General features: G+C 73.1%; 53 protein-coding genes and 2 riboswitches (1 of these 55 cut by a window edge). Of the genes, 35 read left to right on the top strand and 18 right to left on the bottom strand.

Translation table 11 applies throughout. The features are described 5' to 3' along the window. From ABH931_RS33725 to ABH931_RS33705, 5 genes are all read left to right on the top strand, one after another. Positions 1–928, top strand: partial view of a hypothetical protein gene (locus ABH931_RS33725; RefSeq protein WP_370122060.1) — the 3' portion only. Its footprint begins 233 nt before the window's first position; 928 of the gene's 1,161 nt are visible here — the last part of the coding sequence; its start codon lies off the left edge, out of view; its stop codon occupies positions 926–928. Between the two features lie 120 nt (positions 929–1,048). Further along, positions 1,049–2,464, top strand: coding sequence for a cytosine permease (locus tag ABH931_RS33720; RefSeq protein WP_370122057.1), 1,416 nt, complete (start codon positions 1,049–1,051; stop codon positions 2,462–2,464). A gap of 43 nt (positions 2,465–2,507) precedes the next feature. Then, entirely contained in the window at positions 2,508–3,596 is a 1,089-nt protein-coding gene (locus tag ABH931_RS33715; RefSeq protein WP_370122055.1) for a C45 family autoproteolytic acyltransferase/hydolase, read from the top strand. Between the two features lie 73 nt (positions 3,597–3,669). After that, positions 3,670–4,122, top strand: a complete 453-nt coding sequence (locus ABH931_RS33710) for a pyridoxamine 5'-phosphate oxidase family protein (protein ID WP_370122052.1) — start codon at positions 3,670–3,672, stop codon at positions 4,120–4,122. Positions 4,123–4,202: 80 nt separating this feature from the next. After that, positions 4,203–5,294, top strand: coding sequence for a MalY/PatB family protein (locus ABH931_RS33705; protein ID WP_370122159.1), 1,092 nt, complete (start codon positions 4,203–4,205; stop codon positions 5,292–5,294). A 17-nt stretch (positions 5,295–5,311) separates the two neighbouring features. Here the strand turns inward: ABH931_RS33705 and ABH931_RS33700 are convergent, their stop codons facing one another. From ABH931_RS33700 to ABH931_RS33690, 3 genes are read right to left on the bottom strand one after another with little or no spacing between them, the layout of a single operon-like run. Continuing rightward, a complete protein-coding gene (locus tag ABH931_RS33700) occupies positions 5,312–6,256 on the bottom strand; it encodes a DUF2797 domain-containing protein (RefSeq protein ID WP_370122049.1) in 945 nt (314 codons plus the stop codon). A 57-nt stretch (positions 6,257–6,313) separates the two neighbouring features. Then, complete coding sequence (locus tag ABH931_RS33695; protein WP_370122047.1) at positions 6,314–6,823, bottom strand: GNAT family N-acetyltransferase; 510 nt, start codon at positions 6,821–6,823, stop codon at positions 6,314–6,316. Positions 6,824–6,837: 14 nt separating this feature from the next. Beyond that, positions 6,838–8,064 (bottom strand): permease, encoded by a 1,227-nt coding sequence (locus tag ABH931_RS33690; protein WP_370122156.1) that lies wholly within the window; start codon positions 8,062–8,064, stop codon positions 6,838–6,840. 205 nt (positions 8,065–8,269) lie between these two features. On the opposite strand from ABH931_RS33690, the gene ABH931_RS33685 reads away from it, so the two are divergent. The 14 genes from ABH931_RS33685 (at position 8,270) to hypE (ending at position 23,235) form a co-directional block, all read left to right on the top strand. Next, positions 8,270–10,018: an enoyl-CoA hydratase-related protein gene (locus ABH931_RS33685; RefSeq protein ID WP_370122044.1), complete on the top strand. Its 1,749-nt coding sequence runs from the start codon at positions 8,270–8,272 to the stop codon at positions 10,016–10,018. A gap of 99 nt (positions 10,019–10,117) precedes the next feature. Continuing rightward, positions 10,118–11,194, top strand: coding sequence for a hydrogenase expression protein HypE (locus ABH931_RS33680; RefSeq protein ID WP_370122041.1), 1,077 nt, complete (start codon positions 10,118–10,120; stop codon positions 11,192–11,194). A 52-nt stretch (positions 11,195–11,246) separates the two neighbouring features. After that, positions 11,247–13,007 (top strand): nickel-dependent hydrogenase large subunit, encoded by a 1,761-nt coding sequence (locus tag ABH931_RS33675; RefSeq protein WP_370122039.1) that lies wholly within the window; start codon positions 11,247–11,249, stop codon positions 13,005–13,007. After that, a complete protein-coding gene (locus tag ABH931_RS33670) occupies positions 13,004–13,579 on the top strand; it encodes a hypothetical protein (RefSeq protein WP_370122036.1) in 576 nt (191 codons plus the stop codon). The genes ABH931_RS33675 and ABH931_RS33670 overlap by 4 nt, the downstream gene beginning before the upstream one ends. Continuing rightward, positions 13,576–14,232, top strand: a complete 657-nt coding sequence (locus ABH931_RS33665) for a DUF5947 family protein (protein WP_370122033.1) — start codon at positions 13,576–13,578, stop codon at positions 14,230–14,232. The genes ABH931_RS33670 and ABH931_RS33665 overlap by 4 nt, the downstream gene beginning before the upstream one ends. Next, on the top strand, positions 14,229–14,951 hold the full coding sequence (locus ABH931_RS33660) for a DUF6084 family protein (RefSeq protein ID WP_370122032.1): 723 nt from the start codon (positions 14,229–14,231) through the stop codon (positions 14,949–14,951). Before ABH931_RS33665 ends, ABH931_RS33660 begins: the two co-directional genes overlap by 4 nt. Then, on the top strand, positions 14,948–16,378 hold the full coding sequence (locus ABH931_RS33655; RefSeq protein ID WP_370122029.1) for a hypothetical protein: 1,431 nt from the start codon (positions 14,948–14,950) through the stop codon (positions 16,376–16,378). The genes ABH931_RS33660 and ABH931_RS33655 overlap by 4 nt, the downstream gene beginning before the upstream one ends. Then, a complete protein-coding gene (locus tag ABH931_RS33650) occupies positions 16,375–16,893 on the top strand; it encodes a hydrogenase maturation protease (RefSeq protein ID WP_370122026.1) in 519 nt (172 codons plus the stop codon). The genes ABH931_RS33655 and ABH931_RS33650 overlap by 4 nt, the downstream gene beginning before the upstream one ends. A 225-nt stretch (positions 16,894–17,118) precedes the next feature. Beyond that, the gene (locus tag ABH931_RS33645; RefSeq protein WP_370122023.1) at positions 17,119–17,511 is read left to right on the top strand and encodes a hydrogenase maturation nickel metallochaperone HypA; all 393 of its coding nucleotides are present in this window, start codon (positions 17,119–17,121) and stop codon (positions 17,509–17,511) included. Positions 17,512–17,516: 5 nt separating this feature from the next. Further along, the gene (gene hypB / locus ABH931_RS33640; protein ID WP_370122020.1) at positions 17,517–18,284 is read left to right on the top strand and encodes a hydrogenase nickel incorporation protein HypB; all 768 of its coding nucleotides are present in this window, start codon (positions 17,517–17,519) and stop codon (positions 18,282–18,284) included. A gap of 39 nt (positions 18,285–18,323) precedes the next feature. Continuing rightward, entirely contained in the window at positions 18,324–20,666 is a 2,343-nt protein-coding gene (gene hypF, locus ABH931_RS33635) for a carbamoyltransferase HypF (RefSeq protein ID WP_370122017.1), read from the top strand. 25 nt (positions 20,667–20,691) lie between these two features. Beyond that, positions 20,692–21,012 (top strand): HypC/HybG/HupF family hydrogenase formation chaperone, encoded by a 321-nt coding sequence (locus tag ABH931_RS33630; protein WP_370122014.1) that lies wholly within the window; start codon positions 20,692–20,694, stop codon positions 21,010–21,012. Then, positions 21,009–22,145, top strand: a complete 1,137-nt coding sequence (hypD, locus tag ABH931_RS33625) for a hydrogenase formation protein HypD (protein WP_370122012.1) — start codon at positions 21,009–21,011, stop codon at positions 22,143–22,145. Before ABH931_RS33630 ends, hypD begins: the two co-directional genes overlap by 4 nt. An 88-nt stretch (positions 22,146–22,233) precedes the next feature. Beyond that, the gene (gene hypE, locus ABH931_RS33620; protein WP_370122154.1) at positions 22,234–23,235 is read left to right on the top strand and encodes a hydrogenase expression/formation protein HypE; all 1,002 of its coding nucleotides are present in this window, start codon (positions 22,234–22,236) and stop codon (positions 23,233–23,235) included. Position 23,236: 1 nt separating this feature from the next. Here the strand turns inward: hypE and ABH931_RS33615 are convergent, their stop codons facing one another. After that, positions 23,237–23,476 (bottom strand): hypothetical protein, encoded by a 240-nt coding sequence (locus tag ABH931_RS33615; RefSeq protein ID WP_370122009.1) that lies wholly within the window; start codon positions 23,474–23,476, stop codon positions 23,237–23,239. 93 nt (positions 23,477–23,569) lie between these two features. Between ABH931_RS33615 and ABH931_RS33610 the strand changes: the two genes are divergently transcribed. Then, positions 23,570–24,184 (top strand): class I SAM-dependent methyltransferase, encoded by a 615-nt coding sequence (locus ABH931_RS33610; RefSeq protein WP_370122006.1) that lies wholly within the window; start codon positions 23,570–23,572, stop codon positions 24,182–24,184. Here the strand turns inward: ABH931_RS33610 and ABH931_RS33605 are convergent. Then, positions 24,157–24,549: an ArsR/SmtB family transcription factor gene (locus tag ABH931_RS33605; RefSeq protein ID WP_370122003.1), complete on the bottom strand. Its 393-nt coding sequence runs from the start codon at positions 24,547–24,549 to the stop codon at positions 24,157–24,159. The genes ABH931_RS33610 and ABH931_RS33605 overlap by 28 nt on opposite strands. 70 nt (positions 24,550–24,619) lie before the next feature. Then, a riboswitch (cobalamin riboswitch) is annotated at positions 24,620–24,836 on the top strand. 32 nt (positions 24,837–24,868) lie between these two features. On the opposite strand from ABH931_RS33605, the gene ABH931_RS33600 reads away from it, so the two are divergent. From ABH931_RS33600 to ABH931_RS33585, 4 genes are all read left to right on the top strand, one after another. Then, entirely contained in the window at positions 24,869–25,987 is a 1,119-nt protein-coding gene (locus ABH931_RS33600) for a HoxN/HupN/NixA family nickel/cobalt transporter (protein WP_370122002.1), read from the top strand. A gap of 24 nt (positions 25,988–26,011) precedes the next feature. Further along, a riboswitch (cobalamin riboswitch) is annotated at positions 26,012–26,163 on the top strand. Positions 26,164–26,265: 102 nt separating this feature from the next. Further along, a complete protein-coding gene (locus tag ABH931_RS33595; RefSeq protein WP_370122000.1) occupies positions 26,266–27,255 on the top strand; it encodes an ABC transporter substrate-binding protein in 990 nt (329 codons plus the stop codon). 34 nt (positions 27,256–27,289) lie between these two features. Then, the gene (locus tag ABH931_RS33590) at positions 27,290–28,306 is read left to right on the top strand and encodes a FecCD family ABC transporter permease (protein ID WP_370121997.1); all 1,017 of its coding nucleotides are present in this window, start codon (positions 27,290–27,292) and stop codon (positions 28,304–28,306) included. Continuing rightward, positions 28,303–29,109: an ABC transporter ATP-binding protein gene (locus ABH931_RS33585; protein WP_370121995.1), complete on the top strand. Its 807-nt coding sequence runs from the start codon at positions 28,303–28,305 to the stop codon at positions 29,107–29,109. Before ABH931_RS33590 ends, ABH931_RS33585 begins: the two co-directional genes overlap by 4 nt. Before the next feature lie 169 nt (positions 29,110–29,278). On the opposite strand, the gene cobF is transcribed toward ABH931_RS33585, so the two are convergent. Beyond that, on the bottom strand, positions 29,279–30,040 hold the full coding sequence (cobF, locus tag ABH931_RS33580) for a precorrin-6A synthase (deacetylating) (protein WP_370121992.1): 762 nt from the start codon (positions 30,038–30,040) through the stop codon (positions 29,279–29,281). Between the two features lie 96 nt (positions 30,041–30,136). Between cobF and ABH931_RS33575 the strand changes: the two genes are divergently transcribed. Beyond that, positions 30,137–31,177: an enoyl-CoA hydratase/isomerase family protein gene (locus tag ABH931_RS33575; protein ID WP_370122152.1), complete on the top strand. Its 1,041-nt coding sequence runs from the start codon at positions 30,137–30,139 to the stop codon at positions 31,175–31,177. A gap of 6 nt (positions 31,178–31,183) precedes the next feature. On the opposite strand, the gene ABH931_RS33570 is transcribed toward ABH931_RS33575, so the two are convergent. The 6 genes from ABH931_RS33570 to ABH931_RS33545 form a co-directional block, all read right to left on the bottom strand. Further along, positions 31,184–31,951, bottom strand: coding sequence for a cobalt-precorrin-6A reductase (locus tag ABH931_RS33570; protein WP_370121989.1), 768 nt, complete (start codon positions 31,949–31,951; stop codon positions 31,184–31,186). After that, positions 31,948–32,940, bottom strand: a complete 993-nt coding sequence (gene meaB / locus ABH931_RS33565) for a methylmalonyl Co-A mutase-associated GTPase MeaB (protein ID WP_370121987.1) — start codon at positions 32,938–32,940, stop codon at positions 31,948–31,950. Before meaB ends, ABH931_RS33570 begins: the two co-directional genes overlap by 4 nt. 5 nt (positions 32,941–32,945) lie before the next feature. Further along, entirely contained in the window at positions 32,946–35,153 is a 2,208-nt protein-coding gene (gene scpA / locus ABH931_RS33560; protein ID WP_370121984.1) for a methylmalonyl-CoA mutase, read from the bottom strand. Then, positions 35,150–37,021, bottom strand: a complete 1,872-nt coding sequence (locus tag ABH931_RS33555) for a methylmalonyl-CoA mutase family protein (RefSeq protein ID WP_370121981.1) — start codon at positions 37,019–37,021, stop codon at positions 35,150–35,152. The genes scpA and ABH931_RS33555 overlap by 4 nt, the downstream gene beginning before the upstream one ends. 23 nt (positions 37,022–37,044) lie before the next feature. Further along, positions 37,045–37,680 (bottom strand): helix-turn-helix domain-containing protein, encoded by a 636-nt coding sequence (locus ABH931_RS33550; protein WP_370121978.1) that lies wholly within the window; start codon positions 37,678–37,680, stop codon positions 37,045–37,047. 281 nt (positions 37,681–37,961) lie between these two features. After that, the gene (locus ABH931_RS33545) at positions 37,962–38,714 is read right to left on the bottom strand and encodes an SDR family oxidoreductase (RefSeq protein WP_370121976.1); all 753 of its coding nucleotides are present in this window, start codon (positions 38,712–38,714) and stop codon (positions 37,962–37,964) included. A gap of 188 nt (positions 38,715–38,902) precedes the next feature. Here ABH931_RS33545 and ABH931_RS33540 point away from each other — a divergent pair, with 188 nt between their 5' ends. After that, positions 38,903–39,160, top strand: coding sequence for a hypothetical protein (locus ABH931_RS33540; protein ID WP_370121973.1), 258 nt, complete (start codon positions 38,903–38,905; stop codon positions 39,158–39,160). A 5-nt stretch (positions 39,161–39,165) separates the two neighbouring features. Here the strand turns inward: ABH931_RS33540 and ABH931_RS33535 are convergent, their stop codons facing one another. After that, positions 39,166–40,674, bottom strand: a complete 1,509-nt coding sequence (locus ABH931_RS33535; protein ID WP_370121970.1) for an MFS transporter — start codon at positions 40,672–40,674, stop codon at positions 39,166–39,168. A gap of 146 nt (positions 40,675–40,820) precedes the next feature. On the opposite strand from ABH931_RS33535, the gene ABH931_RS33530 reads away from it, so the two are divergent. Further along, positions 40,821–42,380, top strand: coding sequence for a BCCT family transporter (locus ABH931_RS33530; protein ID WP_370121968.1), 1,560 nt, complete (start codon positions 40,821–40,823; stop codon positions 42,378–42,380). Here ABH931_RS33530 and ABH931_RS33525 read toward each other — a convergent pair. Then, positions 42,334–42,546 carry a hypothetical protein gene (locus ABH931_RS33525; RefSeq protein WP_370121965.1) on the bottom strand — a complete coding sequence of 71 codons (213 nt, stop codon included), beginning with the start codon at positions 42,544–42,546 and terminating at the stop codon, positions 42,334–42,336. The two genes, ABH931_RS33530 and ABH931_RS33525, sit on opposite strands and share 47 nt — an antisense overlap. 541 nt (positions 42,547–43,087) lie before the next feature. On the opposite strand from ABH931_RS33525, the gene ABH931_RS33520 reads away from it, so the two are divergent. The 3 genes from ABH931_RS33520 to ABH931_RS33510 are packed head-to-tail and all read left to right on the top strand — an operon-like array spanning position 43,088 to position 45,477. Next, entirely contained in the window at positions 43,088–44,626 is a 1,539-nt protein-coding gene (locus tag ABH931_RS33520; RefSeq protein ID WP_370121963.1) for an MFS transporter, read from the top strand. 7 nt (positions 44,627–44,633) lie between these two features. Then, positions 44,634–45,182: an LURP-one-related/scramblase family protein gene (locus ABH931_RS33515; protein ID WP_370121960.1), complete on the top strand. Its 549-nt coding sequence runs from the start codon at positions 44,634–44,636 to the stop codon at positions 45,180–45,182. Positions 45,183–45,219: 37 nt separating this feature from the next. Further along, complete coding sequence (locus ABH931_RS33510) at positions 45,220–45,477, top strand: LapA family protein (protein WP_370121957.1); 258 nt, start codon at positions 45,220–45,222, stop codon at positions 45,475–45,477. Between the two features lie 46 nt (positions 45,478–45,523). Here ABH931_RS33510 and ABH931_RS33505 read toward each other — a convergent pair whose 3' ends face one another. The 4 genes from ABH931_RS33505 to ABH931_RS33490 form a co-directional block, all read right to left on the bottom strand. Continuing rightward, positions 45,524–47,164: an alpha/beta hydrolase-fold protein gene (locus tag ABH931_RS33505; RefSeq protein WP_370121954.1), complete on the bottom strand. Its 1,641-nt coding sequence runs from the start codon at positions 47,162–47,164 to the stop codon at positions 45,524–45,526. Positions 47,165–47,239: 75 nt separating this feature from the next. Then, positions 47,240–48,406, bottom strand: a complete 1,167-nt coding sequence (locus tag ABH931_RS33500; protein ID WP_370121952.1) for a WXG100 family type VII secretion target — start codon at positions 48,404–48,406, stop codon at positions 47,240–47,242. Continuing rightward, a complete protein-coding gene (locus ABH931_RS33495) occupies positions 48,403–48,720 on the bottom strand; it encodes a hypothetical protein (RefSeq protein WP_370121949.1) in 318 nt (105 codons plus the stop codon). Before ABH931_RS33495 ends, ABH931_RS33500 begins: the two co-directional genes overlap by 4 nt. 65 nt (positions 48,721–48,785) lie before the next feature. Then, positions 48,786–49,019, bottom strand: a complete 234-nt coding sequence (locus ABH931_RS33490; protein ID WP_370121946.1) for a hypothetical protein — start codon at positions 49,017–49,019, stop codon at positions 48,786–48,788. A gap of 148 nt (positions 49,020–49,167) precedes the next feature. Between ABH931_RS33490 and ABH931_RS33485 the strand changes: the two genes are divergently transcribed. The 5 genes from ABH931_RS33485 to ABH931_RS33465 all read left to right on the top strand — a co-directional run bounded on the left by ABH931_RS33485 (position 49,168) and on the right by ABH931_RS33465 (position 55,779). Next, positions 49,168–51,612, top strand: coding sequence for a helix-turn-helix domain-containing protein (locus ABH931_RS33485; protein ID WP_370121943.1), 2,445 nt, complete (start codon positions 49,168–49,170; stop codon positions 51,610–51,612). 349 nt (positions 51,613–51,961) lie between these two features. After that, positions 51,962–53,668, top strand: a complete 1,707-nt coding sequence (locus ABH931_RS33480; RefSeq protein ID WP_370121940.1) for an aspartate:alanine exchanger family transporter — start codon at positions 51,962–51,964, stop codon at positions 53,666–53,668. 55 nt (positions 53,669–53,723) lie between these two features. Then, positions 53,724–54,632 (top strand): helix-turn-helix domain-containing protein, encoded by a 909-nt coding sequence (locus ABH931_RS33475; RefSeq protein ID WP_370121937.1) that lies wholly within the window; start codon positions 53,724–53,726, stop codon positions 54,630–54,632. Beyond that, on the top strand, positions 54,629–54,898 hold the full coding sequence (locus tag ABH931_RS33470; protein WP_370121935.1) for a DUF397 domain-containing protein: 270 nt from the start codon (positions 54,629–54,631) through the stop codon (positions 54,896–54,898). The genes ABH931_RS33475 and ABH931_RS33470 overlap by 4 nt, the downstream gene beginning before the upstream one ends. A 62-nt stretch (positions 54,899–54,960) precedes the next feature. Next, on the top strand, positions 54,961–55,779 hold the full coding sequence (locus tag ABH931_RS33465; RefSeq protein WP_370121932.1) for an SAM-dependent methyltransferase: 819 nt from the start codon (positions 54,961–54,963) through the stop codon (positions 55,777–55,779). The last annotated feature ends 187 nt before the right edge of the window (positions 55,780–55,966 follow it).

Raw genomic sequence — 55,966 nt, 5'->3', positions numbered from 1 at the left:
CCTGAACGCCTCGACGCCGTTCGGTGCGGAGTTCGGCAGCTCCAAGGCCCACGACTACCTGCTGTTCCGCACCGCTCGTGGCGGCGCGCCCTCCCTCACCACCGTGACCTTCGACTCCCCGGCCCCGGCCGGACGTTGGGGCTTCGCGCTCGGCGACATCGACGCGGACCGGGTGCACATCACCGCCGTGGACGAGCACGGCGCGCCCGTGCCGGACGCCGAGCTCGGCTGGGAGGGCGCCTTCAACTACTGCGAGCACACCCCGCGTCCCGGCAGCTGCACCCGGCCGCCGTTCACCGACACGCCGGTGTGGCACTCCGGATCGAGCACACTGACCGGCCACGTCGCCGACACCGACGGTGCGGCCGGCTGGTTCCGGCCCAGGGTGCCGATCCACTCGATCACCTTCGAGTTCTCGGTGCAGTCCGGCATTCCCGTCGGCCAGCTGTGGATGGCGGCGCTGCCCGGTCCGGAGCCGACGCCCTCGCCCACCGTGCCGACGCCGGTGCCGCGGCCGATCCCGGTCAGCGAGCGGGTCGAGCTGCCGGCCGGCGCCCACTCCGCGATCATCCCGATCCCGGTGGTCGACGGCCTGCCCGCGACCCACGTTGTCGTGGAGAAGCAGCCGGTCCACGGCACGGTCGACCTCCACGGGACCAAGCTGGTCTACCACCCCGAGCCCGGCTGCCCGCGCGGCGGCACGGACCACCTCACCTACCGGGCCCACAACCGTAAGGGGCAGACGGCCACGCGCCGTGTCCGGATCTCCTACCGGGCCTGCGAACCGCCGACCCTGGCCCCGACCGGGGCGGACGAGCACACGCTGCTCCCCGTCGCCCTCGGCGCGGCAGGCCTGCTCGCGGCCGGTGGTGCCCTGGTGGTCGTGTCGCGACGCCGTAGCGCAGCCCGTCGCGCCGAGGGCGACTGACCCGGATCGCTGGGCGCGTTCCCACGGCACCCCTCTTGACGGGAGACGTCTCCGAGCTATTGGATGTGCGACCAATAGCCAGGTCGCCCCCCGGGGGCTTGACGGTTCGGAGAACTCCCCATGGCTCCTACCACGTCCGCTCGCACGAACGAGCCACCCGGCGCGACCCTGCACACTGGTGGAGTGGAGGCGCACGGCATCGACGTCATTCCCGACGGCGAACGCCATGGTCGCCCTCGGGAACTCTTCGGTGTCTGGGCCGCGCCCAACGTCAGCTATCTGAGCCTGGTCGTCGGCGGGGCGCTGAACCTGATGGGCCTCGGCCTCTGGCAGGCGATGGCCGTCGTGGTCGTCGGGAACCTCTTCTGGGTGCTGGTCGGTCTCATAGCCGTCAGCGGGTCCGCCTCGGGGACGCCCAGCGAGGTGATCATGCGGTCGATGTTCGGCGTCCGCGGCAACCGCGCCAACATCCTGATCACCGGCTGGTTCGCCTCCGTCTGCTATCTCGCGCTGAACTGGGCCGCAGGCTGCCTCGCCGCCTTCGCCCTCGCCGACGAGGCGGGCGTGCACCCGGACACCCTGCTCAAGGTCGTGATCATCATCGCGGTCGCCGCCGCGACCCTCGCGATCAGCGTCTACGGCCACGCCATGATCGTGAAGCTGTACCTGCCCTTCACCATCGCGCTGACCGCGGTCTTCGTCGTCCTGGCCGGCTACGTGCTGCACCGTGCCGACTGGCACTACCACCCCGAGCAGCCCCTGCACGGCAGCGCCCTGCTCGCCGCCGTCGCGGGCGGGCTCGCGCTCGTCGCCTCCGCGCCGCTGTCCTACAACAACAGCGCCGACTTCGCCCGCTACCTGCCGCGCGACACCAAGCCCGGCGCCATCGCCGGCTGGACCTTCCTCGGCGCCTACGTCCCGAGCGTGCTGTTCACCGGGCTCGGCGTGCTGGCCGGGACCGCGCTCGACATGACCGACCCGCAGAGCGCGCTGGAGTCGATCATCCCCGGCTGGTTCAAGCCCGCCTTCCTGCTGGCCATCGTGCTCTCCGCGATCGCCAACAACGCGATGACGGCCTACAGCTCGGGCCTCGCCCTCCAGGCCGTCGGCCTGAGGATCCGCCGCTCCCGCAGCGTCGCGCTCGACGGCACCCTCGGCGTCGCGCTCACGCTCTACGCGCTGCTGGTCTCGAACTTCCTCACCACCGTCAACAGCATGCTCCAGCTGATGGTGGCGCTGATGGGCCCGACCATGGCGATCTACGCCGTGGACGTGCTGTGGCGACGCAACCGCTACGACGGCCACGAGCTCAGCGACGAGACGCGCGGCGGGCCGTTCTGGTACCGGGGCGGCGTCAACTGGGCGGGCGCGGTCGCCCTCGTCGTCAGCGCCGTCGCGGCCGCTCTCTGCGTCGACACCGAGTCCTTCACCGGGCCGATCGCGAAGGCGCTGAACGGCACCGACCTGTCCCTGCCGGTCGGCATGGGCCTCGGCGCGGCCATCTACCTGCTGATGATGCGCGGCCGTCGCGCCTGATCTTCCCCTGCCGTCCTCCCTCCCACCGAGGAGCAGCACCGCCATGCCCACGCCCACGGTCTTCCGTTCCCCCGCTGCCGAGCCAGGTGAGCGCGGACTGCTCCTCGGCCGGACCTTCCCGGACCGCATCCGTGCCACCTGCGACTTCTACGACACGCTCTTCGCCGCCACCGGCGCCGCACCCGGCGAGGTGCGCGAGCTCGCGCTGACCGCCCTCGCCCACATCGGCGCTGCCGCGCCCGCGGTCGCGGAGGAGATCGACGGCATCGCCCGCGGCGCGCGGCTGCCCGTCGAGCGGATCGCCGCGCTGAACGCCCGCACCGAGATCCTCGGCCGCTTCGGCCGCCAGCACCCGGAGTGCTCCACCGTCGTCCACGCTCCCGCCGACGGCCGGCCCCCGGTCACCACCCAGACCTGGGACTGGCACGACGACATGGGCGACGGCTGGTTCGTCTGGCACATCGAGCACCCTGACGGCCGCAGCGTCCGGACCGTCACCGAGTACGGCATCGTCGGCAAGATCGGCGTGAACGCGGCCGGACTGGGCCTGCACTTCAATATCCTCGCCCACGCCTCCGACGGCGCCGCGTCACCGGAGGGCTGGCTGCCCGTCCACGTCCTGGCCCGGCACGTGCTCGACACCTGCGAGAGCCTCGACGAGGCAGTACGCCTCGCGATGGCGACGCCCGTGGCCGCCTCCAGCTCGCTGACGCTCGCCGCCTTCGAGGACGGCCGCGCCCGGGCCGGGACGGTCGAGCTGAGCCCGTCCGCCCCTGCCCTGCTGGAGCCCGGCGCGGACGGCTACCTGCTGCGCACCAACCACTTCGTCGACCCCACCCTCGCCACCGGCGAGGCCCTGGCGACGGAGGACCCGGACACCTGCCACCGCCTCGCCGCCCTCCACACCCGCACCGCCGCCCGGCCGACCCCGGACGCCCCGGCCCTGCTGGACACCCTCACCCACCACCTCGCCGACGGCGCCGCCCTGTGCTGCCACGCGGACCCCGCCGCGGAGCTCGGCAGGCGCTGGGAGACCCTGGCCACGGTCTCCATCGACGTCGTCTCCTCCCGCCTCTTGGTCCACGCGGGCGGCCCGTGTACCGCCCACGCCACACAGTGGACGGTGGTCTGACCGATTCGGCCTCCGGGCGGGCTGCGGCGACTGGATTGAACGGCGAGCGCGCCGAGCAGTTGGGAGTTCTGTCATGACAGACGCCTCGCCCCGCCCGTTGGAGCGGCGGATCGCCGACGCGCGGGCCCGGTTCGACGCCGACATCGACGCGTGGGTGTCCACCAGTGGTGCGGCCGGACCGTATCTGGTTCCGCTGTCCTACGACTGGGACGGCGTGAGCTTCGTGCTCAGTACTCTGCCGGGGTCCGTCACCGCGCGGAACATCGCCGAGAACGGGCAGGTCCGGCTGGCCTTCGGACGCACCCGGGACGTGGTCATGGTCGAGGGCACGGCGCGGCTGATCCCCGTGGCGGAGATCGAGGGCGGGGTCGCCGACGCCTACGCCGCCCACACCGACTGGGACCCGCGTGAGCAGAAGGAGGAGTACGCCTGGTTCCGCGTCACCCCGGTGCGGATCCAGGCCTGGCGGGAGGCCGACGAGCTGCGCGGCCGCGATCTGATGAAGCGGGGCGCCTGGCTGGGCTGACAAGCCCTACCGTGGTGATCGTGAGCGACGACGAGAGTTTCCGTTGGGAGCGGCTGGACGCGCTCCGCGCCAGAACCAGCATGAAGTGGCGGGCCCACCCGTCGGACGTGCTGCCGGTCTGGGTCGCCGAGATGGACTGCGCGCTCGCGCCGCCCGTCGCGCGGGCGCTGGGCGAGGCCGTCGCGCGCGGGGACACCGGCTACCCCTCCGGGGCCGGCTACGCCGAGGCCCTCGCGGGCTTCGCCCGCGCGCGGTGGGGCTGGGACGGCGTCGCCGTCGAGCGGACCGCGCCCGTGCCGGACGTGATGCGCGGGATCGTGGAGATGCTCGGCCCGGTGACCGCGCCCGGTGACACCGTGGTCGTGAACTGCCCGGTCTACCCGCCGTTCTACGACTTCGTCAGGAACAGCGGCCGCAGCGTCCTGGAGGCGCCGCTCGGCGAGGACCTGCGGATCGACTTCGGCGTTCTCAAGGACGCCTTCCGGCGGGCGACGGCGGGTGGCGCGCGCGCCGCGTACCTGCTGTGCAGCCCGCACAACCCGACCGGGACCGTCCACACCCGCGAGGAGCTGGAGACGGTCGCGGCCCTCGCGGAGGCGTTCGGGGTCCGGGTCGTCGTCGACGAGATCCACGCGCCGCTGGTCACCGGACCGGACGCGTTCGTGCCCTACCTGAGTGTGCGCGGCGCGGAGAGCGGGCTGAGCCTGATGTCCGCGTCCAAGGCGTGGAACCTGGCCGGCCTGAAGGCCGCGCTCGCCGTCGCGGGCGAGGGCGCGGCGGCGGATCTGGCCCGGATTCCTCCTCAGGTCCGCGACGGGGTGAGCCACTTCGGGGTCATCGCCCACAGCGCCGCGCTGCGCGAGGGCGCCGCATGGCTGGACGCGTTGCTGCCCGAGCTGGCGGCGAACCGCGCGCTGCTGGTGCGGCTGCTCGCGGAGCGCCTGCCGCAGGTGCGCTACCGCCCGGGCCCGGGCACCTACCTCGCCTGGCTCGACTGCCGAGAGCTCGGCCTGGGCGAGGACCCGGCGGCGGTCTTCCTGGAGCGAGGCCGGGTCGCCCTCAGCGGTGGGCTCCCCTTCGGCACCGGCGGCGCGGGCCACGCCCGCTTCAACCTGGCGACCGGCCCCGAGCTCATCGAGGAGGCGGTCCACCGGATGGCCGCCGCGCTCTGACGGCGCCTCGCCGGGCCTCAGAACAGGCCTGGCTGCTCTCCGGGTCCCGCCACGCGAGGCACGGCCACGGTGAGCGCCGAGAACTCCGCGCCGGGCTCCGCCCGTGCGACCGCCCAGCCGGTCAGCAGCCGTGTGTCCAGCAGCACCAGGCCGCGCGACGGCACCGCGAGATACAGGTCGCCCGCGATCCGGCAGACGACGCGGCCGCTCACCACGTCGCCCGGACGCAGCGGCGCCACCGCCGTGTCCGGGCGCAGGCCCGCCGCCGGGAGGCCGTAGACGGCGCAGTGGTCCACGACCTCGGTGGTGAGGAGGCGCGCCTGGCCCTCGGGCCAGGCCAGGGACTGGGTGCGCGTCAGGTCCTCCCGCAGCGTGGCCGCCCGCTCCTCCTCGGTTCCGGGCGAGGTACGGGCGACGCGCTTGCGGACGGTGGAGACCCGGTCCGGCAGCCCGAGCGCGAGGCCGAGCAGGTGCTCGACGCGGCGCGCGGACGGCAGCGTGCCCTCCGAGAGGAACACCGAGGCCAGCGCGCCCTGTTCGAGAAGGCGGGCGATGCCGCGCTGCGCTGCGGTGATGCCGACCTTGACGCCCGCCGTGCCGTGGTGGGCGAGGTAGACCGCGTAGGGGCGCGGGTCGTCGAGCAGCGTGTCCGCGGCCACGGAGTACTGCCGGTCCAGCCGCGCGCACGGACCGCACCGCGCGCTGCGCGAGGCGGGGTCCAGCGGCTCGTCCGTCCCGCAGGGAATCCGCCGCCCTGCCCGCCACAGCCCGACGCACCGCCGCTCCGCGCCCACGGCGAACGCGGGTTCGGCGCCGAGCGGCAGCGCCCCGCCGCGCTCCGCCGCGCTCCCGGGCGCCCACCACTCCAGCTCCGCCTCGCCGCCCCGCCACTTCAGCCCGGCCGCCCGCCACACCGAGCCCGCCGAGCCCGCCGAGTCGGCCGCCTTCCCGCTCCCGTCCATCCGTGTGCGCACCTCTCCACCCTGCCAGGCGGGTCCGACAACGGACCGGCAGACGTCTTACGGGAGGGCACGGGTGAGCCAGACGATCTCGCCCTTCTCCTCCTCGACGGTCACGTGGTGCCGTGCGAAGTCCAGCTTCTCCAGCACCCGGAACGACGGGGTGTTCCACGCGCCCACGGTGGCCCAGAGCCGGGTGCGGCCGGTCGCCGTCGCCGCCCCCACCACGGCGCGGGCCGCCTCGGTGGCGTAGCCGTGGCCGTGTGTCCGCTGGAGCAACTCGTACGCGATCTCCGGCTCCTCGGCGCTGGAGCGGCCCACGATCAGGCCGCAGTAGCCGACGAACTCGCCGGTCTCGCGGAGCTGTATCCGCAGCAGGGCGAACCCGGTCTCCGCCGTCCTCGCCTGTCCCTGCGCGATCCATTCGCGGACGCGCTCCAGGGTCGAGCGGCCGGTGCCGCGTTCGGCGTGCAGGTCGAGCAGTTCCTGCGCGTCCGTCTCGGCCCAGGGCCGCAGTCTCAGTCGCTCGGTCTCCAGGTGCAGAGGCATGGGTGCGTAGGCGGTCGTCATGATCCCACTCTGCCTCAGTGGTGGTGCCCGTGGTGTCCGTGGTGCTCGTGGTCCGTGCCGTGGTCCGTCGCGGCATGGTCCATGCCGCCGTGGTCCATGGTGGCCGGAGCGTCCGGGGCGCCGCCCATCATGGCGAGCATCGCCCGGCCGCCGGTGCGCAGGAAGCGGATCACCAGTGCCGCCGTCAGCAGCAGGAAGGCGATGTTGAGGAAGGTCGTGTAGTTCCAGCTGACCCCCTCCATGGGGATCTTCGCCTGGGACTGGTCGGGCACCAGCCCGAGCCCGCCGAAGACGAGCTCGATCGCGTAGCCCGCGACGACCATGGCCAGGTAGAACGTGCCGGCCAGGTAGAGCGCCATGCGCGTCCCGTAGTACTTCCGGTAGATGTTCAGGATCGGCAGGATCAGCAGGTCCGCGAAGATGAAGGCGACCACGCCGCCGAAGCTGATGCCGCCCTTCCACAGCACCACCGCCAGCGGCACGTTGCCGATCGAGCAGACGAACGAGACCAGCGCGACGACCGGACCGATCAGCGGGCCCCAGACCTTCGACAGCACGGGGTGTCCGTCGAAGAAGAAGTGCTGCCAGAACGAGTCCGGCACCCAGGCGGCGATCGCGCCCGCGATCAGCAGGCCGAGCACCAGGTCGCGCAGGATCGCCGCCCACTCCATCACGAAGACGTGGGAGACCGAGGTCCAGCCGCGCCGCGAGAGCAGGCGCCGCCAGAAGGAGCCCCCGCCGGTGACGGACATGTCCATCGCCGCGTGCCCCTCCATCGAGCCGGCGACACCGCGTTCGGCCTGCTCGCGGGCCTCGCCGAGCAGCCTGGCCCGCAGGGTGAGCCGGAACAGCAGGGCCAGGACCACGATCATGACCGGTCCGCCCGCGAACTCGGCGAGGGTGAACTGCCAGCCCATCAGCAGCGCCAGGATCACCCCGAGTTCGACGACGAGATTGGTGGAGGCGATCTCGAACGCCATCGCCGCCGTGAAGTTCGCGCCCTTGCGGAACAGCGAGCGGGCCAGCGCCACGGCGGCGTAGGAGCAGGACGAGGACGCCATGCCGAGCAGGGAGGAGACGGCGAGCGTGCGCGGCCTGTCGTCGCCCATCAGCCGGGCCACCGTCTCCTTGCGCACCACCGCCTGGACGATCGCCGAGAGCAGGAAGCCGAGGATCAGTGCCCAGGTGATCTCCCAGGTCATCGATCCGGCGATGGCCAGCGCGTGTCCCACCGCGTGCAGCACCGACATGATGTGATCATCTCCGCTGGAGCGTTCGTGTGCGAGCGCCTTCAGATATACCCCATGGGGGTATGCCTCGCAAGCGTTCGGGTGATCTCGCGGCGCGGGTCCCGCGGATCGAGCGGGGCGCGGATCAGGCTGGGGTCGTGGCCACGGAGCGCGTCCGGGTCTGCCCGGCGTCGTGGCGTGCCTCGAGGAGGCCCACGTGGAGATCCTGCTGCTGGCGTCCGGATTCAACAGCCTCACCCAGCGTGTCTTCGCCGCGCTGCGCGACCGCGGACACAGCGTCGCCGTCGAGCTCGCCCTCGGCGACGACGCCGCCCTGCGCGCCGCCCTCGCCCGCCTGGGCCCGGACCTCGTCATCGCCCCGATGCTCAAGCGCGCCATCCCCGCGGACGTCTGGTCCTCCGTCACCTGCCTGGTCGTGCATCCCGGACCGCTCGGCGACCGCGGCCCGTCCTCGCTCGACCGTGCCGTCCAGGAGGGGCGCTCAGCCTGGGGCGTGACCGTCCTGCAGGCCGAGGCCGAGATGGACGCGGGCCCGGTCTGGGCGAGCGTGGAGTGCGAGCTGCCGCCGCGCGGCAAGAGCGACCTGTACCGGGGCGAGGTCGCGGACGCGGCGCTGGAGGCGGTGTTGCTGGCGGTCGACCGCTGCGCCTCCGGCACCTACGAACCCCTCTCCCAGGACACGCCGCAGATCCGCGCACGCGTCGCGACCCGGCCCCTGCTGCGCCAGGAGGAACGCCGGATCGACTGGCAGCGCGACACCACCGCCGAGGTGCTGCACCGCCTCCGCGCCGCCGACTCGCAGCCGGGAGTGCTCGACGAGATCGGCGGGGTGGAGTGGTTCCTGCACGGCGGCCACGAGGAGGACCGGCTGCGCGGCACACCCGGCGAGCTGCTGGCCGCCCGCACCGGGGCCGTCTGCCGCGCCACCGTCGACGGGGCGGTCTGGATCCCGCAGCTGCGCGCCCGGCGCCGCCCCGGCGGCCCGCCGCCGTTCGCGCTGCCCGCCACGCTCGCACTCGCCCACGCGGCGCGCGGCCGCCCGGAACGCCGGCTCCCGCCGCTGCCCGAGGCGCCGGCGGCGCTCGAACTCGGCCCGGAGCGCCGCACCTGGAGCGACATCCGCTACCAGGAGGTGGGCGAGGTCGGACTGCTCTGGTTCGCCTTTCCCAGCGGTGCGATGAGCACCCATCACTGCCGCCGCCTGCTCGCCGCCTACCGCGAGGCCTGCCGCCGGCCCACCTCCGTCCTGGTCCTGGGCAGCCCGCGGGACTTCTTCGGCAACGGCATCCACCTGAACGTGATCGAGGCGGCGCCTGATCCGGCCGCCGAGTCCTGGGCCAACATCAACGCGATCGACGACGTCGTCGAGGCGGTGCTGACCACGACGGACCGGCTGGTCGTCGCGGCGCTCGGCGGCAACGCGGCCGCGGGCGGGGTGATGCTCGCCCAGGCCGCGGACGAGGTGTGGTGCCGCCGAGGTGTCGTGCTGAACCCGCACTACCGCCTGATGGGCCTGTCGGGGTCCGAGTACTGGACGTACTCATTGCCGCGCCGCGTCGGCCCGGCGGAGGCCGCGCGGATGCTGGACGCGGCCCTGCCCGTGGGCGCCGAACGCGCGCTCGACCTCGGGCTGGTCGACCGGATCCTCGGGTGCGCGCCGCAGGACTTCGCCGGGGCCGTCATCCGCTCGGCCCAGCGGCTCGCCGCGAGCTCCGGCAGCCAGGCCAGGGCGGCCCGCAAGAAGGCCGATCTGGACCGCCGTCAGGCCGAGAAACCGCTCCACGCCTACCGGGAAGAAGAGCTGGCCAGGATGCACGCCATCTTCTTCGACCAGGACCACCCGTACCACGCCCTGCGCCGCGCGTTCGTGCGCAAGGAGCCGCCGGTGACGACGCCGGAGCACCTGCGCGCCTACCACCGGTCGGCCGTGTCCACGTCACCCTGACGGCGGGACGTCGACGCGCGCCACGGCGTGGCGCGCGCTATCCAGGAGGCAGGACGCCGTTGTCTGGCTCCGTAGCGAACTTCCCCTTTGGAGGCATCCATGTCGGATGCGCAGACGAACACCGCCACGGCGGGCCCCGGGGCCGAGGACGAGGCCCCGATCCACATTCTCTGGATCAACGCAGGACTGAGCTGTGACGGCGACTCCGTCTCCCTGACCGCCGCCACCCAGCCGAGCATCGAGGAGATCGCGCTGTCGGCGCTCCCCGGGCTCCCGAAGATCGCCGTCCACTGGCCGCTGATCGACTTCGAGTGCGGTCCGGTCGGCGGCGCCGACACGTTCATCGAGTGGTTCTTCAAGGCCGACCGCGGCGAACTCGAGCCGTTCGTGCTGGTCGTCGAGGGGTCGATCCCCAACGAGGCGATCAAGCCCGAGGGTTACTGGTGCGGCTTCGGCGACGACCCGAACACCGGCCAACCCATCACCACCAGCGAGTGGCTGGACCGGCTCGCCCCCAAGGCGCTGGCGGTCGTGGCCATCGGCACCTGCGCCACCTACGGCGGCATCCACGCCATGGAGGGCAACCCCACCGGCGCCATGGGTGTGCCCGACTACCTCGGCTGGGACTGGAAGTCCAAGGCCGGCATCCCGATCGTCTGCGTACCGGGCTGCCCGATCCAGCCGGACAACTTCGCCGAGACCCTCACCTACCTGCTCTACATGGCCACCGGCGCCGCGCCGATGATCCCGCTGGACGACAAGCTGCGTCCCACCTGGCTCTTCGGCGCCACCGTGCACGAGGGCTGCGACCGCGCCGGCTACTACGAGCAGGGCGAGTTCGCCACCACCTACGACTCGCCCAAGTGCCTGGTCAAGCTGGGCTGCTGGGGGCCGGTCGTGCACTGCAACGTGCCCAAGCGCGGCTGGATGGACGGCGTCGGCGGTTGTCCGAACGTCGGCGGCATCTGCATCGCCTGCACCATGCCGGGCTTCCCGGACAAGTTCATGCCGTTCATGGACGAGCCCCCCGGCGGCAAGATCTCCGCCACCGCCAGCGGCATCTACGGCGCGGCCATCCGCCGCCTGCGCGCCGTGACCATGAAGACGGTGGACCAGGAGCCCAAGTGGCGGCACAAGGGCCGGGAACTGACCACGGGTTACCAGAAGCCCTGGTAACAGCACGTCAACGAACCTGAACCGACCGACGAGGAAAGAAGCGCACACCACCATGGCCGCAGACGGACTGCTGGAGATGTCCTGGGACCCGATCACCCGGATCGTGGGAAGCCTGGGCATCCACACGAAGATCGACTTCAAGCAGAAGCGGGTCGCCGAGTGCTACAGCACCTCGTCCGTCTTCCGCGGCTACAGCGTCTTCATGCGCGGCAAGGATCCGCGCGACGCCCACTTCATCACCAGCCGCATCTGCGGCATCTGCGGTGACAACCACGCCACCTGCTCGGTGTACGCGCAGAACATGGCCTACGGCGTGAAGCCGCCGCACCTGGGGGAGTGGCTGATCAACCTCGGCGAGTCCGCCGAGTACATGTTCGACCACAACATCTTCCAGGAGAACCTGGTCGGGGTCGACTACTGCGAGAAGATGGTCCGCGAGACCAACCCCGGCGTGCTGGAGCTGGCCGAACGCACCGAGGCCCCGCACGCCGGCGACCACGGCTACCGCACCATCGCCGACATCATGCGCTCGCTCAACCCGCTGGAGGGCGAGTTCTACCGCGAGGCCCTCCAGGTCTCGCGCTACACCCGCGAGATGTTCTGTCTCATGGAGGGGCGCCACGTGCACCCCTCCACCCTCTACCCGGGCGGTGTCGGCACCGTCGCCTCCGTCCAGCTGATGACCGACTACATGAGCCGGCTGATGCGCTACGTCGAGTTCATGAAGCGTGTCGTGCCGCTCCACGACGACCTCTTCGACTTCTTCTACGAGGCACTGCCCGGCTACGAGGAGGTCGGCCGCCGCCGGGTCCTGCTGGGCTGTTGGGGCGCGCTGAACGACCCCGAGTACTGCGACTTCACCTACCGCAACATGACCGACTGGGGTCGGCGGATGTTCGTCACCCCCGGCGTGGTGGTCGACGGCAAGCTGGTCACCAACGACCTGACCCAGATCAACCTGGGCATCCGGATCCTGCTCGGCAGCTCCTACTACCAGGACTGGGAGGGCCAGGAGCAGTTCGTCACCCACGACCCGCTCGGCAACCCGGTCGACCCGCGCCACCCGTGGAACCAGCACACCATCCCCGCGCCGCAGAAGCGCAACTTCGACGACAAGTACAGCTGGGTCATGTCCCCGCGCTGGTTCGACGGCAAGGACCACCTGGCCCTCGACACCGGCGGCGGCCCGATCGCCCGCCTGTGGTCCACCGCCCTGTCCGGCCTGGTCGACATCGGCTACGTCAAGGCCACCGGGCACAGCGTGATCATCAACCTGCCCCGGACGCTCACCAAGCCGGAGACCACCTTCGAGTGGAAGATCCCGCAGTGGAGCAACGCGCTGGAGCGCAACCGGGCGCGCACCTACTTCCAGGCCTACGCGGCCGGCGTCGCCCTGCACGCCGCCGAGAAGGCGCTCGTGGAGATCCGTGCCGGACGCACCTCGACCTGGGAGAAGTTCGAGGTGCCGGACGAGTCCATCGGCTGCGGCTTCACCGAGGCCGTGCGCGGCGTGCTCTCGCACCACATGGTCATCCGCGACGGCAAGATCGCCAACTACCACCCCTACCCGCCGACGCCGTGGAACGCCTCCGTCCGCGACAGCTACGGCACGCCCGGCCCCTACGAGGACGCGGTGCAGAACACGCCCATCTTCGAGGAGAACCCGCCGGACAGCTTCAAGGGCATCGACATCATGCGCGCCGTGCGCAGCTTCGACCCGTGCCTGCCGTGCGGCGTGCACATGTACGTCGGCAACGGGAAGACGGTGCAGAAGATGCACGTCCCGACGGGCCTGAGCGGCCTGGCCGGATGACGGCGATCCCCGGTACCCCGGTCACCCCGAACGCCGCGAGCACACCGGTCACCCCGCAGCAGACCGCCGCGCGGGTCGAGGAGCTGCTGGACCGCCTCGCGCAGCAGGACCCGGCCGCGGCCGCCACGGCGGAGGAGCTGGTCCGGGCGCTGATGGACTTCTACGGCGCGGGCCTGGCCCGCGCCGTGGGCCTGCTGTCGGGGCGCTCCGGCGCCCCGCTGGGCGCGCTGCTGGACGACGAGGTCACCGCCGGGCTGCTGGTCCTGCACGACCTGCATCCGGACGACCTGCCGACGCGGGTGGGGCGCGCGCTGCGCGGCGCGGACGCGGGCACCCTGGACATCGTCGAACTCGACGAGCAGCAGGGCAGGTTGACGCTCCGCGAGGTCAAGTCCGGTCACGGTTGCGGCTGCGGGAGCACGAACGCCTCGCTTCAGGAGCGGATCGAGGCGTCGCTTTCCTGCTTCGCCCCCGAGATCACCACCGTGGCGATCGCCCCGGCCGACCCGGCCGCACGCGAACCCGCCCTGCTCCAGATCGGCCTCCGCCCGGGCCTGGCGGAGGCCCGATGACCGCCCCGCACCCGGCCGCAGCCGCTGCGCGCAGCGGGCTGCGGCGGTTCACCGGGCCGAGGCCGCCGGCCGTGGAGCGGTGCGAGCTGTGCGCCGCGCCGGTCGCGCCCGAGCACCGCCATCTGGTCGACCTCGACCGGCGGGCGCTCGCCTGCGCCTGCCCCGCGTGTGCCGCGCTGTTCGACCGCGACGGGTCGGGCGGCATCCGGTACCGGGCCGTGCCGCGCCGCTACCTCGCCGATCGCGCGAACCCGCTGGACGAGACGGCCTGGGCGCTGCTGCGCATCCCCATCGGTGTCGCGTTCCTGCTGCACAACTCAGCGATCGGCCAGGTCGTCGCCTGCTTCCCCGGCCCGGCCGGGGTGACCGAGAGCGAGATCGACGCGGACGTGTGGCAGCGGTTCGCCGAGGCCACCCCGCTTGCCGCCGAACTGCGGCCCGACGTCGAGGCACTGCTGGTCCGCCGCACCGGCGGGCACCGCGACTGCCATCTCGTCCCCGTCGACGCCGCCTACGAACTCGTCGGCCGGATGCGGACCTTGTGGCAGGGCTTCGACGGCGGCGCCGAGGCGAACGCCGCGCTCGACGCGTTCTTCGCCGACGTGGCCCGGCAGTCCCGCGCGCTCGCCCCGGCCAAGGGGGCAGGTACGTGAACGGCAGCGGCCTCGACTTCGCCTGTGTCGGCGTGCGCGCCGAACCCTACGCCGCCGGGCCGACGCTGGTCTTCCGGCTGCGGATCACCGCCCACGGCGAGGACCGGCGCGTCCACGCGATCGCGCTGCGCTGCCAGTTCCGTGTCGAGCCGGCGCGGCGCCGCTACGACGACACCGAGGCGGCCGCGCTCGGGGACCTGTTCGGGGAACGCGAGCGCTGGGGCCGCAGCCTCAACCCGATGCAGTTCGCACAGGCCTCCGTCGTCGTCCCCGGATTCGACGGCAGCACCGAGATCGACCTGCCGGTGCCGTGCAGCTACGACACCGACATCGCCGCGACCCGCTACTGCGAGGCCCTCGCCGACGGCGAGGTGCCCCTGCTGCTGCTCTTCTCCGGCACCGCCTTCCGCGGCCCCGGCGGCTTCCGGGTCGAACCGGTGCCGTGGAACAAGGAGGCCGTCTGCCGGATGCCGGTGGCGGTGTGGCGGGAGATGATCGACCAGCACTTCCCCGGCTGCGGCTGGCTGCGCCTGCCGCGCGAGGTGCTGGACGCGCTGCGCGCCTACCGCTCCCGCAACGCGTTGCCGTCGTGGGAGGCCGCGATCGAGCGGCTGCTCGACCTGCCCGAGGCCCGTGCGGACGTAGAGGCCCGTGCGGACATCCGGGCGGACGTCCGTGCCGACGGGCGACTGCTGACCTCCGAGGGGAGTCCCACGTGACCACCGCCGTCCACGGCCCCTGTTTCGCGACCGCGCGCGAGGTCGCCGACGCCGTGCTCTACGAGGGGTACGTCCTCTACCCGTACCGCGCCTCCTCGGCCAAGAACCGGATGCGGTGGCAGTTCGGCGTGCTGGTGCCGCCCGCCTACGGCCTGGACGTCGGCGAACACGCCTGGCACCGCACCGAGTGCCTCGCCGAACCCCGCGCCGGCGCCGAACTCGTGGTCGAGGTGCGGTTCCTGCACGCCCAGCGGCGCACCGTCCAGCGGGTCGAGGCCGACCGCTCCTACCGCACGGTGGAGTGCCTGGAGTTGCCGGACCGGGTGCTCGTGCCGTGGGACGAGGGCGTCGAGGCGGCCGTGGAGTTCACGGTGCCCGTCGCGGAGCTGTGCGGGCAGGGCGCACAGGGCATGGCCCTGCCGTTCCGGCGCCCGGCGGCCGAGGAGGTCGAGGAGATCCGCGACCCCGCGGGCCGCACCGTGGGCCGCCTGGAGCGGCGTCGCGAGCGCGTCGACGGCGTGCTGCGCCTGACGGCGGTCGAACTGCCCGGCCCCTACCGGGTGCTGCGGCTGAGCGCGGTCCTGGAGAACACCGGCGAGTGGAGCCCCGGCGTCGGCCGGGCCGCCGGCCGGGAGGCGGCGCTGCCGCACGCCCTGCTCTCCGCGCACCTGTTGTTCGGCCTGACGGACGGCTCGTTCGTCTCGATGACCGACCCGCCCGAGTGGGCCGCCACGGCGGTGGCCGAGTGCCGCAACGAGCGCACCTGGCCGGTACTGGCCGGCACCGACGGCCGTGCGGACGTGGTGCTCTCCTCCCCGATCATCCTGGAGGACCACCCCAGGATCGCCCCCGAGAGCTGCGGCGCCCTCTACGACGCCACCGAGATCGACGAGATCCTCGCCCTGCGCACGGCCGCCCTCACCGACCAGGAGAAGCGCGAGGCGCGCGGCACCGACGACCGCGCCGCCGCCGTCGTCGACCTCGCCGACTCGCTGCCGCCGGAGATCTGGGAACGCCTGCACGGCGCGGTCCGCTCGCTGCGCGAAGTCGCCGACGGGCCACCGGTCCTGGTCACCCCCGGTGAGGAGGAGCGGGCACTGGAGGACCTGATGACGCCGCAGCTGCCGTGGTGGGATCCGGCGGCGGACCGCAGCGTCGACCCCGGCACCGACCGGGTCCTGATCGACGGCACGGCCGTGCGGGCCGGCAGCCGGGTGCGGCTGCGTCCCGGCAGGCGGCGCTCCGACGCCCAGGACCTGTTCCTGACCGACGCCCCGGCGCTGGTCGAGGCAGTCCTCCACGACGTCGACGGGCTGGTCCACCTGGCCGTCACCCTCGACGACGACCCGGGCGCGGACCTGCGCCGGGCCCAGGGCCGGTTCCTCTACTTCCAGCCAGACGAGGTGGTCCCGGTGGAGGAAGGATGAGCGAGCACGAGCGCGCGGGCCGGGTGCTGGTCGCCGGGCTCGGCAACCTCTTCCTCTCCGACGACGCCTTCGGCGTCGAGGCGGTCCGCCGCCTCGCCCGACACGAACTGCCGCCCGGAGTCGAGGTGGTGGACATCGGCGTGCGCGGCGTCCACCTGGCCTACCAGCTGCTGGACGGCTACGACACCGTCGTGCTGCTCGACGCCACCGCCCAGGGCGGCGTGCCGGGCACGGTCTACCTCGTCGACCACGCCGAGATCGTCGCGGACGCGGCGGTGATCGACGGCCACCGGATGACCCCCGACGCCGTCCTCGCGCTGCTCGGCACGCTCAGCGTCGGCACCGGCGGCAGCAGGCCGCACCGCGTCGTCGTGGTCGGCTGCGAACCGGCCTCCCTGGAGGAGGGCATCGGGCTGTCCGAGCCGGTGGCCGCCTCCCTCGACGAGGCCGTGGCCGTCGTCCTGCGCGTGCTCGACGAGGCCACCGCGCCGGCCCACCCACCGATCACGACCTGAACCGACCGAGGAGGTGCACATGTTCAAACTCTTCTGCGGGATGACGCTGGTCGCGTTGGCCGGGATCGTCGCGGCCAACCTGCCGGACATCAAGCGGTACCTGCGCATGCGCTCCATGTGAGCGGCCAAACGGTGGACGCGGCGGCGTGGCGGGGCCCGGAGCTCCGCCCGCCGCTCTGTAATGGGAAGGCCGTCGGCGTCTCGTCGCGGCGTCAGGAGAGCGCGATGCACGAGATGTCGATCGCCCTGGCCGTGGTCGGCCAGGTGGAGACGGCGGCGCGCGCGGTGGCCGGGGAGGACGCCGATCCGCCCGGCGCCCGCTCCGTCACCCTCAGGGTCGGCGAACTGGCCGGTGTGGTGCCGGACTCGCTCCGCTTCTGCTTCGAACTCGCGTGCGCCGACACGTTGCTGGCCGGCGCCGAGCTGCGGACCGAACACGTGCCGGGCGCGGCCCGCTGCGAACCCTGCGGCGCCGACTGGGCCACCGGGCTGCCGCCCGACCTGTGCTGCCCGCGCTGCGGCGGCGGGGCGAGCGAGCTGACCGCCGGTCGCGAGCTGGAGATCGCCGAGGTGCGCTGGTCCCGGCCCGCGTGCACGGCACCATCGATGGAGGACTGACGCCCGTGTGCCGTGTGACCGATCTCCAGCAGGCCGTGCTCGCCAAGAACGACGACCGCGCGGACGAGCTGCGCGGCCGGCTGGCGGCTCGCGGCACCACCGTCGTCAACCTCCTCTCCAGCCCCGGCAGCGGCAAGACCGCGCTGCTGGAGGCGGAGCTCACGCTGGCGGTCGAGCGCGGCGTCCCCGTCGCCGCGCTCACCGCCGACCTCGCCACCGAGAACGACGCGACCCGGCTGGGGCGCTCCGGTGCCCCGGTCAAGCAGGTCCTCACGGACGGGCTGTGCCACCTGGAGGCGGACATGCTCGCCGCCCACCTGGACGGCTGGCTGCCCGAGGCGACGCGGCTGCTCTTCGTCGAGAACGTCGGCAACCTCGTCTGCCCGGCCTCCTACGACCTCGGCGAGACGCTGCGGGTGGCGCTGGCCTCGGTCACCGAGGGGGAGGACAAGCCGCTCAAGTACCCGAGCGCGTTCGGCCTCGCGCACCTGGTCGTGGTCACCAAGGCCGACCTCGCCGAGGCCGTCGAGTTCGACCGGGACGGCTTCCTGGCCAACGTGCGGCAGGTCAACCCGGGGGTCGAGGTGGTGTTCACCTCGGCCCGCCGCGGGCAGGGCCTGGGCGTCCTGCTGGACCGCGCGCTGACGGCCCACCAGCACGGCGGCCCGGCGCACCGGCCGGTGATGGCCACCGGGCCGCACGGCCACAGCCACAGCCACAGCCATGGGCACACGCACACGCACCGCGACACCGTGCCCGAGCACACCCACTGAGACGCCGCACCACCGGACCACCGAGCCACCGAGGCCGCCATGACCGCTCCGACCGCCGATCCCGCCGAGCGGCGCCGCGTCACCGTGGCGGGCGTGGTGCAGGGCGTCGGCTTCCGCCCCTACGTCTTCGGCCTCGCGCGCGAGTTGCGCCTCACCGGGTACGTCACCAACACCGCCGAGGGCGTCGTCGCCGAGGTCGAGGGCGTGGGGGCGGCCGTGGCGGCGTTCTGCGCCCGGCTGGGGCCGGAGGCGCCTCCGCTCGCGGTCGTGCAGTCCGTCCACCACGAACCGGTGGCGCCGCGCGGGGACCCGGCGTTCACCATCGCCGCCTCCCGGGCCGGGGGAGAGCGCCGCACACTGGTCTCCCCCGACACCGCCACCTGCGCCGCCTGCCTGGCCGAGCTGCGCGACCGCCGCGACCGGCGCCACCGGCACCCCTTCGTCACCTGCACCCACTGCGGACCCCGGTTCACCATCGTCACCGGCCTGCCCTACGACCGGGCGAACACCACGATGGCGGGCTTCCCGATGTGCGCGCAGTGCGCGCGGGAGTACACCGACCCGGCCGACCGCCGCTTCCACGCCCAGCCGGTCGCGTGCCACGACTGCGGCCCGCGCCTGCGCCTGCTCGTCGACGCCCCCGACGGGCCCGTCGAGCGGACCGGGGATCCGATCGCGGCCGCGCGGCGGCTGCTCGCGCAGGGGGCGATCCTCGCGGTCAAGGGCCTCGGCGGCTACCACCTGGCCTGCGACGCGGCCAACGCCGACGCCGTGGCCGTGCTGCGGCACCGCAAGGCGCGCGGCGCCAAACCGTTCGCCCTGATGGCCGCCGACCCGGACGAGCTGGCCGGGCTCGTCCACCTCGGCGCCGAGGAGCGCGCGCTGCTGACCGGCGCCCGCCGCCCGATCGTGCTGCTGCGTCGCCGCCGTGACCCGGACGCGCGGGCCCGCGCCCTGGTCGCCGCCGAGGTCGCGCCCGGCAGTCCCGACCTCGGCGTGATGCTGCCCTACACCCCGCTGCACCACCTGCTGCTCGGCCTGCCCGGCGATCCGCCCGGCCCGCGCCTGCTCGTGATGACCAGCGGCAACCTCGGCGGCGAGCCCATCGTCACCGACGAGGCCGAGGCGCTGGTCCGGCTCGCGCCGCTCACCGACGCCTGGCTCACCCACGACCGCCCGATCCACGTCCCCTGCGACGACTCGGTGCTGCGCGTCGTCGACGGCGAGGAACTGCTGGTGCGCCGCTCCCGCGGCTACGCGCCCTTCCCCGTCGCGCTGCCGTTCACCGTGGCACCGGCCCTCGCCGTGGGCGGAGACCTGAAGAACACCTTCGCCCTCGGCCGCGACTGTCAGGCCTGGCTTTCCGCGCACATCGGCGACATGGACGACCTCGCCACCCTCGCGGCGTTCGAACGCGCGGAGCGCCAGCTGGAGTCGATCGCCGGGGTCGCGCCCGAGCGGCTGGTCGCGGACCTGCACCCCGGCTACCGCTCCGCCGCCTGGGCGCGCCGTGACGCCGAGGGCCGGCCGGTGCGCACCGTCCAGCACCACCACGCCCACATCGCCGCCGTGCTGGCCGAGAACGGCTGGGAGGAGAGCGCGGGCCCGGTCCTCGGTGTCGCGTTCGACGGCACCGGCTACGGGGTGGACGGCACGGTCTGGGGCGGGGAGGTCCTGCTCGCCGACTACGACGGCTTCCGCCGCCTCGCCCACCTCGCCGAGGCCCCGCTGCCCGGCGGCGACGCGGCCGTCCACCGCCCGTACCGGATGGCTCTCGCCCACCTGCGCGCAGCCGGGCTGCCGTGGACCCCGGAGCTGCCCTGCGTCCAGGCCTGCGCCGAGGACGAACGGCGGGTGCTGGAGCGCCAGTTGGAGCTCGGCCTGAACTGCGTGCCGACATCGAGCGCCGGGCGGCTCTTCGACGCCGTCTCCGCGCTCGCGGGGGTGTGCCGGCTCGCCCGTTACGAGGCCCAGGCCGCCATCGAGCTGGAGGCGGCCGCCTGCGCCTGGGACGGTCCCGTCTCCGAGCCGTATGCGTTCGCCCTGCGGGAGACGGCACCGGAGCCGCTGCTGATCGACCCGGCCCCGATGCTGCGCGCCGTCGTCGCGGACGTCACCGCCGGCGTCCCGGTGCCGCTGGTCGCGGCCCGCTTCCACGCCGGCCTGGCGCTCGCCGTCCGCGAGGTGTGCGGGCACCTGCGCGAGCGGACCGGCGTCGCCACCGTCGCGCTCAGCGGCGGCGTGTTCGCGAACGCCCTGCTGCTGACGGCCTGCCTGCACGGTCTGCGTGCGGACGGCTTCACGGTGCTGCGGCACCGCCTGGTACCGCCCAACGACGGGGGACTGGCCCTCGGTCAGCTCGCCGTCGCGGCCCGGATCTGAACACCCCTGGATAGGAGAGCAACCCATGTGCCTGGCTGTGCCCGGCAAGGTCCTGTCGATCGAGGAACGGGAGGGAACCAGGATGGCGTCGGTCGACTTCGGCGGCGTCGTCAAGGAGGTGTGCCTGGAGTACCTGCCCGACCTGGAGGTCGGCGAGTACACCATCGTCCACGTCGGTTTCGCGCTCCAGCGCCTGGACGAGGAGTCCGCACGGCGGACCCTGGCCCTGTTCGAGGGCCTCGGCCTGCTGGAGGAGGAGTTCGGCGACCAGTGGGAGATCGCCGCGCGGGCGGCCGGCGCCGACGAGCCGGGCGCCGGTCCGGGAGCAGAGGAGGCACGGGCGTGAAGTACCTCGACGAGTTCCGCGACCCGGTGCTGGCCCGCCGCCTGCTGGACGAGATCCACGCGGTGACCACCCGTCCGTGGGCGCTGATGGAGGTCTGCGGCGGGCAGACGCACTCGATCATCCGTCACGGTATCGACCAGCTGCTGCCCGAGCAGGTGGAGCTGATCCACGGCCCCGGCTGTCCCGTCTGCGTGACCCCGCTGGAGACCATCGACAAGGCCCTGGAGATCGCCTCCCGGCCGGGCGTGATCTTCTGCTCCTTCGGCGACATGCTGCGGGTGCCCGGCAGTGACCGCGACCTGTTCCAGGTGCGCAGCCATGGCGGTGACGTGCGCGTCGTCTACTCGCCGCTGGACGCGCTGCGGATCGCCCAGCAGAACCCCGACCGTGAGGTCGTCTTCTTCGGCATCGGCTTCGAGACGACCGCGCCGCCCAACGCCATGACGGTCTACCAGGCCGAGAAGCTGGGCGTGCGGAACTTCTCGATGCTGGTCTCCCACGTCCGGGTCCCTCCGGCCATCGAGGGGCTGATGACCTCGCCGGACTGCCGGGTCCAGGCGTTCCTCGCTGCCGGGCACGTGTGCAGCGTCATGGGGACCGAGGAGTACCCGGAGCTCGCCGAGCGGTTCAGGGTGCCGATCGTCGTCACCGGCTTCGAACCGCTGGACATCCTGGAGGGCGTGCGCCGCGCCGTGCTCCAACTGGAGCGCGGCGAGCACCGGGTGGAGAACGCCTACGAGCGCGCGGTGCGCGACGAGGGGAACCCGGCCGCGCGGCGGATGCTCGCGGACGTCTTCGAGGTCACCGACCGTGCCTGGCGCGGCATCGGCACCATCCCCGGCAGCGGCTGGCGTCTGTCCGAGCGCTACCGGGCCTTCGACGCCGAGCACCGGTTCGAAGTCGGCGCCATCGCGACGCGCGAGCCCGAGGCGTGCCGCAGCGGCGAGGTCCTCCAGGGCCTGCTCAAGCCGCACGAGTGCGAGGCCTTCGGCACGACCTGCACCCCGCGCACCCCGCTGGGCGCGACGATGGTCTCCAGCGAGGGCGCCTGCGCCGCCTACTACCTCTACCGCCGCCTCGGCGGCACGCCCACCGTCCTGCCGACCACTGTGGAGGCGAGCCCCGTTGGCTGACATCGTGGACACCGCCGTCGGCACCGCGCCCGCGGACTTCTCCGGCTTCTCCTGCCCCACCCCGCTGCGCCCCGGCGAACGGGTCGTCATGGGCCACGGCGGGGGCGGCATGCTCTCCGCCGAGCTGGTCCGCGACGTCTTCGCGCCCGCCTTCGGCGGCGGGCACCTGGCCGAGCTCGGCGACTCCGCCGTGCTGGACCTCGGTCCACAGGCGGGCGGCGCGCGGATCGCCTTCTCCACCGACACGTTCGTGGTGCGGCCGCTCTTCTTCCCCGGTGGCAGCATCGGCGACCTCGCCGTCAACGGCACCGTCAACGACCTGGCCATGAGCGGCGCCGTACCCGCCTACCTCGCCTGCGGCTTCGTGCTGGAGGAGGGCGTGGAGCTCGACACCGTCAGCCGTGTCGCACAGGCGCTCGGCGCGGCGGCCCGGCGCGCCGGGGTCGAGGTGGTGACCGGTGACACCAAGGTGGTCGAGTCCGGCCACGGCGACGGCGTCTACGTGAACACCTCCGGCGTCGGGCTGATCGCGCCCGGCGTCGACATCCGCCCGCAGCGGGCGCGGCCGGACGACGTGGTGCTGGTCAGCGGGCCGATCGGGGTGCACGGCGTCGCGGTGATGAGCGTCCGAGAGGGGCTGGAGTTCGGCGTCGAGGTCGTCAGCGACTGCGCACCGCTCGGGGATCTGGTCCGCACGCTGCTGGCCGCGGTCCCGGACGTCCACGTGCTGCGCGACCCCACCCGCGGCGGCCTGGCGGCCGCGCTCAACGAGATCGCCGTCGCGGCGGGCGTCGGCGTCACCGTCGACGAGCGCGCGGTGCCGGTGCCGCCGGAGGTGGCCAACGCCTGCGCGATCCTGGGCCTGGACCCCTGGTACGTCGCCAACGAGGGCAAGCTCGTCGCCTTCGTGCCGCGCGAGCACGCCGACGCCGCCCTCGCCGCGCTGCGCTCCCACCCGCTGGGCGCGCAGGCGGCGGTCATCGGCGCCTGCACCGACCAGCACCCCGGCATGGTCGTCGCCCGCACCGGCCTGGGCGGCACCCGGGTGGTCGACCTGCCGCTGGGGGAGCAGCTGCCGCGCATCTGCTGAGTCAGGAGAGCACGTGACCGAGCGGGTGCCGTCGCGGATCGGCCGGGCAGTACAGGATCCGGAAGATGCCGCTCCGTGTCATGTTGACGCGCGTGGGCCGGCGGTCCTGCCGGCGCCGCGGGTCGCCCCAGGTGAATCCCGGATCGCCCTGGGGCGGCCAGTGGTCCAGCCACTCCTCGCTGTCGGTGGTGAGCAGCGGGCGCATCCGCGTTCCGCAGACGCAGGTTTGCAGGCTACCCACGCCTCCTTCCGGCACGGTTCGCCCGTCGGAAGGGACCGGCCGGGTAGCCTCGGACGGGCGGCCGTCGGTGGCCGCACGGGGGAGGGAAGCCTGGTGCGGACGCACACGACGGTGGCGCGCGACCCGGGGCGCGGAGCCCGTGGCACCGGCGCGGCGTATGTGGAGCGGCGGCGGACGCTGGTCGGACTGCTGCGCGGCACAGTGCTGGAGATCGGCGCGGGCACGGCCGGGAGCCACGCGGACCTCGATCCCGAGGTCCGCTGGCTCGGGCTCGAACCCGCCGTCAGGACCCGGCGGAGACTTGCCCGTCACGCCGCCGACCACGGGCGGCCCGGCAGCGTGGTGGCCGGACGGGCCGAGGCGCTGCCGCTCGCGGCGGGCAGCGTGGACGCGGTGCTCTCCTGCGTGGTGCTCTGCTCCGTCGGCGACCAGGACCGCGCCCTCGCCGAGATCCGCCGGGTGCTGCGGCCCGGCGGGCTGTTCGTCTTCTTCGAACACGTCGCCGCGCCCGAGGGCACCGCGCAGGCGCGCGTCCAGCGCCTGTGGGCGCCCTGCTCCCGCCTGTTCGACGCCGGCTGCCGCCCGCACCGCCCGACCGCGCAGCGCATCGCGGCGGCTGGGTTCGCCGGCGTCGACCTGCGCTGGTTCGACCTCGGCGGCCGCCTCACCCCGTACGGCCCCTACATCGCCGGCTGCGCCGCCCGCTGACCGGACGGCGTGTCAGCGCCGCGCAGCCCGTCCAGGATCGGTGCGAGGTCCGGGGCGGTGAGGGCGTAGCGGACGATGCGGCCGTCCTTCGTCCCGGTGACGATCCCCGCCGCGCGCAGCAGGCGCAGGATCTGGGAGACGGCCGGGTCGGCGATGCCCGTCGCCGTGGCCAGGTCGGTGACGGCGATCGGGCCGGCGTGGTGCAGGGCCAGCAGGATCGCGAGGCGGTGGGGCTCCCCGAGCAGGGCGAAGCGGTCGGCCCACGTGGTGAGGCGGTCGGCGTCGCCGATGCCCTCGATGGCGGCGCACACCGTGTGGTCGTCGATGACCTTGCGGTCGGCACGCTCGGCGGGAACAAGATGCATGCCGGTCATTGTGGCCCGTCCCACGAGGTGATTCGCAACACCTGCGCACCTGTGCAGGCTTGTGGGGGTTTGCGATCAGCCCTAGGGTGGTCGCTGCCGTGGTGTTCGGGAAGACCGGTACGAATCCGGAGCGGCCCTCGCCACTGTGATCGGGAAGTCCTCGTTTCGTTTCCCGCGGCCGTCAGCGGTCGCCGGAGGTCACTGGGCGCGTCAGCGCCTGGGAAGGCCAGAAGCAAGGGCGGCAGCCCCCGTCAGCCAGGAGACCGGCCACGGCACGCATTGTGACCATTCCACGAGGTGCTGGAGAGGCTGGCCTTGGATGACCCTGCCCGAAAACTCTTCCCCGACGCTCACCGCGGCGATACCCGCGACCCCCGTCCTGCGCTGGGAGAGAAGAGACTGGTGGCGCACCGGTGCGCTGCTGGCCGTGATCGCGGTGATGCACGTCGTCGGTTTCGGCATCCTCGCCGTGATGGTGGCGCCCCATCACTACAAGGTCGGCACCCAGGTGTTCGGCCTCGGCCTGGGCGTGACCGCCTACACCCTGGGCATGCGGCACGCCTTCGACGCCGACCACATCGCCGCGATCGACAACACCACCCGCAAGCTCATGGCCGACGGCAAGCGCCCGATCTCCGTGGGCTTCTGGTTCGCCCTCGGCCACTCGTCGATCGTGATCCTGCTGGCCGCGGGCATCGCCGGCGGGGTGCGGCTGGCGACGACGCTGACGAACGACAACTCCAGCGCCCGTCACGAGCTGGGCACCGTCAGCACATTGGCCTCCGGGAGCTTCCTCTACCTGATCGCCGCGCTCAACCTGGTGGCCCTGCTGGGCATCTGGAAGGTCTTCACGGCGATGCGCGCCGGGCAGTTCGACGAGCACGAGCTGGAGAAGCACCTCGACAGCCGGGGCTTCATGAACCGCGTCCTGGGCCGGCTGACGAAGTCCATCACCCGTCCGGGGCAGATGTTCCCGATCGGCCTGCTGTTCGGCATCGGCTTCGACACCGCGACCGAGGTCACCCTGATGGTGATGGCCGGCTCCGGCGCGGCCGCCGGCCTGCCCTGGTACGCGATCGTCTGCCTGCCGCTGCTCTTCGCCTCGGGCATGAGCCTGTTCGACACCCTCGACGGCACGTTCATGAACTTCGCCTACCACTGGGCGTTCGCCAACCCGGTCCGCAAGGTCTACTACAACCTCACCATCACCGGGCTCTCGATCGCCGTCGCCTTCCTGATCGGCACCATCGAGCTCGTCGGCATCCTGCACGACCAGCTGAACCTGACCGACCCGGTCACCGGCTGGATCTCGGACGTCGACCTCAACAACGTCGGCTTCGTCATCGTCGGCCTCTTCGTGGTCGTCTGGGCCTGCGCCATCGGGTACTGGCGCCTGGCCCGGGTGGAGCGCCGCTGGAAGCAGGCCGACCCCGCCTGACGTGCTAGTCTGCGCCCGACCGGAAATCTGCGCAGGCTTGCAGGTTTCCGGTGGCACGACAGGCAGCGAAGCCGGTGACGCCCGCGGGAACGCGGGCCATTCCGGCGCTGTCCCGCAACTGTGAGGGCCGCCCGACGGGCGGCCCGAGCCAGGTCGCCTCCTGCCGCGCTACGACATCGACCCTCGTGGGAAGGGCGATCCGTCTGCTCAGGGTGCGCCTTCGTGCGCGGCCGGTCGCCGGGTTGGCTTCTTCCCTCCCTCACGGCAGGAAGTAGCACATGGCACAGCGACCGCTGGTCCGCTCTGTTGCGACGGCAGCCGCGGCGATCGCTGCGTTGGCCGCCGTCGCCGGCTGCGGTTCGTCGGGCTCGGGTACTTCGGGTTCCGCCGCCCCGTCCGCGTCGACGGGCGCGTCCTCGGCCGCGGCCGCCGCGTTCCCGGTCACGGTGACGCCGTCGAACGGCAAGGTCACCGTCAAGGACCAGCCCAAGCACATCGTCTCGCTGTCGCCGACCGCGACCGAGGACCTGTACGCGGTGGGCGCGGGCAGCCAGGTCGTCGCGGTGGACTCGACGTCCGACTACCCCAAGGGCGCACCGGTCACCAGCCTCAGCGGGCTGACGCCGAACGTCGAGGCGATCGTCAAGTACAGCCCGGACCTGGTCGTCGCCTCGCAGGACTCCGGCGGCCTCGTCGCGAGCCTGCGAAAGCTCGGCGTCCCGGTCATGATCGAGCCGGCCGCGGCCACGCTCGACGACGCCTACACGCAGATCGAGCAGATCGGCCAGGCCACCGGCCACGCCGACAAGGCCGCCGCCACCGTCGCCGGGATGAAGACGCAGATCGCCGCGACGGTCGCGAAGGCGGGCGCCGCGCACCCGAACCTCGGCTACTACTGGGAGCTGAGCGCCAACCCGTACTACTCGGCCACGTCGAAGACCTTCGTCGGCCAGGTCGTCTCCCTGTTCGGCCTGAAGAACATCGCCGACGCGGCGGACAAGGCCGCCGACGGCGGCTACCCGCAGCTGTCCGCCGAGTACGTCGTCAAGGCGCAGCCGCAGATCATCTTCCTGGGCGACAACGAGGCCGCCGACGGCGGGCAGAGCCCGGCGGTCGTCGCCGCCCGCCCGGGCTGGTCGGGGATCCCGGCGGTGAAGAACAGTCAGGTCGTCGGCCTGAACGACGACGTGGCCTCCCGCTGGGGCCCGCGACTGCCCGAGCTGGTCGCCGAGATCGCCGCGGCGGTCGAGAAGGCGCCCACCAAGTGACCCCGAGCGGCCGACGAGGGTGAGGCGGGCCAGGGTGCGCGGACGCACGGCACGCGCCTACGGCGTCGCGGTGGTCTTCCTGGCCGCCGCGGTGCTGCTGGGCGCCATGGTCGGGGCGGCGGACCTCAATCCGCTCGCCACCGGCGCCGCACTGCTCGACCGGCTGCCGTTCGTGCACCTGTCCGGCGGGCTCAGCCCGCTGGACCAGGCGGTGCTCTTCCAGATCCGCTTGCCCCGGGTGGTCCTGGCGGCGCTGGTCGGCGGCGCGCTGTCGCTCTCCGGCGCGGGGTACCAGGGCGTGTTCCGCAACCCCCTGGTCGACTCCTCGCTGCTCGGCGCCTCGGCGGGCGCGGGGCTCGGCGCGACCGTCGCCATCGTGGCCATGGGCGGGGCCGACGCACAGGCCCTGCCGCTCGCGGCGTTCCTCGGCTCGCTCGCCGGAGTCGCCTTCGCCTACCTCGCCGGAGCCAGCGGCGGGCCCGGAACGGCGACGCTGCTGCTGTCCGGGCTCGCCGTCTCGATGTTCCTCACCGCCGTGCAGACGTACGTGCTGCAACGCTCCACCCAGGACATCCAGCAGGTCTACTCCTGGCTGCTGGGCTCCCTGTCCGCCGCCACCTGGCACCAGAGCGCCCAGATCCTGCCCTACCTCGCGGTCGCCACCGTGCTGGTGCTGCTGCACGGCCGTCACCTGGACGTGCTGTCCGTCGGCGACGAGGAGGCCCGTTCGCTCGGGCTGCACCCCGGCCGGATCCGGCTGACCGTCGTGGCCGCGTGCGCGCTGGCCGCCGCGAGTGCGGTCGCGGTCAGCGGCCTGATCGGCTTCGTCGGCCTCGTCGTTCCGCACGCGGTCCGCCGTCTCGCGGGCCCCTCCTACCGGATCGTGCTGCCGCTGTCGCTGCTGTACGGGGCGGGGTTCCTGGTGCTGGCCGACACGCTCGCGCGCACCGTCGTCTCCCCGGCCGAACTGCCCATCGGCGTCGTCACCGCGCTGATCGGCTCCCCGGCGTTCGTCTGGATCCTGCGCTCCACCCGGTCGGTGCGCACATGAGCGCGCACGCCGACGGTCCGGAGCTGTCCGGCCTGGAGCTGTCCGGCCTGGACGTCGACCTGGACCGCACCCCCGTGGTGCGGGAGCTCTCCGGTGCTGTGGCCCAGGGCGGCTGGCTCGCCCTGATCGGCCCGAACGGCGCGGGCAAGTCGACCGCGCTGCGCGCCGTCGCCGGCCTGATCCCGCACCGGGGCACCGTCCTGGTGGACGGCACCGACGTCAGCGCCCTGCGCACCCGTGAGCGGGCCCGCCTGATCGCCTACGTCCCGCAGGCGCCGCTGCTGCCGCCGGACATGACGGTCCGCGACTACGTGCTGCTGGGTCGCACGCCGCATCTGGGATACCTCGCGAGCCCGGGCGACCGTGACCGCGAGACCGCCGCGCGCACCCTGGACGAGCTCGACCTCACCTCCTTCGCCGGCCGCCGCCTCGCCCAGCTCTCCGGCGGCGAGCGCCAGCGCGCCGCGATCGCCCGCGCCCTGGCCCAGGAACCGCGCCTGCTGCTGCTCGACGAGCCGACCTCCGCCCTCGACCTCGGGCACCAGCAGCACGTCCTGGACCTCGTCGACGGGCTGCGCCACACCCAGGGCCTGACCGTGGTCACCACCCTGCACGACCTGACCACCGCCGCCCAGTACGCCGACCGGCTCCTGCTGCTGCACCGGGGCCGCGTCGAGGCGAGCGGCACCCCGGCCGAGGTCATCACGCAGGACGTGGTCACGCGCGTCTACGAGGCCCGCGTCTCGGTCACCACCGACCCCGAGGGCAGGCCCGTGGTCACCCCGTTGCGTCGTCCCGACTGAAGCCTGGCGCCCCGAGGCGTACCGGTCCGCCGGATCCGGTTCCCGGTGGACGCTGGTGGTCCGGCTGCCGATGCCTTTCGGCGTGCGCGAGTACCACGGCTGGCCCTCGGGCCGGGACACGGCCGGCGCGTCGGCAGCTGACGCGCCGGGTCCGCGCGCGGTCCCCGCGTCAGTCCTCCATGCGGCGCAGCAGGTAGGTGTCCATCAGCCAGCCCTTGGCCTCGCGGGCCTCCTGGCGAAGGCGCGCGATCTCGCGCGCCTTGTCGGCCAGCGGGCCGGAGACCAGGATCTCGTCCTCGGTGCCGAGGTAGGCGCCGTAGTGGATGTGGACGCCCTCCGGGTCGATGGCGGCGAAGGCCGCCTTGCCGTCGAGCATCACCACGGCGTCCTCCGCCCCGGCCGGGAAGCCCTCGGCGGCGAGCCGGCGCCCGGTCGTGATCCGCACCGGACGTCCGACCCGGTTCAAGGTGGTGCGGTGACGGGCCGCCAGGACGGAGACGCTGCTGATGCCCGGGATCACCTCGTAGGTGAACGCCGTCCGGCCCTGCGCCAGGATCTCGTCGAGCACGGCGGTGATGCTGTCGAACAGGCAGGGGTCGCCCCAGACCAGCAGCGCGCCCGTGCCGTCCGGTCCGATGTGCTCGGCCATCATGCCCTCGACCAGCGCGGCGCGACGACGCCGCCAGTCGTCGACCGCCTCCCGGTAGGCGGGGGTGGTGCGGTCCCGTTCCGCGTCCGGGATCTCGACCACGAGGTGGCCGGGGCGTCCGTGCTCCTCGATCATCAGGCGGCGCAGCTCGACGAGCTCCTGCCGCTGTTCGTTCTTGTCGAGGAGCAGGAAGACGTCGGTGCGCGCGAAGGCCTTGACCGCCTGCAGGGTGAGGTGGTCCGGGTCGCCCGAGCCGATGCCGATGACGTTGATGTGCCGCATGCGGGTGATTCTTCCGGATGCGGGTCCGCGGCCCGACACCCAGGTCGGCGCTGGAGCCGCCCGGACGAGGGACTATAGGGTCGCCTGATGAGCACCATGACTCCCGAGGTCCTGATCGAGCGGCGCGGCCGCGCCGGCGTGATCGTCCTCAACCGCCCGCGCGCGCTCAACGCCCTCACCCACGGCATGGTCCTGGCCGTCGCCGCGGCGCTGGACGCCTGGGAGCACGACGAGAGCGTCGCCACCGTGGTCCTGACCGGCGCCGGGGAGCGCGGCCTGTGCGCGGGCGGCGACATCGTCGCCATCCACCGCGCGGCGACCACCGGCGACCCGGGCGACGCCGAGGCGTTCTGGCGCGACGAGTACCGGCTCAACGCCCGCATCGCGCGCTACCCCAAGCCCTACGTCGCGCTGATGGACGGCATCGTGATGGGCGGCGGCGTCGGCCTCTCGGCCCACGGCGGCGTCAGGGTCGTCACCGAGCGCACCAGGCTCGCCATGCCGGAGACCGGCATCGGCTTCGTGCCCGACGTCGGCGGCACCTACCTGTTGTCCCGCACGCCCGGGGAGCTCGGCACCCATCTCGCGCTCACGGCGGGCTCGGCGGGGGCCGGGGACGCGCTGTTGTGCGGCCTGGCCGACCACCACGTCCCGGCCGACCGGCTGGCGGCGCTGCTGGACGACCTGGCGACCCATGACGTCCCCACCGCGCTCGCCCGGCACGCCGAGGCGGCCCCTGCGGCGCCGCTGGCGGAACAGCGGGCCTGGATCGACGCCTGCTACGGCGCCGCGACCGCCGAGGAGGTCGTCGAGCGGCTGCTGGCGGTCGGCGACACCGCGGCCAAGGAGGCGGCCGACCGGATCACCGGCAACTCGCCCACGGCCGTCAAGGCCACCCTCGCCGCCCTGCGCCGGGCGCGGGCGCTCGGCTCGCTCGAGGCGGTGCTCGACCAGGAGTACCGCAGCTCCTGCGCCGCCCTGCGCACGCCCGACCTCGCCGAGGGCATCCGCGCCCAGGTGATCGACAAGGACCGCGCCCCGCACTGGCGCCCGGTCACCCTGGAGGCCGTCACCGACCAGGACATCGAGCGGTACTTCGCCCCGCTGGGCGAGGGGGAGCTCCGCCTCGCCCGCTGACGCGGCCTACCGCGCCGCCGCGCACCACGCCAGCGCCGCCGCCAGGTCCGCCGCCTGCGGGACGCCCGGGGGCGCGGGCGGGCGCCGGACGAGGACCACGGGCAGGCCGAGCTCGCGGGCCGCCGCGAGCTTGGGGGCGGTGGCCGCGCCGCCGCTGTCCTTGGTGACCAGCACGTCGACACGGTGGCGCCGCAGCAGCTCCAGCTCGCCGTCCAGCGTGAACGGGCCGCGGTCCAGCAGGACTTCGAGGTTCGGCGGCAGCGGGGGCTCCGGCGCGTCGACGGAACGGGCCAGGAACCAGAGGCGGTCCAGGGCGGGAAGGCGGTCCGGCCCGGCGAAGGGCGCCAACTCCTTGCGTCCCGTGGTCAGGAAGATCCGGCGGCCCAGCTCCGGCAGCGCGGCCGCGGCGTCGACGAGGGAGGAGACCGGGATCCAGCGGTCGCCGTCGACCGGACGCCAGCCGGGGCGCCGCAGCAGGAGCAGCGGCACGCCCGTCTCGGCGGCGGCCCGGGCCGCGTTGGCGCTGATACCGTCCGCGAAGGGATGGGTGGCGTCCACGACGGCACTCACCTGCTCGGCGCGCAGCCACGCCGCCAGCCCAGCCGCCCCGCCGAACCCGCCGACGCGCACGGAGCCGTGTGGGAGCGCGGGTTGGGATACACGCCCCGCCAGCGAGCTGGTCACCCGCGGCGAGGGGGTCCTGGCGGCCAGCTCGGCGGCCAACTGCCGGGCCTCGGCGGTGCCGCCGAGGATCAGTACATGACGCTCCGTCATGCCTGGTCGAGAGTCCCGTCGAACGCCCGCAGAATGCGCTCCGCGGCCAGTGTCGCCGTCAACCCGCCGGCGCGGACCTCGGCTTCGAGCTCCGGTGCGAGCGCGCGCACCGCCGGGTGGCCGTCGAGACGGCCGAGCAGCTCGTCGCGGACCATCGACCAGGCCCACTCCACCTGCTGGTCCCGGCGCTTGGCGGTGAGCCGCCCGGTGGACTCCAGCAGCACCCGGTGCTGTTCGAGCCGGTCCCACAGGGTGTCCAGGCCGCTGGACTCCCGCGCGCTGCAACTGAGCACCGGCGGCGTCCAGGCGGCGTCGGCGGGGTGCATCAGGCGCAGCGCGCCCGCGAGTTCGCGCGCGGCGGCGCGGGCGTCGCGCTCGTGCGGGCCGTCGGCCTTGTTGACCGCGATCACGTCGGCCAGCTCCAGCACGCCCTTCTTGATGCCCTGGAGCTGGTCGCCGGTGCGGGCGAGGGTGAGCAGCAGGAAGGTGTCCACCATCTGCGCGACGGTCGTCTCCGACTGGCCCACACCCACCGTCTCCACCAGCACGACGTCGTAGCCCGCCGCCTCCATCACCACCATCGACTCGCGGGTGGCCTTGGCCACGCCGCCGAGCGTGCCGGCGCTGGGGGAGGGGCGGACGAACGCGGCCGCGTCGACGGCCAGGCGCTCCATCCGGGTCTTGTCGCCCAGGATCGAGCCCCCGGTCCGCGTGGACGACGGGTCGACGGCGAGCACCGCGACCCGGTGGCCCAGCCCGGTGAGCATCGTGCCGAACGCGTCGATGAACGTGGACTTGCCGACGCCGGGCACGCCGCTGATGCCGATCCGCCGCGCGTGGCCCGTGTGCGGCAGCAGCTCCGTCAGCAGCTGCTGGGCCAGCACCCGGTGGTCGGCGCGGGTGGACTCGACGAGCGTGACGGCGCGGGCGACGAACGCCCGCTTGCCGTCGAGCACGCCCTTGACGTAGGCGTCGAGGTCGATGCCCACCGCGACTACAGCTCCGGGTGACCGAGCGAGGCGCCGAGGCGCTGCACCAGGTCGTGGGCCGCGTCCGGGATGACCGTGCCGGGCGGGAAGACCGCCGCGGCGCCCATGTCGAGGAGCGTCCGGACGTCCTGCGGCGGGATGACGCCACCCACGACGATCATGATGTCCTCGCGGCCCTCCGCCGCCAGCTCCTCGCGCAGCGCCGGCACCAGCGTCAGGTGACCGGCCGCCAGCGAGGAGACGCCGACGATGTGCACGTCCGCCTCGACGGCCTGGCGGGCCACCTCGGCCGGGGTCTGGAACAGCGGGCCCACGTCCACGGTGAAGCCGAGGTCGGCGAAGGCCGTGGCGATCACCTTCTGGCCGCGGTCGTGGCCGTCCTGGCCCATCTTGGCGACCAGGATGCGCGGACGGCGGCCCTCGGCCACCTCGAAGGAGTCGACCAGCGCGCGGGTGCGGCCGATCGACGGGGACTCGCCTGCCTCGTTGCGGTACACACCGGAGATCGTACGGATCTGGCTGGTGTGCCGCCCGTACACCTTCTCGAGTGCGTCGGAGATCTCACCGACGGTGGCCTTCGCGCGGGCCGCGTTGACGGCCAGCGCGAGCAGGTTGCCCTCCAGGCCGGTGCTGGAGCCGCGCTCGGCGGCCGCCGTCAGCGCGCGCAGCGCGTCCTGCGTCGCGGTCTCGTCGCGTTCCTCGCGCAGGCGCCGCAGCTTGGCGATCTGCTGGGCGCGCACCGAGGAGTTGTCGACCTGGAGCACGTCGATCGCCTCGTCGTTCTCGACGCGGTACTTGTTGACGCCGATGACCGGCTGACGCCCGGAGTCGATGCGCGCCTGGGTGCGGGCGGCCGCCTCCTCGATGCGCATCTTCGGGATGCCCGCGTCGATGGCCTTGGCCATGCCGCCGGCCGCCTCGACCTCCTGGATGTGCGCCCAGGCGCGACGGGCCAGGTCGTAGGTGAGCTTCTCGACGTAGGCGGAGCCGCCCCACGGGTCGATGACCCGGCCGGTGCCCGACTCCTGCTGGAGCAGCAGCTGGGTGTTGCGGGCGATGCGCGCGGAGAAGTCGGTCGGCAGCGCGAGCGCCTCGTCCAGCGCGTTGGTGTGCAGCGACTGGGTGTGTCCCTGGGTGGCGGCCATCGCCTCCACGCAGGTGCGGGTGACGTTGTTGAACACGTCCTGCGCGGTGAGCGACCAGCCCGAGGTCTGCGAATGCGTGCGCAGCGAGAGCGACTTGGTGTTCTTCGGGTCGAACTGCCTGACCAGCTTGGCCCAGAGCAGGCGGCCCGCGCGCAGCTTGGCGATCTCCATGAAGAAGTTCATGCCGATCGCCCAGAAGAAGCTCAGCCGCGGCGCGAAGGTGTCCACGTCCAGGCCCACGGCCTGCCCGGCGCGCAGGTACTCCACGCCGTCCGCGAGGGTGTAGGCCAGCTCCAGGTCGGCCGTGGCCCCGGCCTCCTGGATGTGGTAGCCCGAGATGGAGATGGAGTTGTAGCGTGGCATCTTCTGCGAGGTGTACGCGAAGATGTCGGAGATGATCCGCATCGAGGGCTTCGGCGGATAGATGTAGGTGTTGCGGACCATGAACTCCTTGAGGATGTCGTTCTGGATGGTCCCCGCCAGCTTCTCGGGCGGCACCCCCTGCTCCTCGGCCGCCACGATGTAGAGCGCGAGAACGGGCAGCACCGCGCCGTTCATCGTCATCGACACCGTCATCTTGTCCAGCGGGATGCCGTCGAACAGCTGCCGCATGTCGTAGATGGAGTCGATCGCGACGCCGGCCATGCCGACGTCGCCGGTGACGCGCGGGTGGTCGCTGTCGTAGCCGCGGTGGGTCGGCAGGTCGAAGGCGATCGACAGGCCCTTCTGACCCGCCGCCAGGTTGCGGCGGTAGAACGCGTTCGACTCCTCGGCGGTGGAGAAGCCCGCGTACTGCCGGATCGTCCACGGCTGGTTGACGTACATCGTCGGGTACGGCCCGCGCAGGTACGGCGCGACACCCGGGTAGGTGCCCAGGAAGTCCAGGCCCTCCAGGTCCTGCCCGGTGTACAGCGGCTTGACGGAGATGCCCTCGGGCGTCTCCCAGAGCAGGTCGCCGACGCTGCTGCCGGTCGTCTCCTTGACCGCCGAGCGCCACTGCTCCTCGGTCGCCCCGGCCGGGGTGCCCGGGCCGAGCTCGACCCGCGAGAAGTCGGGAATCTGGGTCACGCCTGGGCTCCGATGAGGTCGAGGGCGGAGGAGAGGACGGCCGGCGCGTCGCAGCCGGCGAAGACGTAGGCGTCGACGTGCGCGAACTCGGCGGGACGGCCCGCCAGGTAGACGCGGGTGGCACCGGCGGCGCGCAGCGCCTCGGCGACGGCCTCGGCCTGCTCGCCGTACAGCTCGTCGCTGGAGCACAGGCACGCGATCGTGGCGCCACTGGCGGTGAACGCCCCGGCCGCCGTCGCCGCGTCCACCGACACCGGCTCGTGCACCGGCTCGATGCCGCCGGCCTGGAACAGGTTCGCGGCGAAGGTCGCGCGCGGGGTGTGCGCGGCGGCCGGGCCGAGCGCGGCCACGAAGACCCGGGGCCGGGCCCCGGTGGCGGCCAGGTGCGCGTCGGAGCGGAGGCGCAGCGCCTCGTACGCCTCGTCGCGGCGCACCTGCGGCAGGCCGCCGGTCGCCTGCGCGGCACGCCCGAGCGGACGGACCGCCGGGGCCTCCTCGCGGACGACGGCCTTCTCGGCGAGGTTCGGGAACTCGCTGACGCCGGTGATCGGCTCCTTGCGCCGCGCGAGCTTCTTGCCCCGCGCTGCCCAGGTGGCCGCGATCCGCTCGCCCACCAGGCCCGAGCGCAGCGCGGCCCCCTGGCCGCCCGCCTGCTCCAGCTCCTGGAAGAACGCCCAGGCGGCCTGGGCGAGTTCGTCGGTCAGCCGCTCCACGTACCAGGAGCCGCCGGCCGGGTCGGTGACCCGGCCCAGGTGCGACTCCTCCAGCAGGACGGACGAGGTGTTGCGGGCGATCCGGCGCGCGAACGCGTCCGGCAGCCCGAGGTCGTGGTCGAACGGCAGCACGGTGACGGAGTCCGCCCCGCCCACCCCGGCCGCCAGCGTGGCGATCGTGGTGCGCAGCATGTTCACGTACGGGTCCCGACGGGTCATCATCACCGGCGAGGTCACCGCGTGCTGGAGCTGCGCGCCCTCGGCCCCTGCCCCGCAGACCTCGGCGACCCGCGCCCACAGGCGCCGCGCCGCGCGGAGCTTCGCCACCGTCAGGAACTGGTCGGCGGTGGCCGCGTAGCGGAACTCCAGCTGCCGGCACGCCTCGTCGACACTGAGCCCGGCCTCGGTCAGCAGCCGCAGGTAGGCGACGCCGGTCGCCAGCGAGCAACCCAGCTCCTCCGCCGCCGAGGCGCCGGCCTCGTGGTAGGGGAGCGCGTCGACGGTCAGCGCCCGGATGCCCGGGTAGTCACGCGCGCAGATCCGGGCCAGCTCGACGGCGTCGGCGCTGTCCGCGGCCTCGCCGGTGCGGGCCGCGAGCCCGAGCGGGTCCGCGCCGAGGTTGCCGCGCGCGGCCTCACGCGCCACGCCCTTGGCGTCGTACAGCCGCAGCAGCTCCCGCGCGGCCGCGCCGGTCTCGGCGCCGGCGTCGAGCACGACCGGCGCGAGGTCCAGGTAGACCCCGTCCAGCGCCCGGCCCAGGTCGGCGACGGCCACGCCCGATCCGCCGACGGCCAGCCACACGGAGGTGACGCCGTTCTCCAGGTCGCCCAGCACGGCCTCGTTGGAGCGGTCCGCCTCCGGCCGCTCGTGCCGCTGACGGACGTCCCAGCCCGTCGTCGCGGCACGCCCGCCACGAACGTACGGGGCGAACCCCGGGAACCCGGCGGCGGTGTCCGAGGCGGTGTCCGCGGTGTGGAGCGGAGCGAGGACGAGACCGTCCTCCAGCTCCGTGGCCAGCGCCATTTCGGCGTCGGGCCCCGACAGCTCCTTGCCTGACTTGCGCAGCACACCTGCCACCAGGTTCTGCCACTGGGCATGGGATGCGTCGGGGAATTCGGCAGCGAGCGTGAGCCCGTCATCAGGCAGGACCGTCATAGCTGGATGTTATTGCAGGTCACTCAAGGTTCAGCAGAGCCCGGCACTGTGACGAATCCCTCTCCGCTCTCGTCGGTGGAGTCGTCGGTGTCGTCGCGTCGGTGGCCGCGCCGGGCGTCGCGGTCGAAGATGCCCAGGATCTCGCACGGGCCGCCGGCGCTGCCGATGGCATGCGGCATCATCGTCGGGAACTCGGCGGCCTGGTGGGTCTCGATCCGCAGGCTGCGGTGGCCGAGCAGCAGGATCGCCGTGCCGGACAGCACCACGAGCCACTCGCGTCCCGGGTGCGCCCGCATCCGCGCCGGGTTGTCCGGCGGTGGCTCGGTCATCCGCCGCCGGACGACGGTCATGCCCGGGTCGCCCTTGACGGGCCAGCGCATCACGCCGTGGGCGGCGTCGATCGCGGGGCTGATGACGACGTCGTCGGCGGCGGTCTCGACGAGCTGGTCCAGCGTGGTGTCCAGGGCGCGCGCGAGGGTGACCAGCTGGTCCAGCGCGAGGCGCCGCTGACCGGTCTCGATCCGGCTCAGCGAGGACTGACTGAGCCGCGCCCGCGTGGCCAGCTCCTCCAGCGACCAGCCCTGCGCGACCCGCAGGGCGCGGATGCGCCTGCGGACCAGACTGTCCAGGTCGTCGTCCTGCTGCGTCACACGCAACATCCTATGCCGGGCGCGCGCGGCCTCGGCCCCTCCGCCGGGCACGCACATGGGCGCGCCCGGGGCGGGATCGGGTGTGGCCGTGGCGGTTCGCCGTTCGGCGGCGGCCCGTTCGGTCGTGGCCGGGTCCCAGGTGTCGGGCGCGGGCGGCCTCGGGGGCTTCGCCGGCCAACGCGCGGCGGCACGCCGGGGCGGGACTGAGGCCCCTGCTGCCGACCGGCGTCCGGGCGCTTCGCCTGCCCCGCCGCCGTCGGCGGGCGCGGAGCGCCCCGGCGGGCCGGCCGTCAGCGCTGGGTGCCCTCGGTGCGGTGGAGCCAGGCGTCGAAGGTCTCGGTGCCGCGCTGCCCCGGGCCGGTCGGGAGGAGGCCCGTGCCCGCCATGGCGCGGCCGACCGCGCCGGGCAGGCGGAGGGCCAGGACCGGGGTGCGGCGGCCCCGGGCGCGCAGGACGCGACGGGTGAGGTCGGGCATGTTCTCCTCGCGCGGTCCCGCCAGCTCCGGGGCCTGGCCGACCGGGGCCTGCTCGGCCAGGCGGACCAGGGCCTCGGCCACCTCGCGTGCCGCGACCGGCTGGCTGCGCATCACCGGCACCACCGCGACCGGACCGCGCGAGCGGTCCAGCAGTTGGGCCGCGAACTCGTGGAACTGCGTCGCCCGCAGCACGCTGCCGGGCACCCCCGACGCCAGCACCAGCTCCTCCTGGCGGCGCTTGCCCAGGTAGTAGCCGAAGTCGACCCGGTCGCAGCCCACGATCGACAGCGCCACGTGGTGCCCGACGCCCGCCGCGCGCCCGGCCTCCAGCAGGCGGCCGGTGGTCTGTTCGAAGAAGGCCACCGACCGGCGGGCGCCCATGCTCGTCACGTTGCACACGTCCACGACCGCGTCCGCGCCCTTGAGCGCCGCCGGGAGGCCATCCCCGGTCAGCAGGTCGACGCCGGCCGCGCGGGCCAGCACCACGGTCTCGTGTCCGGCCGCCTGCGCGGCGTCCACGACCAGCCGTCCGACCGCTCCGGTGCCACCCGCCACTGCGATGCGCATGTCACTGTCCTTTCGTCGATCGGGTCTGTTCCCGATCGGGCCTCTCCCCGGTGGATGACGCCCCCTGCACGGTGGACAGGACAGCGCCCGCGGATGTGACATCACCCCGCCGTGCGCCGGTGTGCGGCCTTCCGCGCGCCGGTCGCGCGCCCCTGCGGAGCTCGAGTGGGAGGGCCGAGCATGCAGCCATGGCGATACCCCTGGGTGACGACGCGCACTACGTGGACACGACGGCCCGGCTGTTCGGCTGGCAGGTGGACTGGCAGCAGCGCGGCCTGCTGTCCCTGCGCCGCGGGGCGTGGGCGGCGAAGGTGCACTTCTCGCCGAGCGGAGGGTTTGTGCGCAGCTCCGTGCACGGGTCCGCGCGGGAGGCACGCGAGCTCGGGCTGTCGGAGGTGATCCGGCTGCTGGAGCGCGAGGGCTTGGCGGCACGCCCGTCGGGGTGACGCCGTCACCCGCCCCGGTGCGTGAAGTCCTGGTCGCGGATGAGCAGCGCGGACACCACGCCGCCGACCAGCGCGAGCACCGCCGTGACCACGAGCAGGGTGTCGAGCGCGCCCGCGAAGCTGGAGCGGATCGCGGACTGGAGCTGCCCGCGCAGGGCCGGCGGCACCGCGCTCGTGCCCGCGCCGACCTGGCCCTGGCGCACGGCGGCCAGGATCTGGCCGGTGTGGGCGCTCAGCGGCGTGCCGGCCAGCGCGTCCCCGAGGCGGTGGCGCAGCGAGGTGGCGAAGATCGAGCCGAGGGCGGCGATGCTGGTGGCCAGGCCGATCTGGCGGAAGGTGGAGTTGATGCCGGAGGCCATCCCCGCCCGCTCCGGCTCGACGACGCCTATCGCGGTGGAGGCCAGTGGTGGGTTGACGAAGCCCGCGCCGAGCCCGGAGACGACAAAGCCAGGGATCAGGTCGGTCCAGGTGCTCTCCCCGTTCAGTCCGGCCATCAGCAGCAGGCCCGCGCCCACCGCGAGCAGTCCCGGGCCGATCAGCCACCGCGCCGGGACGCGTTCGCTCAGCCGGCCCGCCACCGTCGCGGCCACCAGCAGCGATCCGCTGTTGACCAGCAGCCGTGCGCCGGTCGCGAGGGCCGAGTAGCCCAGCACGTCCTGGAGGTAGAGCACCAGGTACAGCAGCATCGCGAAGAGGGAACCGTTCATCGCGAACGCGGCGCAGAGCCCGCCGACGAAGGTCGGCTTGCGGAACAGGTTCAGGTCGAACATCGGGTCGGCGATCTTGCGTTCGGCGAGCACGAAGCCCACCAGCAACGCGGCGCCCAGCGCCAGGGCGGTGACCGCGCCGGTGTCGCTCCAGGAGGTCTCCCCGGCGCGGATCAGGCCGTAGACCAGGCCGACCAGGCCCAGGGTCAGCAGCACGAAGCCCGCCACGTCGAGCCTGCCGGGGTGCGGCGCGCGGGACTCCTCGACCCGCCACCGGGTGACGGCCAGGGCGGCGATCCCGATCGGGATGTTGACCAGGAAGATGCCCCGCCAGCTGATGCCGGTGGTGATCAGACCGCCCAGGATCGGGCCCAGCGAGACGGCCGCGCCCGTGATCGCGCCCCACACCCCGAAGGCCACACCCCGGTCGCGGCCCCGGAAGCTGTGCCCGAGCAGCGCCAGCGAGGTGGCGAACATGATCGCCCCGCCGACGCCCTGGCCCGCGCGGGAAAGGATCAGCATCAGCGCGCTCTGCGCCACGCCGCACAGCAGCGAGCCGGCCGTGAACACGACCAGGCCGATCAGGAACAGCCGGCGCCGTCCGTACCGGTCCGCGAGCACGCCCGAGGTCAGCAGGAAGGAGGCGAGCGCGAGGGCGTAGGCGTCGACCACCCACTGCACGTCGCTGAAACCCGCGTGCAGCGCGCGCTGGATGTCCGGCAGCGCGACCACCACGATCGTGACGTCCAGCAGCAGCATGAACGTGCCGACGCACACGGCGATCAGCGTCCACCACTTCTTCTCCATGCGCTTCGCCTTTCGACGGTGCCCTCTTCCAGCGTTGCCCGTCGCACGGCCGCTGTCTCGCCGAGGAGGCGTCAAGGAGGTCCCGCGCCTGTGTCGCGCCTGTGTCGTGGCGGAGTCCCGGCTGCTTTCGTCGGCATAGTGGCGCCATGGCAGCAGACAATTCAGGACAGAACCTGACAGCAGATGGCTCCACCGGGCCCCCGGTCGACCGGATCGTCTTCGGGGTGGGCGCCGTCGTCGTGCTCGGCGTCGTCGGCTGGGGCGCGTTCGGCAAGGGCTCGCTGGACCACGCGTCGACCACCGGCCTGAACTGGGTGCTGCGGAACTTCGGCTGGCTCTTCGTCACCGCGGCCGACGCCTTCCTGGTGCTGGCCGTGGTCATCGCCTGCAGCCGTTACGGCCGGATCCGGCTGGGCGCGGACGGGGACCGGCCGGAGTTCTCCACGCTGGCCTGGATCGCCATGATGTTCAGCGCGGGTATGGGCATCGGCCTGATGTTCTACGGCGTCGGCGAGCCCCTGCTGCACTACGCGGCGCCGCCGCCCGGCAGTGGTGTCGCCCCGCAGACGCCCGCGGCCGCGCAGACCGCGCTGGAGTACGCACTGTTCCACTGGACGCTCCACCCCTGGGCCATCTACGGCGTCGGCGGGCTCGCCCTGGCTTACTCGACCTTCCGCAAGGGCCGCGGCAACCGGATCAGCTCCGCGTTCGTCCCGCTGCTCGGGGAACGCCGGGCGGCCGGCTGGCCGGGACGGGCGATCGACCTGCTCTCCGTCTTCGCGACCGTCTTCGGCTCCGCGACCAGCCTCGGTCTCGGCGCGCTCCAGGTCTCCCAGGGCCTCGGCGTGATCTCCGACGTGCGCGACACGCAGGGCGTGCAGCTCGTCGTCATCGGCGCGCTGACCGCCGCGTTCGTCGTCTCCGCGTTCTCCGGGGTCGACAAGGGCGTGAAGTGGCTGAGCACCGGCAACATCGTGCTGGCCGCGGTCATCATGGTCTTCGTCTTCGTCGTCGGCCCGACCGTCTACGTGCTCGACGCGATCCCGGGCGCGGTCGGCGGCTACCTGAGCGACCTGCTGGTGCTGTCGACCCGGACCGCGGCCTTCACCGACCCGGCCTGGCTCGGCACCTGGACCGTCTTCTACTGGGCCTGGTGGCTCTCCTGGGCGCCGTTCGTCGGCACCTTCATCGCTCGCATCTCGCGCGGCCGGACGGTGCGTCAGTTCCTGGTCGGCGTCCTGCTGGTGCCGAGCGGCGCGACCGTGCTCTGGTTCTGCGTCATGGGCGGCAGCGCGCTGCGCCTGGACGCGACCGGGCAGGCCCGGCTGGTGGCCAAGGCGGTGGACCAGGGCGCCGAGGCGGCCCTGTTCGGCCTGCTCAAGGCGCTGCCGCTGGGCTCGGTCTCGTCGGTGGTGGCGGTGGTCCTGGTGATGACCTACTTCATCACCAGCGCCGACTCCGCCTCGCTCGTCCTGGGCTCGCTCTCGCAGAGCGGCGCGCTGCATCCGCGCACCTGGCTGACGGTCAGCTGGGGCCTGCTGATGGGCGCGGTCGCGGCCGTGCTGCTGGTGGCCGGCGGCCTGGCCGCGCTCCAGCGGGCGACGATCCTGGTGGCCCTGCCGTTCGTGCTGGTGATGCTGGCGCTGTGCGTGGCGCTGCTCAAGGAGTTGCGGTCGGACCCGCTGATGCTGAAGGACGGCGGCTGAGCCCCATGACCTCGGGGCGCACCAGCACCCAGGCGACGATCACCGCTGCGGCGCCCGCGGCGCAGGACAGCGCGTAGGCGGCGGGCAGGCGGGCCGCGAAGGAGATCAACGGCAGGGCGACCCCCGCGATCCGTGTCACCTCTCCGGGCCCCGCGAGTACGGACACGAGCGTGGATCCAATCGTCGGCAGGTCCGGCCGACGGTAGGCGGGGCGGGCCGCTCGCGGTGGCTCTCGTGGAGCACTGTCTCGGAGTGCGGACAGGATTGGCGGAGTCGACACGACGAGCGGGTTGGACGGGTTGCCTCGTCGGCGGTTCTGTGGCTGGTGGTTGGCCTCAAGGCTGCTTCGAGGCCGGTGGGGCAGCCTCTTGCCGACTGCGATCCGGGGCCAGGAGGGTTCGACGGGCTCCGGGTGGGCAGAGCGTCATCAATCGGAGCGGCGGCGACAAGAGGCGACAAGAGGAGGAGATCGGGATGGCAGGCACCAGGCTGATCATCAAGCGACCGGTCGCGTCGCGGCCACGGCCCCCGCTCGACCTGCGGACGCCGTCGGGCAAGCCGCTCCCGTACTGACCGGTTGCTGCAACCCTCCGACCTCCCCTGACACGCCCCGGCCCCGGTCACCCGAACGGGCTCCGGTCGCGGCGTCCGAGGCCCCGGCCTAGCGTTGACCTGTTCGTAGGCACAGGGCCTGTGGGGAGGTCAGCATGGAGCGATCACCGGACCCGACCGGCACGCGTCCCTTGCCGGACGCCTCGTCCGATCCACGGTCCCGGGCCGGGGCAGCCCGTACGGCGGGCGGCGGACTGCACGAACACCGGTGGTGGATCCTCGCCGTGATCGGCATCGCGCAGCTGATGGTGGTGCTGGACGCGACGATCGTGAACATCGCGCTGCCCTCGGCCCAGAAGGACCTGGGGTTCTCCGACGGCAACCGGCAGTGGATCGTCACCGCCTACGCACTGTCCTTCGGCAGCCTGCTGCTGCTCGGCGGCCGGGTCGCGGACCTGGTGGGCCGCAAGGCGGTCTTCATCGTCGGGTTGATCGGGTTCGCCGGCGCCTCGGCGCTGGGCGGCGCGGCGACCGGCTTCGGCATGCTGGTCGCCGCGCGGGCGTTGCAGGGCGGTTTCGGCGCGCTGCTCGCGCCCGCCGCGCTCTCGCTGCTGACCACGACGTTCCAGGACGCGAGCGAACGCGCCAAGGCGTTCGGCATCTACGGCGCGATCGCCGGCGCGGGCGGCGCTGTCGGACTGCTGCTCGGCGGCGTACTGACGCAGTACCTCAACTGGCGCTACTGCCTGTACGTGAACCTGCTCTTCGCGGCCGTCGCCATCTTCGGCGGCGCCCGGCTGCTGCACGGCGGACGTCCCGCGGAACGCCCACGCCTGGACGTGCCCGGCACGGTGCTGGCCTGCGTCGGCCTGTTCTGCATCGTGTACGGCTTCAGCAACGCCGAGACGCACGCCTGGAGCCAGGTGCAGACGTGGGGCTTCCTCGTCGTCGGCGCGGTGCTGCTGGCCGCGTTCGCGTGGTGGCAGACCCGGGCCAGGCATCCGCTGCTGCCGCTGCGGGTGGTCCTGGACCGCGACCGCAGCGCCTCGTTCGCCGCGATGTTCCTGGCCGGCGCCGGCATGTTCGGCGTCTTCCTGTTCCTGACCTACTACCTCCAGCAGATCCTCGGCTACAGCCCGGTCACCACCGGGGTGGCCTTCCTGCCGATGGTCGTCTGCATGGTGATCTCGTCGGTGACCGCCACCAACGTGCTGCTGCCCCGGCTCGGCGCGAAGGTGCTGGTGCCCGGCGGCATGGGACTGGCGGGCATCGGCATGGTGTGGCTCACCGCCCTGGGCCTGCACAGCGGTTACGTCGCTCACGTGCTCGGGCCGCTGCTGGTCATGGGCCTGGGCATGGGCCTCGTCTTCGCCTGCGCGATGAACCTGGCCACCGCCGGTATCGCCCCCAGGGACGCGGGCGTGGGCTCGGCCATGGTCAACACCAGCCAGCAGGTGGGCGGCTCCATCGGCACCGCGTTGCTCAACACCCTCGCGACGACCGCCGCCGCCAACTACCTGGTGGGCCGACAGCCCACGTCCGAGGCCAAGGCGCAGGCCGCGATCGAGAGTTACTCCACCGCCTACTGGTGGTCCGCCGCCTTCTTCGCCCTCGGTCTCGTGGTCACGGCCCTCCTCTACCGCCCTGGCCCTCCGGCCGCCCACGACAGCGACCAGCCCGCCGCCCACCTGTGAGGAAGCGATGTTCGACACGCGACGCGCCCGCCGCAAGGCCAACCACGCCTTCGAGGACGGCCAGGGGGTTACCCGGTACCGCATGCAGCAGAAGGCCGTGTCGATCGGCGACGACTACTGGATCGACGACGAGGACGGGAACCACCTCTACAAGGTCGACGGCAAGGTCCTGCGCGTCCGGCGGACCTACGCGATCGAGGACCGGGAGGGCCACCGGGTGGCCACGGTCCACAGCCGCCCGATGCGCGTGAAGGACTCGATGGAGATCGAGGACGCCGACGGCCACCGTGTCGCGCTGGTCAAGAAGGCCCTGGTGGGCCCGGTCCGGGACCGCTGGCGGATCAAGCAGGAGGACGGCCCCGAGCTGGCCGTGCACGGCAACATCGTCGACCACGAGTACACGATCGAGCGAGACGGCTTCAAGGTCGCCGAGGTCTCCAAGAAGTGGTTCCGGCTTCGTGACACCTACGGCGTGCACATCGGCCCCGACGCCGACCACGCCACGGTGCTGGCGGCCGCGATCGCCATCGACGCGATGGCGCACCCGGGGGACTGAGGAGGCAGGCGCGGGGTGGCGGCCGGATACTTGATCCATGGCACGGACATCTGCGGACAAACCTTCGAAGCTGACCGTGAAGGGCCGAGAGGTCCGACTTCGAACCATCGGGGTCGGAATCCTGGCCGTCCTCGCGGTCTGGTTCATCGCGGCGAACACGGCCTCCGTCTCGGTCAAACTGTGGGTCTCGACGGTCTCGCTGCCGCTGTGGCTCGTGCTCGCCGTCACCCTGGCCGTCGGCCTGGTGATCGGCGTCTTCGTCGCCCGGCGCCTGGCGGCCCGCAAACCACGCTGAACCGCGGCGGTCCCGGGGTCTGCTCCCAGGACCGCCGCGGAGTTCGTTACGCGGTGGCCCTGGGCAGGGTCCACTGCTGGTCGGGATCGGTGCCGCCGGCGCAGTCCTGGATCACGGCCTGGGTGCCGGCCCCGCCCACCGCGGGGTCGGTGAGGCAACGGCCCGACTGCGGGTTGAGGAGCGTGCCGTCCGCCTGCGGGACCCAGTTCTGGGCTCCCGTGCCGTTGCAGGCGTAGAGGTCGACGCCGGTGCCGTTCGTCGTGCCTCCGCCGGAGACGTCGAGGCACTTGCCCATCGACCGCACGGTGCTGCCGAAGCCGACGGTCCAGCTCTGCGCCACGCTGCCGTTGCAGCCGTAGACCTGCACGGGCGTGTTGTCGAGGAACGCCCCGTTGCGCACGTCCAGGCACAGGCCCTGGGTGGCGACGGTGGCCTGGCCGACGGCGGTCGCCGGGGTGGCCGGGGAGCCCGCGAAGGCGGCCTGCATGCGCGGCAGCAGGTCCACGAGGTCGTGGTCCCAACAGCTGTAGTCGTGCTGGCCGTCGCAGGAGCCCCAGCCGGCCCCGCCGCCGTAGTCGACGAAGTACGGGTGCTGGCCGGCGTTCGCCAGGGCGGCGGCGAAGTGCTGCGACTCGCTCTCCAGCCAGAACTCGGCCGTCGTCGGGACGCTGCGGCCGTTGCCGACGTAGATCGAGACGTTCATCCCGGCGAAGGCGGAGGCGTGCTCGGTCGGGTCGGCGGCGTTCCACAGCGAGTCGTTGTAGGGGGGCGTGACCAGCGAGAACGGGTACGGGGTCCCGTACATCGCGTCGGTGTTGGAGACGCTGGGCTGGTAGGGGTCGTCGACCGGCTGGCAGTAGCTCCACTTCTGCACGCCGCCGGTCAGCAGGCTGACCAGCGGGGCGAAGACCTGGGTCTTCTGGTTGGTCATGGAGGCGATCATGACCTCGCGGAAGATCATCTCGTTGGCGGAGATGTCGTCCTCACCGGACAGGGTGGCGACCTGGCTGAACAGGTCCGGGTGCAGCTGCGCTAGGTGCAGGGCGCCGAAGCCGCCCATGGAGATCCCGGCGATGCCCCGGTGGGCCCTGTCCGCGAGGGTGCGCAGGTTGGCGTCGATGAACGGGATGACCTGGTCGATCTCGAAGTTCTCCCAGTTCTGGGCCCCGGCCTCGGTGTTCTGCATGAGCCAGTTGGTGTACCAGCCGCGCGCGCCGCCGTCGGGCATGACGATGATCATCCCGGAGTTGTTCTTGATCCCGTCGAACCCGGGTACCCGGTCGGCGTCGAAGTAGTCACAGGGGTCGCCGGGGGAGCCGTTGAGCAGGTAGAGCACGGGGTAGCGCTTGCCGGGGTCACTGTTGTAGTCCGAGGGCAGCACGATCCGGATGTGGTGTCCCACGGTGCCGGGCGCGTTGGCGACCTGGGCGGTGGTCACGGTGATCCGGAAGTCCGTGGCCGTGTTGCCGGGGATGCCGGGGTTGTTCACCAGCGAGGGGTCGCTGACCTGGGTGAGCCCGAAGCCGTCGGCCAGGGGCGGCGGACCGGTCGGGTCGGCGGCGGAGGCCGCGGAGGCCGCGGAGGCGGCGGTGGCGGCGGTGGCCGCGGTGGAGCCGACGAGCGTGCCCGTGACGGCGGCGAACGCGGTCACGAGGGCGGCCACGGCGGTGGCGAGCCGGAGTTTCACGAGGTCCTCCCGGACGACGTTGGGTGAGGGTGGTTGCGGTGGACGTGCGTGGTGCGGCTCGTGGGTGATGCGGGTTCAGTTCTCGATCACCGGCGGGTTCGCGCGCGGTGGGGTGTCCCAGGTGTCGGGGTCCGTGACCGGCGCGTACCGGGTCCGGCTGCGGCGGCCGCGCGAGCCGCTCGTCCCGGACCCGGCGGACGGCCGCAGGCCCTCGCCGGCCTGCGCGGCCGGGCCGGGCTCCGGTTCACCCGCGGGGGCCTCCGCACGGCCGGTTTCCGGGACGGAGGCGACGGCGGTGGGGGAGACGTCGGAGGCGCCCGCGCCGATCCAGGCCGTCGGGCCGGGGGCCTGCGCCGGAGCCGCGCCGAGCCCCTGCGCGCCGCCCGGCACGCCCCCGCCCGCGCCGAGGTCGGCCGCCCCGGCCCGCAGGTGGCCGTAGCCGAGCAGCGAGGCGTGCGCCGTGGTGGGCGGCGGCGGGGGTGGCGGCCACGGCCCGTGGCCGTGCTCCTGCGCGGGCGGCGTGGGCAGATGGTCCAGCCGCGCGGTCGCGTCGTTGTAGGAGACGCCGAGCCGCTCCATGACCACGACGGCCTGCTGCCGCGCCTGCTCCGGCGCGGACAGTTGGGCGCCGTCGGCGGCCAGGGCGTGCGCGAGCCCGTGCTTGGCCGCGTCGGTCTTGAACTGCCAGTCCGTGCTCTGGGTGGTGACCGCCCGCACGACGCTGTCGAGCAGGCTCGGATCGGCGGGCATGTCGGCGCGGGCCTGTGCCAGCGCGTGCGCGACGCCTTCGGTCGCCCGGGCCGCGCTCGCGGCGTGGGCCGCTCCGCCGACCAGGCTGCTGTGCAGGGTCTCGGCCTGGACGCGGAAGGCGTCGGCGGAGGAGCCGGTCCAGTGTTCGAGCAGGTTGTCGGCGTGGGTGGTGAGTTGCGCCGCGGTGTCCTGCAACTCGTCGTGCAGGTGCTGCCAGTGGTCGGCCACGGCCTGGACGGCGGCGGGATCGGCGGTGTCGATCATCGCCCGCAGCGCCGCGACGGTGGGCACGGCCTCGAAGTCGGTGGTGTAGGTCCCCGCCCGGTGGTGTCCGCCCCGGTTGGCCCGCAGGACGTCGTTCCACAGCCGTCCGGCCAGGTTCGCGGTGTCCAGGGTCTTAAGGGTCGCGTCGCCGAGCTCCGCGACCACGGCCTCGACGGTGCCGACGGCGTCCGCGACCAGCTCGCCGGGCGTCAGGGAGTCGTCGCTCACGCCTGCCTCCTGAAGTCCGCGGCGGTCTCCTGCTCCTGGTCCACGTAGCCGCGGTGGACGTACCCGGTCCGGTCGGTGACCTCCTGGAGCATCTCCCGGAGGGTGTCGACCATGGTCTTGAGCGCGCCCTGCATCCGGACGTGGGCGTCGTGCAGGCTGTCGGCCTCCAGGAAGTCCGCGGAGCCGAGCTGCGCGCGGCTCAGGCCCGTCCGGTAGGCGGCGATCTGGCTCTTGCCGTCCATCGCGTCGGTCATGCCCTGGAGCCGCAACACGGCTTCCCTCAGAAAGTCGACGTCGACCTGGTACCCGCTCAATCTCTCTCCTCCTTCGCCGCCAAGGGTGTGTGCGGTCACGGTGGTGGGCCGCCGGATCGCGGCGGTCACGGGAGCCGGCCCAGGGCCGTGGCGATCAGCAGCAGCGCCGCGGCCGCGGCTGCGGCCACGAGGCATCCGCACGCCAGATCCAGGGGCCACCGGCCGGCCTCGACATGTCCCTCGGGCGCGATCCCGCGGTGGTCCCGGTGGTAGTGCCGGACCAACTCCTCCTCGCCGAGGGCACGGCTGAGCCACGGCGTGCGGAAGTCGCACTCCCCGCACCAGTAGCGGCACGCCATCTCTCCCCCTGCGCTCGGCCTCCGGGCCTTCCCGGGGCCGATCATGCGGTCGCAGGTCGATCGGTCACCAGTTCACGGACCGGTCACTGGTGACCGGTCGTCACGGTAGGCTCTGCACACGCACTTACCAGGTAGTAAGGAGAGGTTCGTGGTCGGGCCGGGAGCGTCCCTGAAGAGCCTGCGCACCCAGGCGGGACTGACACAGGAGGAGCTGGCCACGCGCTCCGGTGTCAGTGTCAGCACGATCCGCAGACTCGAGAACGGCCGGCTGAAGGACCACCAGATGGCGACCGTGCGGCTGCTGGCCGCCACGCTCGGCGTCTCGCCGGAGGGACTCATCCCCGGGACCGACGCCTCCACGCCGGCGGCTGCCGTCGCGGAACCGACGCCCGCCGCTCAGGATGCTTCGCCCGCCGTTCCGGATCCTTCGCCCGCCGTTCGGGAACCCGTGGGCGCCGCCCCGACCGGTGGGCCCTCGCCGGCCTGGGCCCCGTTCAAGCTCCACGGCGCGCTCGCGGACGCGGCGGGCACGCTGGAACGGGAGACCCGCCGCCGCTGGCGGCGCGAGGAGGACCACCGCCGCCTGCACGACCCCTTCGCCCTGCCGGTGCGCTGGCGGCAGGCGAGCCCCGAACTGCTGGACCACTGGGACAACATCCGGCGGCTCGGACCGGAGGTCGCGCCCGACGTGCTGGACCTGGCCGGGGGCCTGGCGGAGGTGGCCGAGGTCTACCGGCGCATACCCTCGGGCCGCCTGGTGGTCCTCGGGCGGGCCGGAGCGGGCAAGTCCGTGCTGGCCCTGCGCCTGGTCCTGGACCTGATGGAGAGCGGATTCCCGCGCGTGCCGGTACTGATCAGCCTCGGCGCCTGGTCCCCGGACCGCGCCTCCCTCGCGGACTGGCTCACCGACCAGCTCCTGCGCGACCACCCCTACCTCGCGCACAAGAGCCCCGACGGCTCCGGCTCGCTCGCCGAGGCCCTGGTCCACTCCGACGCCGTGCTGCCGGTCCTCGACGGCTTCGACGAGATCGCCGCGGGACTGCGCGAGGCCGCGTTGCGTGAGCTCAACGCGACCTCCACCCCGCTGATCCTCACCAGCAGGGTCAAGGAGCTCGCGGAGGCCGTTCGCACCACGGGCGCGCCCCTGAGCTGGGCCGCCGGAATCGAACTGGACGACCTCACCCCCGACGACGTCGCGCGGTACCTGCCGCGTACCGTGCGCACCGTCACTGCCGCCGTGGCTGCCGAGTCGTCGGCGGCCCGCGCGCCGGGGCCGACCCGATGGGAGGTTGTCCTCGACGCCCTTCAGGACGGGCGGACGGCGTCCGGCAGCCGCCTCGCGGAGGTCCTCAGCACACCGCTGATGATCACGCTGGCCCGCACCATGTACAGCGAGTCGTCCGATCGCGACCCGGCCGAACTCCTCGACGCGGCGCGCTTCCCGACCTGTCACGCCCTCGAGGAGCACCTGCTGGCCGGGTTCGTGCCGGCCCTGTACCGCCCGCAGGCCCCCGAACGCGCCCCCGCCGGCGCGCGCCGCCGCGACTCCCCGGGCCCCGACCGTGCCCAACGCTGGTTCGGCCTGCTCTCCCACGGGCTCACCACTGCCGAGCACAACCGCCACGACCTCGCCTGGTGGCGGTTGCAGGATGCACTCCCGCGCGGCGTCCGGCTGCTCGCGGTCATGCTCACCGCCACCGTCTGCGTCTCCGCCTCGACCTGGCTGCTCGGTGCCCTGGCCCCGATGCGCCCGGCCGAGGTCCTGCTGCTCGGCCTGCTTCTCGGGCCCGTGGCGGGCTTGGCCTTCGGCAGCGCCCACTGCCTCACCGTCGCCTTCGGCGGTCCGAAGACCTACGAACCCGCGCGCGCCGTTCTCCGGCTCCCCGGTACGCGACGGGGCGCCGGGCACCCACCCCTGCGCAGCGTCCTGCCGCGGCTGGTCGCCGTGTTGCTGAGCGGCTTCGTGATGGGCGTCGGCTGCGCCGTCGCGATGAACACCGAACGCAGCATCGTCTACCACTTCTCCCTCACCGCGCCGCTCGCGATGGAGGCGCTGTTCGTGAACATGCTGGTGTTCGGACTGGTCTTCGGCCTGGCCGGGGCGCTCGCCTTCGGTCTCGTCGCCGCCCTGGAGGTGCCGCTGGACGTCTCCACCGCCGCCAGCCCGGCCACCCTCCTCGCCGAGAACCGGACCGCCGTCCGCCGCCAAGTCCTGGTCCTCGCGCCCTTGCTGACGCTGACCATCGCGCTGGTGGGGCAGCTGGTGGTCGACCTGCTCCAGGGCACGGTCGGTCCGCTCGTGTGGGGCCTGACCGGTGGACTCGTGGTCGGCGCCATCGGCGGGGTCGGCGGCGCGCTGGCCTACGCGCTGGCCTTCACGGCCTGGGGGCAGTGGCTGGTCCTGGTGCGGCTGTGGCTCCCGCTGACCGGCCGGCTTCCCTTCGACGTCATGGCCTTCCTCGACGACGCCCACCGCCGCGGCGTGCTGCGCCAGGCCGGCGCGGTCTACCAGTTCCGCCACCAGCGTCTCCAGCACCACCTGGCCCGCACCCACCGCGAGTCCTCGACCCGTTACACCAGGGCCCGGCTCTGACCGTTACGTTCGGACAGTGCCCCGGACGCACCCGGGAGGATGTCGTGCCCGAACCCGTCGTGCTCGCCGTGGACCAGGATCCGGCCGACGCGGGGGTCGGTCCGGCTGGGGCACGTGCGAGCTCCCGTCAGAGGTGTCCGAGGAGGCCCCGTCGGTCGACGGCGCGTCGTGGGTCGGATGCCCGTCCCGGCCGGAAGGGATGCGTCCCTCCTCCGTTCGGGCGACAAGGACGCGGTGAGCGGCTCGCCTCACTACCAGGACAGCCCCCGGGTCGTATTTTCGGACCGGCCGGGCGGTGGCATCCGATCCACCGTCACCGCACGGAACCTCCGGAACGGGACCCCACCGAATGGACTGGCTGCGCAGCAACCTCTTCCAGCCGTACCCCGAGCTGCTGGTCTTTCTCACCGTCGCCGTCGGGTTCCTGCTCGGCCGGGTCAGGATCCGCGGCTTCTCGGTCGGCGCGGTCACCGGCTGCCTCGTCGCCGGACTGGTCATCGGCTCGCAGGCGAAGATCGAGATCAGTGGCCCGATCCGCTCGGTGTTCTTTCTGATGTTCCTCTTCGCGCTGGGCTACGACGTGGGGCCGAGGTTCTTCCGTTCCCTGCGCAAGGACGCCTTCCCACAGGTCCTGTTGACCCTGGTGGTCTGCGTCTCCGGCCTGGCCGCCTGCTGGGGAGCCGCCTCGCTGCTGGGCTACGGGCCCGGGTTGTCCGCCGGGCTGCTCGGCGGGGCGCTGACCCAGTCCGCCGTGATCGGTGTGGCCGCCGGAGCCATCGCGCACCTGCCCCATCTGACACCCGCGGCCGCGCAGGACCAGTCCCATCTCGTCGCGGTCGCCTACGCCGTGACCTACCCACTGGGAACCGTGCTGCCCGCCCTGCTGCTCGCCAACCTGCTGCCCCGGCTGCTGCACCGCGATCTGGCCGCCGACAGCGCCCTACTGGCCGCCGACCTGGACATGCCGGCGGACGAGGACGACCCGGACGCCGGCCGGGGCTACTACCAGCACGTGCTGCGCGCCTACGACATCGACGTCGCCGCGTTCGCCGGGCGGACCATCGGCGAGTTCGAGCAGCAGCAGCGCGACCTCGACCGCCGGATCTACATCACCAGGGTCCGCCGTGACGGCGAGATCCTGGACCACCACCGCACCACCGTGCTGCGCCTCGGCGACACCGTCGCGGTCAGCGCGGTCCGCGCCGACCTGGTCGCCTTCGACGCGCGCACCCACATCGGCATGGAGGCCGACGACCTGGGGCTGCTCGGCTTCCGTACCGAGACCCTGCACGTGGTCGTCACCGGACACCACGCCGACGGTGCGACCGTCGACAGCCTGCGGCGCGAGGACGTCATGTCCGGCGTCTTCATCGAGTCGCACCACCGGGCCGGAGCCGAGCTGCGGATGAGCCGGGCCAACCGCGTCGAGCGCGGCGACACCCTGGTCCTGTCCGGCCGCGGGGACCTGGTGGAACGGGCGGCGGCCCATCTTGGCCGGGCCGTCCCGACCAGCTTCGCCACCGACGTGGCCTGGATGGCCGGCGGGCTGTTCGTCGGTGGCTGTCTCGGCATTCCGGCGCTGACCGAGGGCGGGGCGCCGCTGTCGCTCTCGACCTCGACCGGGGTGCTGCTGACCGGCCTGACCTTCGGCTACATCCGCAGCCGCCGCCCCACCTACGGCAACCTCCCCTCGGCGGCGCAGTGGCTGCTCGGGACCCTCGGCCTGTGCATGTTCATCACCATCGTCGGCCTGAACGCCGGGCCCAGCTTCGTGAGCGGCCTGTCCCAGGCGGGCTGGCAGCTGCTGGTCCTCGGCGCCGCGGCGACGGTCGTGCCGCTCCTGGTCGGCTTCTGCTTCGGCCACTACGTCCAGCGGCTGCCGATGCCGCTGCTGCTGGGTGCGCTGGCCGGAGCACAGACCACAACGGCGGCGATCGGCGCCCTCAACGAACGTGCCCGCAGCCAACTCCCCTCCCTCGGCTGCACCGTCCCGTACGCACTCGGCAACGTCCTGCTCACGCTGTGGGGTTCGGCCATCGTCCTGCTGACCGCCTGATAATTTCAGGTTGCGCGGTTCGTTCCGCTCCCCTCACGCCGAACTCTCTGTCACGATGGGACCAGTGACGGCCCGTCGGGAGGTGGGAGCCGTGAGTGGGAGTCGTGGCGCGCCCGGCATCGGCGCACCGACCGTGCTGCGCATGATCCTCGGCCGGCGGTTGCAGGAACGCCGTCAGCAGGCCGGCGTCTCCCTCGACGAGGCGGCCAAGGCGCTGCACGTCACCCCGTTGACCGTGCGGCGGTTGGAGAAGGCCGAGGTCGCCCTCAAACCCCTGTACGTGGAACTGCTGTTGGGAAAGTACGGCGCCGACCGCCAGGAGATCGACGAGTTCGTCTCCCTCGCCGAGCGCGCCAACGAGCCCGGCTGGTGGCACGCCTACCGTGACGTCGTGCCGAGCTGGTTCTCGGCCTACGTCAGCCTCGAGTCCGACGCCGCCCTGCTGCGCACCTACGAACCGCACTACGTGACCGGCCTGCTCCAGACCCACGGCTACGCGCGCTGCGTGCTGCGCGGTGGGTTCCCAGGCGACACCGAGGACGAGCTGCGCCGCCGGGTGGACCTGAGGCTGCGGCGCCAGAGCCTGCTGGACAAGCCGGACGCCCCGATCCTCTGGGTCGTCATGGAGGAGGCCGTGCTGCACCGCGCCGTGGGCAGTGACGCGGTGATGCGGGACCAGATCGACATGCTGCTCGCGGCCATGGAGCGGGACCACATCAGTATCGACATCGTCCCCTTCGCCGCGGGCGCGCACGTCGGTGCCTGCGCGCCGTTCACCTACTTCCGTTTCCACGAGCCGGAACTGCCGGACATCGTCTACAGCGAGATCCTCTCCGCCTCGGTCTACCTCGACCAGCGTCCCGACGTCGTCGCCCACCTGGAGGCGCACAGCCGGATGGCGCTGCTCACCTCGTCGGCCGAGAGCAAGGCCCTGCTGAACCGACTGCGCAAGGAGTACGCATGACCACCACCGAACACGACGCCGCCGGCGCCAGACGGATCCGGAGCGGGATGCCCGCCGGCGACCTCGGCGAGCAGGGCTGGGAGCGTCCCTGGAGCGGCCCCAACGGCGGCCAGTGCGTGGAGACCAAGCGCCTGACCGACGGCCGCGTCGCGCTGCGGCAGTCCACCGATCCGACCGGTCCCGCCCTGGTCTACACGCGCGAGGAGATCACCGCCTTCATCGAGGGCGTCAAGGCCGGGCTCGCGGACCATCTGACGTCGGGCTGACACCGCGCAGGCCGGGTGGCGCACCGCACGAGGACGCAGGACGCAGGACACGAAGGGGACCCATGAGCGACACCCGTGCCGGGCGGGGCATCGACACCACCAGGCCGCACTCCGCCCGCATGTACGACTACTACCTGGGCGGGAAGGACCACTTCACGGTCGACGCGGACGCCGCGGAGCGGGTCGCGACGGTCTTCCCGAGCGTCTTCGTCAGCGCCCGCGAGAACCGGGCGTTCATGCACCGGGCCACCCGGGTCCTGGCCCGCGAGTACGGCATCCGCCAGTGGCTGGACATCGGCACCGGCATCCCGACCGAGCCGAACCTGCACCAGGTCGCGCAGGCCGTGGTCCCCTCCGCGCGCGTGGTGTACGCCGACAACGACCCGCTGGTGCTCAAGTACGCCGAGCGGCTGATGCGCAGCTCGGCCCAGGGGCGCACCACCTACCTCGAGGCCGACGTCAACGACCCCGAGTCGCTGCTGTCGCACCCGCACCTGGCCGAGGTCCTCGACCTGGGCCGGCCCGTCGCGCTGTCGCTCAACGCCCTGCTGCACTTCGTCACGGACGCGCAGGACCCCCACCGCATCGTGCGGGTCCTGCTGGACGCGCTGCCGTCCGGCAGCGCCCTCGCGATCAGCCACTCCACGACCGACTTCGACCCGGACACCTGGGCGAAGGTCACCGAGATCTACACCGGCGCCGGGACACCGGTCCGGTTCCGGTCCCGGAGCGAGGTGGCCGCCTTCTTCGACGGCCTGGAACTGCTGGAACCGGGCGTCGCCGTCGGCCATCGCTGGCGCCCGGACGCCGAGGTGGTGACCGCCGAGCCCCCGACCGACGCGGACGTCAGCCTCTGGGTCGGCGTCGGCGTCAAGCCCTGAACGATCGAGGAGCCGTGATGGAGAGGCCGTCGCTGCCCGGCGCTCGCGGGGCGGAGCAGGTCGCGGGCGCGGCCGCCGCCGCGGCCGCCGACCCGGTCTGGCCGGGGAATGGGTGGGACCACCCCGCGCGGGGGTTGCCCGGGGGCCCCGGGCGGCCGGCCCACGGGGGGGGGGTCCCGGGGGGGGC

The sequence above is a fragment of the Streptacidiphilus sp. MAP12-33 genome (assembly GCF_041261265.1).
Lineage (GTDB): Bacteria > Actinomycetota > Actinomycetes > Streptomycetales > Streptomycetaceae > Streptacidiphilus.
This window is presented reverse-complemented; position numbering and strand designations above follow the sequence as displayed.

Bases quoted from the DNA above. Each gene is read 5' to 3' on its own strand.
- ABH931_RS33720 (WP_370122057.1), top strand. From the start codon at position 1,049: ATGGCTCCTACCACGTCCGCTCGCACGAACGAGCCACCCGGCGCGACC.
- ABH931_RS33715 (WP_370122055.1), top strand. From the start codon at position 2,508: ATGCCCACGCCCACGGTCTTCCGTTCCCCCGCTGCCGAGCCAGGTGAG.
- ABH931_RS33710 (WP_370122052.1), top strand. From the start codon at position 3,670: ATGACAGACGCCTCGCCCCGCCCGTTGGAGCGGCGGATCGCCGACGCG.
- ABH931_RS33705 (WP_370122159.1), top strand. From the start codon at position 4,203: ATGAAGTGGCGGGCCCACCCGTCGGACGTGCTGCCGGTCTGGGTCGCC.
- ABH931_RS33700 (WP_370122049.1), bottom strand. From the start codon at position 6,256: ATGGACGGGAGCGGGAAGGCGGCCGACTCGGCGGGCTCGGCGGGCTCG.
- ABH931_RS33695 (WP_370122047.1), bottom strand. From the start codon at position 6,823: ATGACGACCGCCTACGCACCCATGCCTCTGCACCTGGAGACCGAGCGA.
- ABH931_RS33680 (WP_370122041.1), top strand. From the start codon at position 10,118: ATGTCGGATGCGCAGACGAACACCGCCACGGCGGGCCCCGGGGCCGAG.
- ABH931_RS33675 (WP_370122039.1), top strand. From the start codon at position 11,247: ATGGCCGCAGACGGACTGCTGGAGATGTCCTGGGACCCGATCACCCGG.
- ABH931_RS33670 (WP_370122036.1), top strand. From the start codon at position 13,004: ATGACGGCGATCCCCGGTACCCCGGTCACCCCGAACGCCGCGAGCACA.
- ABH931_RS33665 (WP_370122033.1), top strand. From the start codon at position 13,576: ATGACCGCCCCGCACCCGGCCGCAGCCGCTGCGCGCAGCGGGCTGCGG.
- ABH931_RS33650 (WP_370122026.1), top strand. From the start codon at position 16,375: ATGAGCGAGCACGAGCGCGCGGGCCGGGTGCTGGTCGCCGGGCTCGGC.
- ABH931_RS33645 (WP_370122023.1), top strand. From the start codon at position 17,119: ATGCACGAGATGTCGATCGCCCTGGCCGTGGTCGGCCAGGTGGAGACG.
- hypF (WP_370122017.1), top strand. From the start codon at position 18,324: ATGACCGCTCCGACCGCCGATCCCGCCGAGCGGCGCCGCGTCACCGTG.
- ABH931_RS33630 (WP_370122014.1), top strand. From the start codon at position 20,692: ATGTGCCTGGCTGTGCCCGGCAAGGTCCTGTCGATCGAGGAACGGGAG.
- hypE (WP_370122154.1), top strand. From the start codon at position 22,234: ATGGGCCACGGCGGGGGCGGCATGCTCTCCGCCGAGCTGGTCCGCGAC.
- ABH931_RS33605 (WP_370122003.1), bottom strand. From the start codon at position 24,549: ATGCATCTTGTTCCCGCCGAGCGTGCCGACCGCAAGGTCATCGACGAC.
- ABH931_RS33600 (WP_370122002.1), top strand. From the start codon at position 24,869: ATGACCCTGCCCGAAAACTCTTCCCCGACGCTCACCGCGGCGATACCC.
- ABH931_RS33595 (WP_370122000.1), top strand. From the start codon at position 26,266: ATGGCACAGCGACCGCTGGTCCGCTCTGTTGCGACGGCAGCCGCGGCG.
- ABH931_RS33585 (WP_370121995.1), top strand. From the start codon at position 28,303: ATGAGCGCGCACGCCGACGGTCCGGAGCTGTCCGGCCTGGAGCTGTCC.
- cobF (WP_370121992.1), bottom strand. From the start codon at position 30,040: ATGCGGCACATCAACGTCATCGGCATCGGCTCGGGCGACCCGGACCAC.
- ABH931_RS33575 (WP_370122152.1), top strand. From the start codon at position 30,137: ATGACTCCCGAGGTCCTGATCGAGCGGCGCGGCCGCGCCGGCGTGATC.
- ABH931_RS33570 (WP_370121989.1), bottom strand. From the start codon at position 31,951: ATGACGGAGCGTCATGTACTGATCCTCGGCGGCACCGCCGAGGCCCGG.
- ABH931_RS33555 (WP_370121981.1), bottom strand. From the start codon at position 37,021: ATGACGGTCCTGCCTGATGACGGGCTCACGCTCGCTGCCGAATTCCCC.
- ABH931_RS33550 (WP_370121978.1), bottom strand. From the start codon at position 37,680: ATGTTGCGTGTGACGCAGCAGGACGACGACCTGGACAGTCTGGTCCGC.
- ABH931_RS33545 (WP_370121976.1), bottom strand. From the start codon at position 38,714: ATGCGCATCGCAGTGGCGGGTGGCACCGGAGCGGTCGGACGGCTGGTC.
- ABH931_RS33540 (WP_370121973.1), top strand. From the start codon at position 38,903: ATGGCGATACCCCTGGGTGACGACGCGCACTACGTGGACACGACGGCC.
- ABH931_RS33535 (WP_370121970.1), bottom strand. From the start codon at position 40,674: ATGGAGAAGAAGTGGTGGACGCTGATCGCCGTGTGCGTCGGCACGTTC.
- ABH931_RS33530 (WP_370121968.1), top strand. From the start codon at position 40,821: ATGGCAGCAGACAATTCAGGACAGAACCTGACAGCAGATGGCTCCACC.
- ABH931_RS33520 (WP_370121963.1), top strand. From the start codon at position 43,088: ATGGAGCGATCACCGGACCCGACCGGCACGCGTCCCTTGCCGGACGCC.
- ABH931_RS33515 (WP_370121960.1), top strand. From the start codon at position 44,634: ATGTTCGACACGCGACGCGCCCGCCGCAAGGCCAACCACGCCTTCGAG.
- ABH931_RS33510 (WP_370121957.1), top strand. From the start codon at position 45,220: ATGGCACGGACATCTGCGGACAAACCTTCGAAGCTGACCGTGAAGGGC.
- ABH931_RS33490 (WP_370121946.1), bottom strand. From the start codon at position 49,019: ATGGCGTGCCGCTACTGGTGCGGGGAGTGCGACTTCCGCACGCCGTGG.
- ABH931_RS33480 (WP_370121940.1), top strand. From the start codon at position 51,962: ATGGACTGGCTGCGCAGCAACCTCTTCCAGCCGTACCCCGAGCTGCTG.
- ABH931_RS33475 (WP_370121937.1), top strand. From the start codon at position 53,724: ATGGGACCAGTGACGGCCCGTCGGGAGGTGGGAGCCGTGAGTGGGAGT.
- ABH931_RS33470 (WP_370121935.1), top strand. From the start codon at position 54,629: ATGACCACCACCGAACACGACGCCGCCGGCGCCAGACGGATCCGGAGC.
- ABH931_RS33465 (WP_370121932.1), top strand. From the start codon at position 54,961: ATGAGCGACACCCGTGCCGGGCGGGGCATCGACACCACCAGGCCGCAC.